The following is a 48,233-nucleotide window of genomic DNA, read 5'->3' on the forward strand; positions in this document are numbered from 1 at the left end:
ATGAAGGTGAAGTTACAGCACAATCACCAGCTTCAGGATTAACATATTTACAAGTTTATGCTGTATATTCCGCTCAGTATGGTGGGTATGAATATGTTTATAACGATCCTAATTTACTTTCTACAAACCATGACCATGGCGGAACCCCATTATATATTGTTACATTAGAGGTAGGCTATGGGGATAACAGAATTGCTAAAATGAACGGTAGTACTTTGTCATCCGTTTATTCTCGAAAATATGATCCTAATGGTGATAATATAATTGATGGCTGGTATTATTGGTGGGATGTAACTGGTTATGAACATGGTAAGTTTACTTATGAAAATACATCAACTAATTACCCATGGAATACAATGTCTGATTGGATTTATATTAAATAAAACCTTACTTATAATCAAGAATCGAAGGATTAATCCTTCGATTTTTGATTATAATTAAGTTCTTTTAAAGCATTAAGTATTTTTTGATTAACTTTAGTTCCTAATAGGTTACCTGCCCTTCTAGAACCTTCTAGTACAGCTTCAAATTCTTCAATCCAATTCCTCCTGCCATGACTATCTGCTTTAGTCCTAAAATAACTTGCATTAGGAATATTTTTGGTAAATTCCTTCCAATGGGAAGATTCTTCTGGATTAAAAATCATAATTGCATAAGTGGACTTAGATATTTTGCCATTATCACATAGTGCTTTAGATATTTTACGAAATTCATCAAAAGTAGCATTAGTAATATCGTATTTTTTAGATATTTCCTCTATAGTTGGAGAATCAGTTACATTCTTATTCTCTGATTGAGATTCATTGATAATATTTTTTATATTAGTTTCTTTATTTACTCTATTATTATTAATTTTATCCTTCTGATAATAATTTACTTGAGAATTAACAGCACTTACTTGCATTTTATCTTCCTCCTTTTTAATATTTTTACAAATAACACTAGTTATATTATATAATTTTTGTATTAATAGTCAAATATTAATTATTGAATGGAATAAACAGGTATAACGAAAATTTTAACTTTATTAATCTTTGTTTGCCTTTTCTTATCATTAGCCTCCAAGCTATAATCATTCCAGCAAAGACCAGCAGTAATAATTACAGCATCAGAAAGATCAGAGAAAACCCGCCTCTGACCTTACTTATTTCACTCCGCACCCACCCTTGATATTCTCTACCTTATGAGTGAGATTAATGTGCCATAAAGTTAAATGAAAAATTACTTAGTCTAATCGAATTGTTGTTGTTTTTCCAATAAATAATTATTATCCATATCTATGATAATATGTTAAAATAAAACTAATGATAAGGAGGAGAGTTTAATGAATAAATCATTTGGAGAGCTATTTATCTCTTATTTTATTTCTAATGTTTTTCTATACTTTCAAAAACCCTGTTAAATCTTTTTAGGTTAGTAGGATATGAATGTTTGATGAGCAAAGTGATCCTAGTAAAGCTATTATTAAACAATATAAGATAATCTCTGTTATAGGTATGGTAATAACAGCTATAATTTTCATAATTATTACTGAGAAATTATTTTCTGCTTAATTGTAATGTACTAATATTATTTAGAGAGAAGAATTTCATTTTCTAATCTGTGTAGAGGTGATATTTTGAAAAAACTTTTAAATACTATTATGCTTTGGATAATTTTAATTACTTTATGTACAATTATTATTTATCCACTTAGTAAATATATTAAATCTAGATTAATTTTAAATCCTTTAGCAGTTATAATAATAATAATAGCAAAACCTTATGTAGAGAAATTTTTAATAAAGAAATAGCAACGAAAGCTTTTTGCTTTCGTTGCTATTTTTTAATGATAAAATAATTTCCATTCTACATATGCTGCAGGATAATTACTGTTTGTGTTTGGTTCTATAGTACATACTAGAGTAACATCATAACCTTTACCTAATTCCACTAAAGCTCTTTTAAATAAATTTTTTCTGGAATTAGCTGCATCTTGCATAAGTCCGAAAAATGCACCAATAGCGATCCCACCTGTAGTTGAATTTGTTAATAGAGTACTAATTACTCCACTAATAACAGCATCACTAAAAGCAGAACCTGTTGTTAAGGGAAATCCAGTTTCTTCCTCATAAGCCCTTCTTATAGCTTCATCATCATATTCAATTACAGTTTTATTATTTGTAGCCATAATTATTTCCTCCTTTTAATTTTTTTATAAATTTTAATCCAACCGGTTGTTTTGTCTTACACTTAATAACAACGTACTTAGCAAATGATTTGTAAACCTGAAATTTTTATTTTTTTAATTTTTGTATAGATAATCTTTGATTTCATTCAAATCATCCTTCATAATCTCTACAATATTTAGCTTATCAGTAAGTTGAGTAATTATATTTTGGTATTTCTCTTCCCTTTCTTCTTGCTTTAAATCTCTCTTTTCTTGAGCCTTTAAGATATAGAAGATAAGAACAACTGCTAATACTGCCCATATTCCTTGAGACAAAGCCAAGTCTAATACTTTACTTTCCATTAAGTTCACCACCTTATTCAATTGCTATAAAGCTAAATATTTTCGAATCCTATCTAAGGCTCGATTTTTGGCTCTATTAACAGCTTGTCTAGAAATATGCAATCTCTTTCCTATCTCATCTTCTGAATAGCCCATAAGAAACTTTGCTTTTAAGATCTTTCTTTGTAAGTCAGTTAACAGTGTTGGTAATTTTTGGTTAAAATTTTATCCTCTTTTTCGGGAATACTCTTATCTGCTACTATATCTAAATTTATTTCACATTCCTCTTGAACTCCTTGTACATGTTTTCTGAATAGATCTATCTTTTTATGTTTTAATGACACATATATGTAATTGATAGCCTGCCCTTCATGATCTATTTCTTTTATTTTAAGAGTCTTAATTATTGTAATGAAAGAGATAATCAAATCAGTCTCAGCTTCTTCATACTTTAATTCATTGCTATACTTTTTAATTAGTGGCTTAAATCGACTTAAAAGCTCCATCAAGGAATCCTTATCACCTTTTTTAGCTTCCTTTATTAACTTAATCAAGTATAACCTCTCCTTTTGTAGAACTTTACTTTTGGTAAATCACCTACTAACAAACTTATTGATACTAATGGTGATGGATATATGGATAGTGTATTTAAACAATGGGATCTTACCGGATATGAATCAGGAAAATTTGAATATTCAAATGGATTTTATTCAAATTATATAATTATTCAATAGAGATAAAAGAGCTCCTGTCTAGACAGGAGCTCTTTTATCTCTATAATATTTTTTTAAAAACATCGATGTTTTTTTTATAACTATCATATCCGGACATACAACCAAATTGCTTTTGTTGTTCTGCTTCAGCTTCAAATTCCTCTAGCCAATTTATTTTTTCTTCTTTCCAGTTCCCCTCATTTTTTGTTGAAGTTAAAAAAGGTTTTACTTTATATCCTTGTTTTGCTTGTGCTATTTCCATCATCTCTGGATATATAATTAATTGTCCAAATTTCTTAGGAGAAATTTGTTTAGCATCCAATAGTTTATTACAAACAACTTTCAAATCATCAAAAGACATGTTAGTAATATCATATTCTTTAGATAACTCGTCCCAAATATCTGGATTAGCTACTCTATTATCTGTCTTTTTTGAATTATCAATATTGTCTTTAATATTAAATTTTTGATTATTATTGTTTATTATTTTTTTTTGATAATAATTCACTTGAGAATTAACGGCACTTACTTGCATTTTATTTTCCTCCTTTTTTATATTTTTACAAATAACACTAGTTATATTATATAATTTTTGTATTAATAGTCAAATATTAATTATTAAATTGAATAAACAGATTTAACAAAAATTTTAACTTTATTACTCTTTGTTTGCCTTTTCTTATCATTAGACTCCAAGCTATAATCATTACTGCCAATACCAGCAGTAATAATTACAACTCTCCGACAAGAAGAGTTTATTGGGGCAAACAAGTATTTAATATACTTCTTTTTAACTTTTATGTATATCAATAAATACATATATACTCTTATACATAAATATTTACTCTCAATCATCCATTGCCATTAGGACTCCTTTTAATTCCTCCTTAAACTTATCCTCTAAAGCTCCAATTATAAAATCCTCTTTATTAGGTCTGAACTTCTCTGGCACCACTTCCGTCATCTTCTCATACTCCTGATTATACTTCTCTAGCTCTTTCTCTGTTAACATTTCATACCTCTCTACAGCCATCTCTTTAGCATTCTTCTCTTTCTCTGTTCTTCTTCTTTTCTCTTAGCTAACTCTTCTTCCTTGGCTTTCTTTTCTAACTCAGCACTAGAATAATGACCACTCTGACAAGATGCCTTTAAAAAACCCATAAAATTATCAGGTTGAACCTCCTTAGCATAGTCAAACCTGTAAAGTAGTATATAGAATATAAAGTTGAATCTAATCAAGCAATCCTTCTAATCTTAACTCTAATTTCAATCAATATCTCACTAATTTTAAGTATTTACTTACTAATTTTAATTGAACTTACCTCTCACTAATTACTATAACTCCAATACCTATAGCTATTCTCTTTTACATAAAAAGATTTTAAAGAGAAGATAAATATTAAGTATAGCTTTAACCTCTCTATAAGAATTTTTACTGCCAAAAACACTTAACAGGCTCACTCTTAACCATAAATTTACAATTAAAACAAAAAAAGGATAACCATAGCTAAAAACAGCTATAATTATCCTCAAATCTATAATTATTAACCAAAAAAGGACAGACTACTCCCTTGATAGTTGAGTTAAAAATTAATAACTATCAATTCTTAACTTTTAACTCGCAACGCCTGATCTTTGCTCTCTAAGAGCTTTAACAAGCAATTAACTGTATTATATTTTGAAAAGATATGGGGCAATTTAGATAAGTTTTCAACTTCATTAAACACAAATTCGGAGATACCTCCAGTCTTCTTAATTACCTTCTTAATATTTTTCTTAGTACTATCAATTCTCATATTAACTAGAAGAGATTTAACCCTTTCATAAAGATGATGACTTTCCACTTCTTCAATAGTATCCTCTACAATTCCGATTCCTAATTGGATGAAATTAAAGGTTAATCTAAGAGACTTCATCAATACCCGTTTAATCTTAGTCCAGAAATTATCTACAGTTTCAAAGATTACTCCAGCCAAATCCTGAATCAATTGACGCAGCTCCTTATAGCTGACCGCATTAGTGATATTCTTCAATGTAGTTTGTTTAATGCCAGTTTTCCCTGTATTGTTAGGCATATGATGTTTATGAGCTACTAGATACCAGACTAAGCGGTAATGCTTAAGGTTATAGTTCTGTAGCTTTCTAAACATCTCCAAAGGCAGATTATAAGCCCCTTTACCACTTTTAATAAAGGCTTTTTTGTAGCCAGTAATAACATAGGAGTTAATAATATCCTGACGATTAACTATAATTAACTTGGCTTCTTCTAGCTTACTAATGGCCTCTACCACCTTAGAGTCCGAGCTATGTCCGATAAACTCTGCTATATCTTGAGTAGCTTGACCGCTAACCTCACCTACACTATTAGCATAATAACATAACGCATAATAGACATTAAACATTGTCTGAGTCATCTGGTGATTCCACTGTATCTTAAATTGGTACTCTAAAAATGGCATAAAAGCACCATCCTCCACCAATTCTAAATCTGTATACTGGCTATAATCTATAGCTTCAGCTTGTTGAGCTTCCATCTCTGACTGTCCACTGTTAGTTTTAGATTGCTGATAATCCTCTATAAACTCCAAATAATCCCTTGCTGCTACCGATAGTTCTTTAGCAGCTTTAGAACTGATTTTATCTGCTTCTCTTAAGTTACTTAATCTACTTTGAAAATTAATCAGTTGCTTTTGATTAACTATATTCTTAATCTCTTCCTGTAGTTTTTCAATAATTGACATAAAAAACAACCTCCCCAATATTTTGAGCAGGTTTCCTAAACTTAAATACCCTTTGTCAATTTTTAACAACAATTAACCTCTTGACAATATCTGTACCTCTATGGTATCATAAAGGTACAAATTTGATACTATTTACAAGGGAAACCTTGTGATATTTAAGGTTTAAATACTTGGTGGTATTTTAGGAAACCTATTTTAAAAACTCCGTGTTGGCGCACGGTGTTTTTAGTTTTTTGTATGTATTTGTTCAAAAACGAAGTAAACTTGTCCTAATTATATAGTAAAAATTTTAATTAGTCAACTTCTTTGCTTTTAGCTTAATGGTTTGAATGTAAACTGGCTAGATCAGCATATGCTATTAATTTAGTGCAGTTTGTCTAAAAATCTCTCTATATCTTTCTTTTATTCATATATTTTGACTATTTCTTCAATTGAGAAATTATAATATACTAATAATATAATAAGACTTTACATAATTTAAGCAAAAATAAACTTATGTAAAAATAACTAACTATAATTTATATTTCTTATATAACCAGTACGATTGAATATAAGGCTATAATAGTCAATAATAAAATAAATAAGAGCCTACTATTTAGATATTTAAAAAGCTATATCTAGTAGTAGGTTTTTTAATATACTAATCATCTAAAAAGCTAGTAAATAGCCACAAAGCTTTTGAAAATAGTGGCAATAATGAAGATATGATTAAAATATATTAATGAAAGGAAGGTAGATTTAAATTATGAAAATATTAGTAGCTATTAATGGATCAGATAGTTGCTCTAAGGTAGCACAAAAAGCTCAAGAAATGGCTTTATTATGTAAAGGAGAGGTTACATTTTTAACTATATTAACTCCTGAACAGAAACTGATAACCTCTTTAGAAGAATATAATAAAGAGAATGAACTTATGGAAAAGAGAAAACAGGCAACAAAAAAAGCTTTAGAAACATGCAGTATGGTTTATGGACAATGTGAGCTCACTTTAGGTAAACAAGGCTTACAAACCAAAAGAATAGTTAAAGAGGGAAATTATCCTGCCCAAGATATCTGTCAATATGCTAAAGAGAACGAGTTTGACTTAATAGTTGTTGCAGATAAAGAAAACAGTAGTATGAAAAATATTTTATTAGGAAGTACCACTGAAAAAATTGTTCGTCATTCCAAAATATCAGTCCTAGTTGTAAAATAATCAAAGATAGCTAAGATATATCATTACTTATATTAAGTTTGATCTTATTATCTTGATTATTTCTGATATTAAAACAATAAAGTCTAGGATAAATATCCTAGGCTTTAACCTATTTACTTAACTACTTGATCTCTGCATTGGCAAATAAAAATTTCAATGCTTCTTCAACAATAAAAGACTTGTCCTGATCTGTCCTCTCTGCTATTATACTTTTATTCTTCTTAGTAGTGTTCTTGTCTTTATTGTAAAACTTATTGTTATAAGTATTGTTAATTTTATTGTTATCTTTATTCTCTGGCTTAGTATTTGCTACTTTCTGAAAATCTTCTTTTCACCTATAGAGTATAACTGCTTTTGCTCCTCTCCATCTAATCATTCTTGTACACTATTGATACTTCAATAATTTCTACAACAAACAAAAAAGATATTAACAATTATAAACAATACAATAAGGATTACTCGATAATAAAGGTAACTTGTTCATATAGAAGCAAGCTACCTTTATATTTTTATAATTAGAGTTGATTTTAGAATCAAATAAATGTTAATTTATGGGAAGTTAGGAATTTCTTTAATAACTTATATTTTGAGAGACTGATAAAAGCTTCTTTATTATAAGTATTAAAGAAGATCAAATATGAATTACTATTATAACAAGTTATATGTGATATTTTCTTGAGATTAACTATATAAGAGCGATGTGTTCTAAAGAAACTGTTATCTAATACTCTTTCAATATTTTTTAGTGACTCATAAATCTTAAATTTTTTATTTTCAGTATGAATTATAGCTAGCTTATTATGTTTTTCAATAAAAATAATATCTTCTAAGTTAATAAAGTATAATTGTTTATTATAGTTTATTATGAGTTGTCCCTTTATATTTAATTCATAATTACTTTTAGTTCTTTTAGATAAATCTTTAATATTATTATTTAATCTTTTAAAGTTAATTGGTTTAATCATATAATCATATGGATTAATATCAAGTATCTCTTGTGAAAGTAAATCTGGTTTTGATATAACTATAAATTTTATATTTTGATCATTATGTTTGATTATATTCATAGTTTCTATATATTTATCAATATCTGAGGTAGAAATAATAAAAATAGATATATCTATATCATTTTTTTTAACTATTTGAATAGCTTTTTTTAGACTTTGAGAAGTATAAATTGTTTTTGCAAAAGAATTCTTAACCAATTCATTTTTTACAAGGTCTAGATTTTGCTCGTCATAATCACATATTAGAATATCTGCCATTTTATCACTCCTATATATTTTTTTTCAATAAAAACTAAATATTATTATATTACTATATTGTTAGGTATAAAAGTTTTTTTGCAAATTATTTACATAATAATAACAACCATTCACTGCATAAAAACCCTTAAAAGAGAAATTAAGATGATAAAATATACATAAAACCCAAAATATGTATTTGATTTTCTAGAAATGATTGGTAAAATTGAAAATAAGAGATTAAAAATAAATTAAAAGGAAAATAGAAAAATTTAATTTAGGTAAAAATATGAGAGTAGGTGTTTTTATGAAAAGAGTTGTTATAACAGGAATTGGAATAATTGCACCAAATGGTAATAGAAAAGAAGAGTACTGGAATAATTTATTTTCAGGTAAATCCTTTATTAAAGAAGATCCCTTAATGGTTAACATGGGGATAAATTCAACTGTTAATTGCACAATTAATGATTTTAACATTGATGACTTTCTGCCTAAAGGTTCACTAAGACAAGAAGCAAAAGGACAAGCTGATTTTATCCAATACGGTGTGGCAGCTGGTGTAGAAGCATTAAAAGATTCTGCAATCTCTAGAAATTCCATCTGTGGAGATGATGTTGGGCTTATATTTTCTTCAGCCATTGGAGGTACACCTACAATCGAAAAAATATACAGAGATTTAAGCAACCAAGGAAAGAATGATTTAGTTTATCAAGCTGTAGGTGAGCATTTTTATAATGCAGGTATGATCAATTATCCTGCGATCTTATTGGCTAATGAATATAATTTTACTAATATATGTACCTCTATCTCTACAGGATGTACAGCAGGCTTAGATGCTATAGGCATGTCTTATGAAGCTATAAAGTCAGGAGATGTTAAGGTAATGCTTGCAGGAGCATCTGAAGCTCCACTAACAGAGATAACATATGCAACTTTGGATATTATTAATGCTTTATCTGTAGCCAAAGGAGAGCCACATACTAGGTCTAGACCCTTTGACAAGACTCGTGCTGGTTTTGTGATCAGTGAAGGTAGTGCTTGTTTAGTATTAGAAGAACTTGGACATGCCTTAGCTAGAAATGCAACTATATATGGTGAAGTGCTATCTTATGCTAGTAATAATAATGCTTATCATATGACTAATTTATCAGGAGATGCTACTCCTATGGTAAATGTAATAAAACAAGCACTTACAGAAGGTGAGTTAACTACCTCTGATATTGACTATATCAATGCCCATGGCAGCTCCACAAAACAAAATGACTTATATGAAACTAATGCATTTAAATCTGCTTTTGCTAAAGAAGCTTATCAAATACCTATAAGTTCGACTAAATCTATGATTGGACATTCCCTATCTTCAGCTAGCATGATGGGGGTTATATCAACTATAGGTAGCTTTATCTATGAAAAGGTTCATCCAACTGCACATTTGGAAATAGCTGATGAAAGTTGTGATCTTAACTATGTTCCACAAAATGTCCTTAAGAAGAAAGTTAAAACTGGGATGGTAACAGCAAGTGGTTTTGGTGGAATTCATTCAGTAGGGGTCTTTAGAAAATATCAAGAAAAGAGGTAAATCTGTGAATAAAAGAAGAGTTGTAATTACAGGAGTAGGTACTGTCAATCCCTGTGGGATTGGAAAGAAAGAGTTTTGGAATAGCATAGACCAAAATATATCAGGTATAGAGAAAATTACTCGTTTTGATACCACTAATACACCTATTAAAATAGCTGGACAGATTAATGATTTGGATATTAGTAAATATGTAGTTAAACGGACTATGGTTAAAACAGATACTTTTACCCATTATGCCTTAGCAGCAACTAAAATGGCATTAGCAGATGCAGCTATTGATATTTCGCAAGAAAATAGCAATCGTTGTGGTGTCTTTATTGGTAATAACTCAGGAGGCTGGGAGATTTGTGAGCGTGGTTTTAAAGAGTTATATAATGATGGACCAGAATATGTCAATCCATGGCAAGCCACTGCTTGGTTTCCTACAGCTGCTCAGGGATATATATCTATAGAACATGGGATAAAGGGATTTAGTAAAACCTTTATAGCTGATCGAGTAAGTGGAGCATCAGCTTTATATTTTGGTCTGCAATCTATAATAAATGGTAAAAATGATTTAGCTTTAATTGGAGGAACAGAAGCTCCTTTATCACCTTTTGGTACAATTTGTTACCATGAAAGTGGGGAGCTGTCTATAAGTACTGATATAACAAGAGCTTCTTTACCCTTTGATGAAAATTCTACTGGCATAGTCTTAGGTGAAGGGAGTACTATCTTAGTTTTAGAGGAATATGAGAAGGCTCTTCAACGTAAAGCTACTATTTATGGTGAACTAACAGGATGGGCTATGACTGTTGGTAATGCTAAAGATTCAAGCAGTTTAGAGAAGTGTATGAATAAAGCTCTTGTTAAAAGTGGTAAAACTTCAAAAGAGATAGGACTTATTGTTCCAGAAGGTAATGGAAATGTTGTAAGTGATAAAAGAGAATTAACAGCTATAAAAAAGATATTTGGAGATCAAATAGAAATTATAACACCTAAAAAATTAACAGGCCATTTATATGGAGCTTCAACACCTACAGATATTTTAACTGCCTTATTAGTAATGCAAGAAGAGAAAATTCCAAATAGTATTTATAAAAATTTAGAATATAAAGAGGATTTTCCTAGACAAAGAGAGATTAATTCCATATTAGTTAATGCTTCTTCTAGAAAAGGAGTTAATTTATCCTTTGTTTTAGAAAATATAAATTAGAAAAGAGAGGATGATGTTTATGACTAAATTTAAGGAGTTTATTAAGCAATATTTTATCGACTTAGGAATAGAAGAGGATGAGATAGAGGATAATGCATATATTCATGGGGATATATTGGATTCATTAGAAATGGTAGATTTTATTTTGGAGATAAAAAAGAACTATAATATAGATTTAGAAATTAGTGAAGATATGACTTTAGGAGAATTATACAAACTTATTCAAAAAAATAAAATAGCTTAGGGGGAAAGTTAAATGAATGAAGCAACAGTTAATTATTATACAAATGTATATGCCGATAAAGCACCTGCTCAACTAGATTGGACAGCAGGGACTGCCGAACCAGAATTAGTGAGTATGGTTTATGAAGGTCAGATAAAAGCAGGTTCTAAAATACTAGAATTAGGATGTGGATTAGGTACTGAAGCTGTTTTTTTAGCAGTACGTGGAATGAATGTAACAGCAATGGATTTATCAGAAGAAGCTATTAATGTTGGAAAAAATTTAGCTAATTTGTATGGAACTAATGTTAATTTCATACAAAAGGATTTATTAGAAAGTGATTTATTTGATGAAGAATTTGATATTATTACAGATCATGGGTGTTATCACCATATGACTGAGGCTGAAAGAGAAACTTATGTTAGTAAGGTAACCAAATACCTTAAGCCAAATGGAATGTTTATTCTAAGGTGTTTTTCTGACATGATCCCAGGAGGACCACAACCAAAAAGAATTTCAAGTGATGATATGATTGAATCATTTCACCAAAAATTTAAATTAGAACATATGGAACGAGTCTTATCCTTTTCAACTAAGCGTTATTCAAAGCCAATTGGTTGGTTTACAATTTGGTATAAAAAATAATAAGCAATAATAAAGTGGTGACTCAAGATATGACTAATCAAGATAATAATTTATTTAATGCTGCAGACTATCTTATCTATCAGTCCAATATTCAACAAAGTAAACAGGATAAGACTGCCTTTTACTATAAGGACAAAGCTTATACATATAAACAGCTATTTAACTTAGTTAAACAATATGGACAGATGCTAAGTAATAGGGGGATTAAAAAAGGTCAACCTATTGGAATTATCTTAAATGATTGTCCTGAATTAATCTACTCATTTTGGGGGGCTATGATAAGAGGGATTGTTCCAATCTTAATTAATCCTAAATTTTCTTTAAAAGAGATTGATTATATTATTAAAAATTCAAATATTAAATTATTGATTACTCATCAGAACAATAAAGAGGAATTATCTAAATTAAAAGATTCAGTTGATCAAATCTACATAGAATATTTAGAAATTAAGGAATTAGAGGAATTGAATCCCAGAAGATTACAGTCTACAACCTCCAAAGAAGATCTTGCTTTTGGTATCTGTACATCAGGGAGTAGTGGTTTAACTAAAATTGTTATGCATCAGCATATTGGCCTTAAAGAATGCACCCAATATTATGCCCAAGGAACTTTAGGCTTAAAAGAAGATGATATAATTTATTCTGTTTCTAAAATGAGCCATTCTTATGGTTTAGGCAATTCTACCTTTAATACCTTTTCTGTAGGAGCTAGCTCAATTGTTAGCTCTGCAGAAAATCTTTCTGAAATCATTAATAATATTAATAAGTATCAACCAACAGTTTTTCTAGCTGTTCCAGCTATTTATGATGCCTTATTAAGGATATCAGAGATTAAGAAGGTGAATTTTCAATCTGTACGTTTATTTGTAAGTGCTGGAGAAAGGCTGTTAGATCAATTATGGCAGAGATGGTATAAGAAATTTGGGATGGGGATAATAGATGGTTTGGGGACAACTGAAACCCTAACAACCTTTATATCAAATACCCCAGAGACCAAAAAAATAGGTAGTACTGGTAAAGTTGTACAAGGATTTAATGTAAAGATAGTTGATGAATTTAACCAAGAAGTTCCTTGTGGTGAAATTGGGAATTTATTAGTAGCAGGTGATACAGTAACTCCAGGATATTTAAAAGATAATCAGTTATGCAAAGATCATTTTTATAAGGGTTATTTGAAGACTGGTGATAGATTTAGAGAAGATCAAGATGGATTTCTTTGGTACGAAGGGCGTTCTAAGGATACTTTTAAAGTAAATGGGCGTTGGGTTAATGCTCAACAAGTAGAGCAAACCCTTCTAAGCTCTCCCTGGGTCAAAGAAGCTTTTGTAATAGAAGGAAAAAGTGATTATGAAGTCTCTTGTGTTGTTGCATACTTGGTTTTAGATGAAGAAGTAGAAGCATCTAAGGAGATTACCATCAAGATAAAATCTTTCTTAAAGCAGAGATTAGAGCATTTTAAAGCCCCAAAGATCTTTCATTATATATCACAAATTCCTAGAGGAGCTACTAATAAGATAAAAAGAGTTCATTTAGATGATAAATATATTAATTTAACAGTTAAAGGGGGATAATTATGAGTTATTATCAAGAAGAGAAGATCGCAATGAGTTTAAAAGAAAACACTCCTTTATTAGATAAAGGAGGAGAAATTCATGTTTTATTATCACCAAAAAATACTGGAAATAAAAATTTAATTATGGGTTTGGGTAAGACCCCAGTAAATGAAAAGGTGTTAGCTCATGTACATTCATATAGTGAAGAGTGCTTTTATGTAATTCAAGGTCAAGGTACTCTTCATTTAGCTGGAGATGAATCGATAGAATTTGAGGAAGGTATGGCTGTTAGAGTACCTCAAGGTGTTGAACATTGGGTAGAAAATACAGGAGATGTAGAATTACAGGTTATCTTTTCTTCAGCCCCTTTAGCACCAACACCTAGCCAAGGACATCAAAATAAGGCTTAAGGAGGAAGACATTATGCAAAAGATGATTCAAGAAGTTCCTAGAGTAACAGACAGCTTCTTTAAGTTAACAGAAGAGATTACTCAGTATTCACAATTAGATAAAAAGACAAAAGAATTGATACTTATTGGTATCTTTGTTGCTGAAGGTAGCAAGCGAGGGTTAAAAACCCATGTAGAAAGAGCCTTAACAGAAGGGGCATCTAAAAATGAAGTGATCTCAGCTATAATTTTTGCCCTCCCTGTTATGGGAATATCTAAAGTAAATACTTCTATTGAAGTCGCCTTAGAAGTCTTGGGGGAATTAGTTTATGAAGCTAATTGATTTATCTGTAATAATTGAGAATACCCCTTCAGAACCAATGAAAATCAAACATAAACGTATCTCCCATAAAAAAGGAGCCAAATTAATAGCTTGGCGAGCTCATTTAAAGAGGGAGAAGAATATTTTTAAGAAGGCAGCTGCCTTCTTAAAAATATTAATTGGAAAAAGAAAGATTAGTGCCAAGGACTTTCCTCAATCAATGTTTATCACTCAAGATAAGGTTACATTATCAACTCATATGGGGACCCATATCGATTCACCCTATCATTTTGGACCATTATGTGAAGGTAAACCAGCTAAAACCATTGATCAATTACCTTTAGATCTCTTTTATGGTGATGGTATCTGTCTAGATTTAAGGCATATCAAACCAGGCAAGGCTATTACAGCAAAAGATATTAAAGAAGCTCTTGCTAAAATAAACTATCAGTTAAAAGAGAAAGATATCGTATTGATCTGGACAGGAACTGCTGAGAAGTGGGGGAGTAAAGAATATTTTACTCAGGCTTGTGGAATGTCAGAAGAAGCTACAGCTTATCTTGTAAATAATGGAGTTAAACTAATAGGAATTGATGCTTATAGTTTCGATCTACCTTTTCCTATAATGCTAAATCGATTTATGGAGACAAAAGAAGAGAATCTATTATGGCCAGCACATTTTTATGGTAGAAAGAAAGAGTATGTCCATATAGAGCGCTTAAAAAACTTAGGTGCTTTACCAAGTACAGGTTTTAAACTATGTTGCTTTCCTATCCCAATTAAAGGGGCAGATGCTAGTTGGAGTCGGGTAGTAGCTATCGTTAATTAAGGGAGGTTTTTTTATGAAGGGCTATACAGAAAATAGTATTATTGTTGAAGGTAATGTAAAGAAGATTTTTAACTTAAGTAATAATATCTCCAAATGGCCACAGTTATTTACTGAATATGAAAAGGTAGATATTTTAGAAGAAAAGGATGGCTATATTAAGTTTCGACTAACCAAATTTCCTAATCAAAAAGGTGAGGTTAAATCGTGGGTATCAGAAAGATATATAGATAAAGATAATTTAACAGCTAAAGCTAAAAGACTAGATCCTTTATATCCTTTCACATATATGCATATCAATTGGAAATATGAAGTACTCCCTCAAAATACTGGAGTTTTAATGAAATGGATTCAAGAGTTTGAACTTGATGAGAAATGTTCTTGGAGTAGTTATCGAATGGAATCTTATCTTAATCATAGTACAAGAATTCAAATGAAAGCTGTTAAAGAAGCAATAGAGAAAGAGCTAGCAGCGACTAGTAAAGAGTGGAATTATGATTAAATGGACTAAAAGCTATATCAATGGTTCTTTATTATCCTGGGGCTATAATAATAAAGAATTATTTAAAGATTTATCAAAACCAATCCTCTTATTTGTACATGGTATTGGTGCAACAGCAGAACAGTGGTTGCCACTGATTAAGTTATTAGATAATCAGTATCCGATTATTATAATTAATCGTCCTGGTTATAGCCAATCAGCTAATATAGCTAACTCTTCTGTAGAGGACTTTTCTAATAAGATAGCAGAGCTATTAGATCAACTAGAGCTTAAGCTACCAGTAATCTACATTGGACACTCTATGGGAGGGGCTATAGGATTAGCAAGTTTATTAAATCATAGTAATTGCTATCAAGCTTTAGTTGCTATCTCATCATTCTCATATTTTAGAGCAAGCTCGTACTTATTAGAAGCAATAAAAGCAGGGAAGTATCCCTTAGAAGCAATAAGACGAGGCTTTAGTGAGAATAGCAGTAAACAGCTAATTAAAAAGTTTACTTTAGACTTTTATAATATTCCCTTAAAGACTATTCAACAAGATTTAGAATCTTGTGATGGTTGGGATATAAGAGATAATTTATGCCAGATAAAGCAACCCTGTCTACTGATAACATCAAAAGAAGATAAAGTGATATCTTATAGACATTCTAAAAAAATTCATCAAGCTATAGAGAACTCAGCGCTAAAGTTTGTCAGCAATGCAGGGCATAATCTAATTATAGAAAATCCTTCAGGGGTTTTTAGATATTTAGAAGCTTTTTTACAAAAACTATAGAGGCGGGAGTATATACTATGAGCGTTGGCAAAGAGTTACGTTTAAAAAGGATATTTCCATCAGAAAGTAATAAAACAGTTATTGTTCCTATGGACCATGGGATAACCCTTGGTCCTATCGGTGAGCTAAGAAATATAGAGTCCTGTATAAAAAAAGTACAGCAAGGTGGTGTTAATGGAGTCATCTTACACAAAGGTATTTTACAAAAATCTTACAAGGCATTAAAAGCAGCTACTGGACTTATAGTCCATCTAAATGCTTCTACAGCTTTGGGAAGGGATATTCAGAATAAAGTTTCTGTATGTAGTGTAGATGAAGCGCTGTATTTAGGTGCAGATGCTGTAAGTATACATATCAACTTTGGATCAGCTTTTGAAGCTGAGCAAATTCAATTTGTGGCAAATACCGCCAAAGAATGTTTTATGAAAAGAATGCCTTTAATGGTAATGGCCTATATTGCCAGTGAAGATGACGCTTACAATAGTCAAAAAATTGAACATGCTGCTAGAGTGGCCTTAGAATTAGGTGCTGATATTATAAAATGTAATTATACAGGAACTATCAATACTTTTAGCCAGATAACAGCTGACTCTAAAGTACCTATCTTAATATCTGGTGGTCCTAAAATGACAAATACTATAGATCTTTTTAATATGGTGGCAGATGCTATTACAGCAGGTGCTGCTGGAGTAGCTATAGGAAGAAATATCTTCAATGACTACTATCCAGAGATGATAAGCTATTGTATCTCTAAAATCGTACATGAAAGCTGGTCAGCCCAACGTGCTTTTGGAGAGCTTAATAATTATATAAAGAAGAATAAAATAAGAGAACAGACTATTTAAGGAGGGATTTGATGGGAGTTGAAGCTATAAAAGTTAAGGAGGCTTCTTATAAACAGGATACTAAAGATAAAACAGTCTTTTATGATTTAAGAGGGATATCTAATAAAAATCAACTATATAAAAGCACTTTAGAAGCACTTAAAGATTTAAAAGGGGTAGGGGTTATTAATAGTGATTCACAATTAGATGACTTAGCAGCAAATATAACAAAGGTATCTGTACTTAAAGAGAAACCTGAAAACATAACAGAGTTAATATTAAAATATGACAGGATAGTTTTAGAGCCTACTATTATTGAAAGTAAGTGGTATGAAAATCAAAAGGCAGAAGTTAAAAAGAAGCTTGGTACAATGATTAATATAGTCGATAAAAGTAGCTTAGAATTAGCTAATAAATTAGTAAAGCGGGTAGACTTTATTATCGTTGAATTTAAAGATGATACTAAAATCCCCCTTGAAATTGTATTAGCAGAGGCACAAAAGAGTAATTGCCAAGTAGTTATGAAGGTTAAAGATAGACAAGAAGGTCAAATAGTATTTGGGGTATTAGAATGTGGTGCCGATGGAATTATTGTAAAAATAAATGACTTATATCAGCTTTATGATATTTATGAGGATGTTAAAAAAATGAATCAAAAATTGACTCAAAATATAATTAAATTAAGGGTAAAAAGAACCTTTTATGCTGGAATGGGAGAAAGAGCATGTATTGATTTTACTACCAAATTAGAAAAAGATGAAGGTGTGTTGCTAGGATCATTTTCTAATGGAGGTTTATTGGCATGTAGTGAGACTCATCCTTTACCATATATGCCTACAAGACCCTTTAGGGTAAATGCAGGAAGTTTACATAGCTATGCCCTAGGAAAAGAGAATCGAACTTGGTATCTATCAGATTTAGAAGCAGGTGCTCAATTATTAATTGTAAATACTAAAGGAGAAGCCAGATATGGAACTGTTGGTAGAATAAAAATTGAAAGAAGACCATTACTCTGTATTGTTGCTGAAAAACCTAATCATGAGATGGTTAATCTCTTTATGCAAGCAGATTGGCATGTTAGGATTTTTGATGCTAAAGGTAGTCCTGTTAATATCACTAACTTAAAACCTGGAGATGAGATTTTAGGATATAGTAGTCAATCAGGTAGGCATGTTGGTGTTAAAGTTGATGAACTTATTATTGAACAATAATTAGGAGAGATAATTATGAACAGTGAAAAAGTTAGGCAGCAATTTAATAAACAAGCTAAAAAGTATGCTAAGTGGTCAGTTACAAAGAACCAAGAATATTTAAAAAAATATTCTCAATTTTGTCAGATAGCTAAAGATGATTCTGTATTAGATGTAGCTTGTGGTTCAGGTGATTTCTGTTTATTTCTAGCACCAAGGGTCAAATCTGTATGTGGCATTGATTTGTCTGATAACTTAATTAATCTAGCTAAAGAACAAGTAGAAGAGTTTAATTTAGAGAATGTAACCTTTATCTGTGATGATTTTCAAAAGGTTAATTTCAAAGAGAGATTTTCAATGCTTGTTTGTCGAATGGCATTTCATCATTTTCCATCACCCAAACTGATTTTTGACAAGATGTTAGCTTGCTCTAAGGTTCATGCTAGAATAGGTATTCAAGACATAGTAGCTTACTCTGATGATTTAGTAAGCAATTATTTTGATCAATTAGAAAGATATATTGATTGTAGCCATCATCGTTGCTTAAAAGAGGAAGAACTACTAGAGCTTTATGAAGAAAATAATCTAAAAATATTAAATAAAATGATTTTAGAACGCGATATAGCCATCAAAAAATATATAGAGCATGCAGAACAAGATACTAAGACCCTTCAAAAGATTAATCATCATATTCAAAAAGGATTACAAGACCCTATAATATCTAACTATTTATATAAAAAAAATGGTGAGATATATTTTAAAAGGAAAATCTTTTTAATCTTAGGAGAAGTAAGAGTTAGAACACTAAGTAATTTAGTGAAAAAAGAAGAGGATTAATATTGAAAGGAGCCAAAAATGAAATTTACTGTAGGATATAACTGGGATGAAGAATTACTTGACAAGATCGATTATCCAGAGGTCAATAGCCTTTATGCAGGTTTACCAACAGGAGCTATTGGAGGGGGAAGGGCTCCACTTACTATTAAAAATGCTAGTGAGAAGAAGATAAAAAGTGATATAAAAAAGGTCCATGATAAAGGATGGGAGTTTAACTTCACTTTAAATTCAGGCTACCTCTCAAATAAAGAGTATACTAAAGAGGGGCATAAAGAGATTATAGACTATATTGGCTGGGTCCATGATTTAGGTGTTGATTCTGTTACAGTAACCTTACCTTCCTTAATTAGTCTAATTAAAAGGTATTATCCAGATCTAAAAGTAAAAATCTCTACCTTCCAACGAATAACAAGTGTGTCTATGGCCAAAAGATTTGAAGATTTAGGTGCAGATGCTATCATGATTTGTGAGAATAGTAATAGAGATTTTAAGTTATTAGAAGGCCTTAGAAGGGCTGTAGATACTAAATTAATTTTAATAGCAAATGTTGGTTGTGCCTATTACTGCCACAATGCCCATTCCCATATTTTAAGTACTGCACATAGTACCCAAGACTGCTCAAGTATATTTACAGCAATTCCCCATGTGGCAGATTGTTTGAAAATAAAATTAGAGAATTTAAATGAATTAATTAAGGTTAGATTCATTAGACCAGAAGATGTACAAATCTATGAAGACTTAGGCATAGATGCACTAAAGATAGTAGATAGAAATACCAAAACAGATATATTAGCTAAACGGGTTGAAGCTTATCATAATAGAAGCTATAATGGAAATTTATTTCACCTATTAGGGCAGACTGGAGGAAAAAAATTTAATGATATCAATGAAGAAGAATTTAAGGAATTATTCTCTCAAGGAGAGGAGATTAAGGAGAAAATTTATAGATTTTTTGGTTATTTAAAATATTCCGTATCAGATTTAGTCCATATAGATAATCAGAAATTCCCCAATAATTTTTTAGAGAATTTTTCAAAGATAAATTGTACAACCCAATCCTGTGATGATTGCAAATACTGTAGTAGTATAGCATCAAAAGTAATCACTGCAGATCAAGAAAAGATAGACTTATTTATAAATAGTCTTTCATCTCTTAAAAAGGAATTAGTTGAAGGGTCTATTTTATATTAATACAATTTAAGTTACTATATAAATCTTGTCTATTAAAAACTAGACAAGATTTTCTTATTATGGAACTAATTTAAAATTAGTAATAACCAATTTTAGAGATGTTAATTATAAAAGAGGATATTATAAATTAAGATGTGAGTTTGTAACCTCTCCATTACATGACTTAATATTACCATTTTCCCACATTATTTTTGACATTATTAGAATAAATTAGATATAATTTAAATGAAAGATAATTAAGTAACTATTATACTTTAATTAAAATTTATAACTTACAAAGATAAAAACACAGTATGGTTGGTAGTCCGTACACATTTAATTTGTAAAGTTAAATGTCAGTAACCTACCCTCTCTGGGGTTGTCCTTTCTTTGTAGTAATTTTGTAAACAGGGAGGATACATAATGATTACTTTAACAGTCTTTTATGAAGAGTCTTTTTGGGTTGGAGTATTTGAACAAAAGGTTGATAATAAATATCAAGTAGCTAAAAATCTGTTCTTCTCTAAACCTAAAGATGAAGAGATCTATAATTTTATTTTAGAAGAATATGAAGATCTTCAATTTTCTAAACCTATACCAACTACTAAAGTTAAAAAGAAAAAAATTAATCCTAAAAGGTTACAAAGAAAGATAAGTAAAAAAATGAATAAAACGGGTGTAGGTACTAAGGCTCAACAAGCCTTACAACAGCAAAGAGAGCAGAATAAGAAAAAGAAAAAGCAATATAAAAAGAAACAAAAAGATAGAATGCAACAAAGAAAATTTAGATTAAAGCAAGAGAAGAAAAAACAGAAGAAAAAAGGGAGATAATAGCCTAAATAATAATTTCAAATCAATACTAACAGTTAATGGAGGAAGTATCTATATGAGAACTCTTACAAAGCTAAAAGATCCTTTGATTCAAGAAGCAAGGGAGTTATCAAAAATTAAAAATAGAATTATTAAAAATAAAATACAATTGCGGGGTTTAGAACAGATAAAATGGGCTAAAGATGCTGGACTAGAGATAAAGAGTATTTTTATTAGTAAGAATGAAGATCCAACTAATTATGAGCAATTTTCAGCTCCAATTTATCAAACTTCTAATGGAATTTTAAAAAAGATCACTGAAACCAATTATTTGATTCCAGCTGTTGGAGTGGCTGAACCTTTAGCTGATAAGGAAGAATTTGGTGAATTTGTCTTGTTATTAGATGATATCAATGACCATGGAAATATAGGAACCATTATTAGAACTGGAAGAGCATATGGAATCAATGATTTTATAACAACTAATGCAGATTTTGATCCTTATATTCCCAAAACAATTGATGCCTCTCGAGGTACTTCATTTAAAGTAAATTTTAAGCGATATAGTAGTCCAGAACAAGCAGTTTCTTATCTTAAAGAACAGGGCTATCAAATAATTGCCACAAGTCCTCATGGAAAGTCATTACAATCAACAGTTGATTTGGACAAAAAGCCAATAGCTTTGGTAGTAGGAAATGAGACTTTAGGAGTTTCAGATGAAGTCATAAAGGCAGCTGATCATATTGTTCAAATCCCAATGTACACAGGCGTTGAATCATTAAATGTAGGAGTTGCTACAGGAATTAGTATTTATGAATTACGATTAAAGGAGGTATTAACAATGTTAGCAGAAAAAATCATTTCAACTTTAGGAAGAGAAATAAATGTAACTTCAAAACTTATTAGACAAGCCTTTAATATTAAGTTAAAAGAAATAAGTGAATTTAGTGGTGACCAAATCATATTCTTAATGGTATTAAAAAGAAAGTCATTGATGAATGAAGAGCAGATTAAGGAACAATTTGGATATTTCGGAGATAGATTCAAAGAATTTATTAATCCATTATATGAAGATAATTTGATAAAAAAAGAGTATGAAGAGATTGCAATAACTAAGGAAGGTGAAGAGCTATTAGCTAAATTATGGCCTGTTCATGAAAAGGCAGAAAATCTAATCCTACAAGGATTTACTGAAGAAGAGAAGAAGGAATTAAAAAAATATTTAGAAAAGATTCAACATAACTGTATGCAAATAATCACATATAAAGCCTAAAAGTTAATCTTAGATATTTTGCTATAGATTAAAAGGAGGTGAAAAGAATCTTCTTTTCACCTCCTTTATTTTACCACTCTTTTAGAGGTTGCGAATAACTCTGCTTTTTTATATTTTTGATTTTGGCTTAAAAATTATTATCTAATCTCTTTAACTACTTGATCTCTGCATTTGCAAATAAAAATTTCAATGCTTCTTCAACAATAAAAGACTTGTCCTGATCTGTCCTCTCTGCCACCTTATCTAGCTTCTCAATCATCATCTTCTTTAAGTAATAGGTCCTTCTTACCTTCTCCTTATCCTTCTGATTAGGGATAACCAGCTTAGTAGGATCAAACTTTATTGCAGAAGTCTCCTCCTTTACTAGTTTTGCTCCAATATCAGGTTGCTTTAAAAAATAAGTTAAAGCCAACTCCACTAGATAAGACTTATTATTGCCAGTCTTTTTAGCAAAGCTATCTATCTCATTGACGATACTTTTTCTTAAATAATAGGTCCTTCTAATCTCTTCATTATTGCTATTTTCTGTTAGTATACTGTTATTCTTTTCAATAGTATTTTCATCTTTATTGTAAACTGTATTATTATTAGTATTGTTAATATTATTTTTTTCTTTATTATCTTTATTATTTTTTAGAGTATTATTTAGTTTATTTTCATTCTTATTTCTAACTTTATTCTCTGCTTTAGTAATTGCCACTTCTTCAATCTCTTCTTTTTCTACTTCTTCTTTCTCTTTACTAATACTCTGTTCTTCCTTTAACTTATCGGCATTACTTTTCATCTTATTCTTTAAATTATTAAAGAAATCAGTCTCCTTAGTCAATTTCGACCACCCTCTCAATTATAGGATATAGCTGTTTTTGTGCTTCTTGGTCATATTCAAAGATCGTTTTACCCTGCTTAGTAGCCTCAGTAATCTTGATTCTTCGATAGACTGGACTGGTTACTATCTCTTGTCCTGCAAAACTCTCCTCTAACATCTTCAGATTCTCTTTACCTTCATTGGTTCTAGAATCATACATATTAGGGATGATCAATTTAATCTTAGCAAAATCCAATCTCAAATCTTCTAAATAGTCAAAGATAGTAGCTAGTCCATCGATAGCAGGTATCTCTAGCTGTACAGGGATGAAGATATAATCAATAAAGAACAAGATTGCACTATTGATAATACTCCTAGAAGGACTGCAATCAAAGATCACATAGTCATAACCCATCTCCTCTAAGCCTGCTAACTTCTCATCAAGTAAGGTAGTCAGAAACATCGCATTATTATTAAACTCCTTTTCGATAATCTCATACTTACTATTAGGTAGTAAATCCAAATTCTCTCGAGCCTCAATAATACACTCCTCTATCTTGGCTGTAGAATGGGGATTAATCAGATCATAAAAACTCTTTCGCTCTTGATTTCTATCAATCCCTAGCATTAAAGAACAGTCATTTTGTGAATCTAAATCAATCAACAAGACCTTATAATCAACCTTAGCTAAAGCATGGGCAATATTGACTGCCAAAGTTGACTTGCCAACTCCCCCCTTATTATTATATAAGGCTATCTTCTTCATCTAATCCCTCCTATGTATTGTTATTTCAGTATTTAAATAAATTTTACAATAAATAATAACATCAATATAAAATAAATTATACAATAAATTAAAACATAATATAATCAATAATTAACAACATAATAATAAAAATAAATATTATAATCAATTAAACACAAACTATAACATAAACTTTTAAATAAACATTAAAATAAATTTTAATGTTTATTTTATAATAATAATCACAATAAACAATAACATAAATTATATAATAACAAGTGTAATAAGATAAAAAATCAATTCTACAATTATAATTATAATATCAATCACAATAAATTTCAACATTTACTCATAATAAGATCTATAATAAAGATAACAATATCATCTTTAAAATAAAATTATATTTTTTAAGCTAGACGATTTAGATATAGTGAGCTTGATTAGACAAAAAGACTAAAAAAAGATATAATAAAAAACGCAAGATAATGATACTTATCATGCGTTTTTCTAAAAGCAATTTAAGGAGGAGCTAAAGATGAATTTCATCCAAAATATAGATAATATAAATAAAATTGATAACAATTATCACTTAAGAAATGAAGGTCGGACAGATGAGAAGATTATCCAGATGTGGCTACATGGAAAAAGTGTCCATACTCAACGGGGATATCGACGAGATGCCACTGAATTTTTGGAATACATTGAGGTAGAATCTTTAAAGGAAGCTCGATTAGAGGATATTCAAGTTTTTACTGATTATTTAGCAGAGAAAGAATTGGCTGCTTCCACAATATCCAGAAAATTATCAGCAATTAAGTCCTTATTCTCTTTTGCCAATAAAATAGGATATTTATTATATAATATAGGAGCCCCAATCCAAACACCTAAAGTCAAGAATAGATTAGGTGAGAAGATCTTAAGTGAGGAAGAAATCTTTAGAATGTTGGCTAATACTAACAAACAAAGAAATTATATTCTGATTCGTTTGATGTATGTCTCGGGAGCAAGGGTTAGTGAAATCTCTGCTCTAAAATGGAGAGATGCCCAAGCTCATAAGGATGCAGGAGTACTTAATATCTTCGGAAAGGGTGGCAAGACTCGGACAGTCTTTTTGAGTGCTAAAACTTGGGAGGAGCTAATTAAATTAAAGGATGATGCTAATCAAGAGGATCCCATCTTCCAAAGTCAAAAAGGCGGACATCTAGACCCCTCGGCAGTATATCGAGTTGTGAAAAAAGTGGCTAAGAAAGCTGGAATTGATAAAGAAATTAGTCCCCATTGGCTACGCCATGCCCATGCCTCCCATGCCTTGGACAAAGGGATAGCCCCTCATGTAGTCAGGGATACTCTCGGACATGCTTCAATTGCTACTACCAATCGTTATTCTCATGTTCGACCTGAGGATAGCTCAGCTAGGGGCTTATCACTATAACAATATTGAACTCTTCTATAAGTCAAAGTTATCTGTTAGATAGCTTGTCCTAACTTCTTTTAGATAATCTCCAAAAATTCATCCACTATTTGGGGAGCAAACTGCTTTCCTCTATTATCTTTAATCTCTTGGCGGGCTACTTCTCTAGGGAGCTTATCTCGATAAATCCGATCAGTAGTCATTGCATTCCAGGCGTCAGCAATACAGATAATCTGTGATACCAAAGGGATCTGCTCTCCTTTAATCCCCTCAGGGTAACCTTTTCCATCCCAGCGTTCATGATGATAAAGTACATACTTAGAAATCTCCTTTAATTTTTCTGATTTAGATAACATTATTGAACTAAAAGAAGGATGTAACTTAATCTGTTCATACTCTTCATCACTTAATCTTCCTGCCTTATTTAATACCTTTCTAGGAATACCTACTTTGCCAATATCATGGACCAACCCTGCCCAATAGGTCTGTTCGATAACCTCATCTGATAGCTTGAGTTTTTGGGCAAGCTTTTTTGATAATTCTGCTACCTCTAGAGAATGTCTTCCAGTATAGTTATCATAAAGCTCTAAGATCTTAATAAAAGAGAGGATAATCTCCTTCTCAAAATCTATTTCTAATTGAATATACTCTTTAACATTAAAAAAGGTCTTTGATAAGTTAATCAAGGAGATCAGTATCTGTTCATCTTGAAGGTTAAACTTCTTCTGATTGACAGTTAAAATAATCAAAGCAATAGTGTTATCTTTAAAAGATATATTTAGAATTAGTTGATCATTACTATCTAAAATTAAATCTCTAACTTCTGCTTGATTGATCTTTTCAGTTAATATTTTTTTAGTCTGCGTAGATTTAATTATCTTATTATTAAAGTTTAAGCCTTGCTGATCAATAGTAATCTCTTCTAGTTCTTCAAATTTAGTACCTAGCTTATCTACTAAGCAGAGTTGATTATCTTTACTCTCCAAAAGTAAAGCTGAATCAATTTCTGGAATCAATTCACTAATAGTCTTAAATAAATATGATAAAAAATCATCCTTAGTTTCAATTTTTTGTTCAGTGATATTTGAAACCAAATCTATTATTCTTTCTAATCTATTATTTAATCTATGCTCATTGCCATAAACAGACTCTAGCTCTTCATTTAAAGCCATTAATTCTTCATTATAGGCTTCAACCTCTTCATATTTCTCTTTAATTATCTCCTTAGCCTCTCGTAGTTTATCCATCTCTTCAATAATTATCTTATAAAAAATTAAGGCTGAAATTATTATAAATAAAGAGCCTTTAATATGTTGAATATAATTAATTAACTCAGCATCAGAGAATAGCCAATTGACTAATTTGTCTGATAATAATATCCACAAAAAACTCATAATAACATATAGACTAATAATTCTTTTCTCTGCTTTGATTCTACTCATCTCCTCTCTTGATGTAATAAACAAATTCTATAATTCTACAAAAAAACCTTTTATTTTTTAATAATAGCAACTATTACTAATTATACCTAGGAAGATAGCACTTTCAGCAGGTAATAATGATTGCTACGAGTGCTTATTACTATAACTAAGTAATTTTAACAATACTACTAGCTTAAACCTTAAACTCTTCAATGATCCTCTGTAATTTCTGTGCCATTGTTGCCAACTCTAAAGAAGAATTAGTCACCTCATCAGACATATTCCCCATATCATTAGCAGCTTCCATTATCTCAGAACTATTATGAGCTAAATTTTGAGTAGAAGTAGCTGTTTGCTGAATGTATGCTGAGGTCTGTTCACTAGATTCTTCTATCTCCTTAAAGACTGCATCGGTCTCTTTTACTATCTGTTTTCCCTCTTTTGCTTTAATTTCTACTTCTTTAATTGACTTAATACCATCCTTGCTCTGTTTTTGAGTCTCTTTAACTAAATTACTGATATTATCAGTTGCTTGAGAGGTTTCTTCAGCAAGGCTTCTAATCTCCTCTGCTACTACTGCAAATCCTCGACCATGTTCACCAGCCCTAGCAGCCTCTATGGCTGCATTTAAAGCCAATAGATTAGTCTGTTCTGCTATATTAGTAATTAATCCTATAATCTTTCCTATCTCTTCTGAATTACTATCTAACTTATTCATTACATTTACGGTCTTTTTTACTACACTATTAATTTCATTGATGCTATTAACTGTACTTTTAATCTTATCTCTACCTATATTGGTTTGAGCATGGGACTCTTCTGCAAAGCTAGTTACTTCTTCAGTACTAACTGAAATCTGTTCAATACTAGCAGACATCTGTTCAATTAATTGTGTAGTAATATCTACAGTAGCATTCCCTTCTTGGGCACTAGCAGATAATTCTTCACTATAAGCCGATAAATTCTCAATTGAATCAATTAAATCAACTATCAGTTTCTTTAAGTTGTCCTTCATATAATTAAAATTTTTCTCTAGTAGACCAATCTCATCTTTTCTATGGATCACAATCTTTTCAGTTAAATTACCACTAGCCACTCTTTTGATCTTTTCAATTAACTCTTTAATAGGTCTTAGCAGTAGTTTATGGATGATGAAATAAATTATAATACCTAAGGTAATTACTACACCAATACTAAATATAGTGATTTTATGTTTTACATCCTTTCTAGCAGCGTAAACTTCAGCAAAGGGCTGTTGAGCAAAGATAAGTGAGTCTATCTTATCTAACTTAACATATGAGGCTAATTTCTCTTCTTTAGTATCTACATCTTTATACTCTATAGACCCTATTTCTTGCTCCCATAGAGGTTTAACTTTAAAATATCTATTTAAGTCATAACCTTTTTCAACCAATTCATATTTAGGATGAGCTAACATTATTCCATCTTGATTTATCATATAAGCATAGCCGCTGTCACCTATTTTCTCTTTAGCTATTCTAGCACTTAATTTTTCTAAGCTTAAGTCAATTGCTAAAACTCCTATAAATTCACCTGCTTGATTATAATGGGGAATTGCTACAGTAATTAAGGGCTTCTTAGTATTGATATCTAAGTAAATATCAGTCCAGATTAAACCTTTTTCAGCCTTAACTCTTTGATACCAAGGTCTTGTCCTAGGATCAAAGTTGGTGAAATCAACCTCAGGATAAGAGGTAGTCTCTCCATCTTCAGTACCTAAATAAACAAGCAGAAAATCAGGATGACTCTTTTTTATCTCTTCAAACCTCTTTTTCATTATATTTTTATTATTACTATTAAGTAGGGGATCATTATTGGTTAAGCGGATTATATTCTCTATTCCTATTAGATACTCATTAAATCCACTGTGTAATTTTTTAGCCACTTCTAAATTTCTTGTTTTTGCTAAATGAGTTATCTCTTGTGAGACTGATCTATTAATTATCATTCCTAAAATAGACATAGCAAAAATCAAAAACACAATAATAATACCATTGACTCTAGTAGTTAAACTGTTTTTAAATAGAACCTCTTTTCTCTCATCATTTTTACTAAACAACATGATAAAATTCTCCTTTATTATTTTTTGTGATATATAATCACTGCAAATATATAAATACAAACATAAGTACCTAACTACCTAATAAGATAATCTTCTTATTTTAATAAGATTGATAGCATAAATCCACCTTTTCTCTGTTGTTTTTTTCTATTAATATCTTTTTTGATTAAACTATAATAAAAAATAGCCTAGCCTATCAAGACCAAGCTGCTTAAATAAATTAATCATCTAAGCTTAAAAATCTCCAATTATACTCTCTTATTATTACTAATTAATTAGAAGAATTATTAGCTACAAAATATCATTAAAAAAGTATCGACTACCTTAGGTGCAAATTGACTTCCCCGATTATCTTTAATCTCTTTAAGAGCTAGCTCTTTAGATAAAGGATTATGGTAAGGTCGTTTAGAGGTCATTGCATCCCAAGCATCTGCTACAGCCAATACCTGAGAAATTAAAGGGATTTCATCACCTACTAAACCTTGTGGGTATCCTTTTCCATTCCATCTTTCATGATGATAAAGTATAAGTCTTGCAATCTCTTTTAATTCTGGATACTTATTTGAAATTCTATAACCTAATACAGGATGTTTTTTAATAATCTGATACTCTCTATCTGTCAATCTATCAGGTTTATTTAATATCTCATTTGGTATCAATATCTTTCCAATATCATGGAGCAGACCTGCATAATAAGTTTTAGCTAAATCCTGTTGGGATAAACCTAGTTCTATAGCAATTTTTTTAGCTAGTTTTGCAACATTTTCTGAATGACTTCTGGTATAATCATCATACAGCTCTAAACCTATGCTAGTAATCAAGACTATCCTGTCTTTAAACTTAATCTCTAACTCATTATGGTTACCAAAATCATCTATCAAATTTTCAACCTGTTGACTAATTTTATTATAATTATGTATCCTTTTTTCTAAGGTAGTTCCCCTCAACTCTTTCTTATCAATTCCCAATTGAAAGATTTGACTCTTATTATATTCCTGATTAGTACCTTTTAAAGCCTGTTTTAAATTATCTAAATGTAGTCTGAGCTTATCTTTTAAATCATCTTTGTATTTTACTGACATTGCCCTCACCTACCTTATCATCTTAATTATAGCTTTTAAAGCAGATTAGTCTGTCTAAAGACAACTAACTTTTCCTATTTTTAGACATCTCTTTAATGATTAACTTATCTAATTTTCTACTAATCTCTTGAATAGCATTATCTAAAAAATTATAATCTTCTTTTTTCAATATTTGAATCATTCTACTTCTTAATTCTTCTATGTCGTTAAGCTTATTTATAAAGATCACTCCTTTACTGATCAATAAAATTAAAAAATGAAAAATAATATCCTCTTCTAAATAGAAGTAAGGAATTATTGCAAGCAAAAGAGGGGATCAAAAGAGGAATAACTTAAGAAGAATAAAAAATGGGAGGACTTAAAGGTAAAGGGGAGCTGTTTAAATTTGTTTGGTAGTAAGAAATTTCAATTTTATTGATTGTCATTTTCAATTGAATTGGTATTTATTATTAAACTCACCTTAAATTTTTATATTTATTCCAATTTGCATAATTTAATGCTAGTTTTTTTAACATAAGATAAGTTTTGTTAAAGTTAATTTTAACCAAAAAAATACTTAATTTTCTACAAAAATACATTTATTTCTTTTAATTAGACTAAAGATAATGATATTATAAAATAATATTAGATAATTATAGCTCGTTTAACCATAATATAGAATAGTTGAAAAAATAGTGATATTATGTTATCATATATTAATAAGATAATATAACATAAATAACAAAAAATAAGCTTTTATACAAATAAATAAAAAAGACTTAACAAAACTTATCTTTTGTTAAGTAAAATCATTTGAATTATTATATTTTACTATAAATTAACTTGATCATAGGCTTGATCAACATCTTTTTGCTCTATCCCTAAATAATGTCTAGTAGTAGCTGTAGAAGCATGCTTATATTTAAGTTGAATTACTTCAATACTAATCCCTGCTTGATGTGCATGATAGCCCCAGGTCTTTCTTAAAGTATGGGTTCCGATTGCTAGATCAACAATTCCCACTCGTCTACACCAATTTTGTACTAAATTATAAGCCTGTACTCGACTAATTGATCTTTTATAATCTCTAAGATTATAAATCAGATAATTCTCTTTATTATTACCTATTATAGTCTTATCTAACAGTAGTTCAATAGCCTTTCTTGCTTCTTGATTGATCTTTATTATATTTCTCTTCTCAGTCTTCTCTTCAATAATCTCAAAATTAGTTCTAATACTATCATCAAAATCTATTATGTCCTTTATCTTAATTCTTAATAAATCACCTATTCTCAACCCAAAATTAATTCCACAGACAAATAAAACATAATCACGCCATCTATTCTCACTTTTTAACAACTGTTTAATCTCTCTAATCTTCTCCTTACTTCTAATTGGTTCCACTCTATTTCCCATTAAAATCTCCCTCTCTTAAAATTAATGTAACTATAATTATCTTTATATATGTTAACTTAATTAATAAAAATTTAATTAAATCTCATTATAACAAATTAATTCTTTGAATCTATTTTAGTTTATCATAGAAAAATGTCAATTATAATCTTAATTATAAAGCAAAGGGGAGTTGTGAAGACAGTAGAGTTATATGCCATCACAATCCCCATATCAAGCTAATCTTGAATTACTCATACTATATACGGTCTTTTTTCCTAGTTAAGTTCATCTACTCTTTTAATAATACGGTAGATTTATTATATCATATTAAAAACAATAATCATAACTCCATCAATATCAAAAAATATAGCAGTATCCCCTCTAAAACCTCTCGGATATTATGCTAGTAAAGGTGGTAAGGGGGATAGTTCTGTATTATATCTAGATTCTATTCCTACTCTTAATCTTAAGTTCTTTAATTCTCCTTTTTCCATTCTCAATCCTCAATTAGTAATAATAACTCCCTTAACTCCTGCTTAACCTCCTCCTCAACTGCTCCCAGTACAAACTCCTTCTTAGAAACCTTCTCCTTTAACATCTTCGGTAGACTTTCATAACCCTTTGCATAACTTGCTATCTCCTTTTCAGATAGTTTCTCGTACTTCTCCTTAGCCTTCTGATGAGCCTTCTGTTTGATTTTTTTCTCTAACTCTTGCTTTTTCTGCTTTTCTTCCTCCCCTTGTCTTGCCAACTCTTCTTTACGCTCTTGTTTTTCCAGCTTAGCACTAGAGTAATGTCCACTTTCACAGGAAGCCTTTAAAAAGCCCATAAAATTATCAGGCTGAGCCTGTTTAGCATAGTCAATATCAGCCTTCAAATATCTCAAGCTATGCCCTTTTAAGAGCTGAGCCAACTCTCTTTTATTAGTTTCTATCTGTTCTAAGCTAGGCAGTAACTGAAATAGCTCTAAGACTTGTGGTGAATATTCTTCAACATTTTTAATTACTTTAGTTTCTATTGTTTTCTTTGAAAGTTCTTTTCTCTCTGTTTTAAAATTAATATAAGCTATTCTCCTACCTACCTTTTCTGTGCTATAGTTTAATTTTATATCTGTCTTTTTACTTATTTCTTCACAAGCCTTATCCAAAACATATTTTCTTAAATCTTTTATAGCAGAATATTTATCTTCAGTATTAGTTTTTCTTCTAAATTCCTCAATACTCATCTTTGGTATCTTTATTTCAGGTCTTCTTTTATTGCAATATCTAATAGCAAGTTCATATAATATTACTGAATACTTACTATCTAGCTTTGCAATCTCCAATAAATCTAATTTAGTAAAATAAGTCTGTTCTTTTAGTGCTTGAACAATTAAAGGGTTTAAGACATATCTAAACATATTATTTTCTCTATCAACCTCATCTATCAAATGGAACAACTTCCAGTTATCTTTATTCTCCTTATCTACTACCTTAATTACTATTGACATTAACTTCTCTAGTTCCACTTCTATATAATCATAATTCTTCTTATTTAGACCAGCTTTTTTCTCTAATTCTTTACAAGAAATTTCAAAGATATACCTCTTATCTTCTTTAATCTCTTCTTCTGTATATTTAACCTTATTTTGAGCATTTCTTAGAAAAACATTATAAGATTTTTGTTGGATTAAACTAATACTTTCTTTAGGTAAAATACTTATTAGTTGATTTGGTTTTCTCACAATTACTTCTTTTTTCAAGCTAATCATCCTTTCGTGGAGTGCTCCTTTTATTATAGCCTAATTAAAGGAGTTAATCCAGATACATCTCCTTTTATTTCCGCAAAAACTCCTTTTATCGACGCAATATCTCCCCTTACCAACGCAATTACTCCCTTTAATATCGCAAAATCTCCCTTTATTTCTCTATAAACCCTTGCTACAATAGGGTTTGTCCAATCCTAAAGATTTATAAGATATTAAAGATATACAACAATAGCTTCCTCCAGCTAATCTTGAACATTAATTATTATATTTGCAATTAAAATTATTAGTCAGCTTTTTTACTCCTATTCTTTACTTTCATAAACCACTATCTATCCCAATTTTATCTGTAAACCCTTGTAAAATGGTTACTGTGAAAATTCACACTTTTTGTGAAAATGTACAATAGCAGTGATTAGGAACTAAGTAAGCTAGAGCTATTGTAAATAATAATTTGATTTGCTAATATAAGACTAACGAAAGTACTTTCGTAAAACTTTGAAAATTAAATAAGGAGCGATGATATATATGAAGGAAAAAATCCAACGCTTTGGAGCTGCCATGTTTGTACCAGTCTTGTTATTTGCTTTTGCAGGAATCACAGTTGGGCTAAGTATTCTCTTTATGAATCAAGATATCATAGGTTCTATCGCCAATCCAAATGGAATCTGGTATAAGTTCTGGTTTATCGTTCAAGAAGGAGCTTGGACGGTATTTCGCCAGCTACCTCTCTTGTTTGTAGTAGGATTACCGATTGCATTATCTAAGAAAGCATCAGCTCGTGCCTGTTTGGAGGCTTTAGTAACCTATCTAACCTTCAATTACTTTGTCAGTGCAATGCTAACACTTTGGGGACCAAGCTTTGGCGTAGACTTTAGTGCCAATGTTGGTGGAACAAGTGGTTTAACGATGATTGCAGGGATAAAAACCCTTGATACTGGAATGATTGGAGCCATCTTAATAGCAGGTATTGTCGTTTATCTCCATAATCAGTTCTTTGAAAAGCGGTTACCTGATTATTTGGGAATCTTTCAAGGCTCTTCCTTTGTTGTAATGATTGGATTTTTCGTGATGCTTCCTGTAGCCTTAGCAACCTGTTTTATTTGGCCAAAAGTCCAAGGGGCAATAGCATCTTTGCAAGTACTTTTAACTAGTTCAGGTGTTATTGGAGTCTGGTTATATACCTTTTTAGAGCGGATTTTGATTCCAACAGGCTTACATCACTTTGTCTATGGACCCTTTATTTTTGGACCAGCAGTAGTAGAAAATGGAATTGCTGCTTATTGGCCACAACATTTATCTGAGTTTGCCACTACTGCTCACTCCTTAAAAGAGATGTTCCCTGCTGGTGGATTTGCACTACATGGACACAGCAAAATTTTTGGTTGTTTAGGTATTGCTTTAGCTATGTATGTTACTGCCAGACCTGACAAGAAGAAGATTACTGCTGGGTTACTGATTCCAGCTACTTTAACAGCTATGGTAGCAGGAATTACAGAACCCCTTGAATTTACCTTTTTATTTATCGCACCAGCATTATTTGCTCTCCATGCAGTGTTAGCAGCAACCTTAGCAGCTACAGAATTTGCTTTTGGAGTAGTAGGAAATTTTGGTGGTGGATTAATTGAATGGGCAGCCCAAAACTGGCTTCCATTATTTAAATACCATGCAGGTACTTATATAGCCCAAATTATCATCGGTTTTTCTTTTACAGCAATCTATTTCTTCGTCTTTCGTTATGCGATTTTGAAGTTTAACTTTGCCACCCCTGGTCGTGAAGTAGAAGGTGAAGAGACCAAGCTCTATACCAAAGCAGATTATAAGAATAAAAAGGGAGCAATAGTTCAAAGTAATAGCTCCTCACAAAATAATCAAGCAATGGCCTTTTTAGAAGCCTTAGGTGGAAGTGAGAATATAGTAGATGTAACCAACTGTGCAACTCGCCTTCGTGTCTCTGTCAAAGATGGTGATAAATTATTAGCTGATAGTGTCTTTAAAGCAGCAGGGGCTCATGGAGTAGTTCGAAATGGGACGGCAATTCAAGTAATCGTTGGATTATCTGTCCCACAGGTAAGAGATGATTTAGAAAATTTACTTAATGACCCAACTATAAGTGCTTAAATTAGGTTAAGTCAATGAAATTATAAGTTTATAAGATTATAAGTTTATAAGTTAAGTAAGACCATAAGATTATAAGTTTATAAGTTTATAAAATTATAAGTTAATAACAAAATAAGACTTTTTACTTAAGATATAATCTTTAAATAAAGCAACTTCCTTTTTATTGGTACCAATAAAAAGGAAGTTGTAAATAAGCAATATAAGTCAAGGGGGAGATAATTATGAAGAAATTTTCTGTAGTGATTGCTGGTGGAGGAAGTACCTTTACTCCAGGGATTGTATTGATGTTACTAGATAATTTAGATAGATTTCCAATTCGCTCTATTAAATTTTATGATAATGATGCTAAAAGACAGAAGATAGTAGCAAAAGCCTGTGAAATTTATTTAAAAGAGCATGCACCTGAAATTGAATTTACTTATACCACTGATCCTCAAAGAGCCTTTAGTGATGTTGATTTTGTATTGGCTCATATTCGTGTAGGAAAATATGCAATGCGTGAACTAGATGAAAAGATCCCTTTAAAATATGGAGTAGTAGGACAGGAAACCTGTGGGCCTGGAGGATTAGCTTATGGGATGCGGTCAATTGGAGGAGTAATTGAGATACTTAACTATATGGAAGAATATTCACCAAATGCATGGATGCTCAATTATTCTAATCCTGCAGCAATAGTAGCAGAAGCTACTAGAAGACTAAGACCAGACTCTAAGATTTTAAATATTTGTGATATGCCAATCGATTTAGAAGAGAAGATGGCAGATATGTGTGGATTAAAGTCTAGAAAAGAGATGCAGGTATCTTACTATGGATTAAATCACTTCGGCTGGTGGTCAGAGATTTATGATAAAGACGGAAAAGACTTGATGCCAGAGATTAAAGAACATGTAGCAGCCAATGGATTTGCAGATGCTATCGCTAAAACAGATCAGCATGTAGACCAAAGCTGGTTGGAAACCTTCCAAAAGGTAAGAGATGTTTATGCAGTCGATCCAACTACAATTCCAAACACCTATTTAAAATATTATTTATTCCCAGATTACGTGGTGGAGCATTCTAACCCAGAATATACCCGTGCTAATGAAGTGATGGATGGAAGAGAAAAACAAGTATTTGGAGCTTGTAAAGAGATTATTGAGAAAGGTACCAGTAAAGAATGTGGCTTTGAACCTGATGTACATGCCAGCTATATTGTAGATCTAGCTTGTGCTATTGCTAAAAATACTCAAGAACGCTTCCTGTTGATTGTGCCAAATGAAGGAGCAATAGAGAACTTTGACCCTTCTGCTATGGTAGAGATCCCTTGTGTTGTTGGCAGTAATGGTTATGAAAAAATTGTGCAAGGAGCAATTCCCCGCTTCCAAAAAGGATTGATGGAACAGCAGGTAGCTGTAGAAAAACTTACAGTAGAAGCCTGGATTGAAGGAAGCTATCAAAAAATGTGGCAGGCAATTACTTTATCTAAAACAGTGTCAAGTGCCAAGGTTGCTAAAGACATCTTAGATGATTTAATTGAGGCAAATAAAGACTATTGGCCAAAATTGAGTTAAAGAACTATTAAGTTTGAGGCTAAGACTAAGTCACCTAAAATCAATTACTCCTAATGTCTAACTTAAACTTAGTCTCAAACTCAAGCTAAATATAAGGAGGTAAGAAAGATGTTTAAGAAGTTATTCAAATCTCAACCAAAGATTGTAGAGATATTCTCACCTTTAAATGGAGATCTAATAGATCTGTCCGAGGTGCCTGACCCAGTATTTTCTCAAAAGATGGTAGGGGATGGATTTGCCGTAATACCTAATGATGGTAAATTAATCTCTCCAGTCAAAGGTAAAATCAAACAGGTGCTTCCTACTAAACATGCTATTGGCATTGAAACTGTGGATGGGCTAGAACTACTAATTCATGTCGGTCTAGAGACCGTTGAGCTAGAGGGAGAGGGCTTTGAGGTTTTAGTCAAAGTTGGTGACTCAGTGGAGGTAGGAGATCAGCTACTTAACTTTGATATCGACTTTATAGAAGATAATAATAAAGAGATTATTACCCCTATAGTAGTGACCAATTATCAAGAGAAGATTAAGAAATTTTGCAAAGTTGCTAACTCAGAGATTAATTGTAAAGAGTTAGTGTTAAAGTGTGAATTAGTATAGCTATATAGTCTAAGATTAAATTTAAGCTTCAGTAAAAAAATTAGTTTAATATTCTACTTATACTTAGTCTCAATTTTATACTCAAACTTAAGGAATCAAGGAGGAGATAATTATGAAGAAATTTTCTGTAGTGATTGCAGGTGGAGGAAGTACCTTTACTCCAGGGATTGTATTGATGTTATTAGATAATTTAGATAAATTTCCAATCCGTCAGATTAAATTCTATGATAATGATAAAAAGCGTCAAGAGATTATTGCTAAAGCTTGTGAAATTATTTTAAAAGAGCAGGCACCAGAAATAGAGTTTTTAGCTACTGTAGATCCTAAAGAAGCTTTCACAGATGTAGATTTTGTGATGGCTCATATTAGAGTTGGTAAATATGCAATGCGTGAGTTAGATGAAAAGATACCATTAAGATATAATGTACTAGGTCAAGAGACCTGTGGACCAGGTGGCATTGCCTATGGAATGCGGTCAATTGGAGGCATTTTAGAAATTATCGATTATATGGAAAAATATTCACCAGATGCTTGGATGTTAAATTACTCTAACCCAGCAGCTATTGTAGCAGAAGCCACTCGGAAATTACGTCCAGATTCCAAGATATTAAATATCTGTGATATGCCAGTAGGAATTGAAGAGAGAATGGCTCAAATTGTAGGCTTAGAGTCACGTAAAGAGATGAATGTTACTTACTATGGACTAAATCACTTTGGTTGGTGGTCAAGTATTACCGATAAAGCAGGTAATGATTTAATGCCTCAGATTAAAGAGCATGTGGCCAAATATGGTTATGTTGCCGCTACAGATGAGGGCCAGCATGTAGATCAAAGCTGGAATGATACCTTCCATAAAGCTAAAGATGTCTATGCAGTAGATCCTACCACTTTACCAAATACCTATTTAAAATATTATCTCTTCCCAGATTATGTGGTAGAACATTCTAATAAAGAGTATACCCGTGCCAATGAGGTCATGGATGGACGAGAGAAGTTTGTCTTTGGTGAAGCTGAAAAGATAATTAAGCAGCAATCTACTAAAGGTTCTAAACTGCATATTGATGAACATGCCTCTTACATCGTCGATTTGGCTAGAGCAATTGCTTATAATACCCATGAGAGAATGTTATTGATAGTAGAAAATAAGGGAGCAATTGAGAACTTTGAGCCAACAGCAATGGTAGAGATTCCTTGTATTGTCGGTAGTAATGGACCAGAACCATTATCAATAGGAAAAATTCCTCGCTTCCAAAAAGGATTGATGGAACAGCAGGTAGCTGTAGAGAAGTTAGTAGTAGAAGCATGGGCAGAAGGGTCTTATCAGAAGTTATGGCAAGCAATCACCCTATCTAAAACAGTACCAAGTGCCAAGGTTGCTAAAGACATCTTAGATGACTTAATTGAAGCAAACAAAGACTATTGGCCAGAACTAAACTAAGTAATTCCTTAAACTATCAACAGCAGAGAAGCTTCTCTGCTGTTGATAGTTTATAAATTCCCTTTATTTTACTATAAACATTGAGATAATAGTATTTTTAAGTCTACAGCCTATATGCTTATACTTAAACTTTAGATCCTTGCTCTTCTTGATACTTAATATAATATCTAAATAAGGTCTCAATTAGGATAAAGAACATTGAAAAGGAGTAGTTCTCGCCATTTTTATAGTTCATTGGTGTGGTTGTTACATATAGGTTATGGGATACCATTCTAGATAGTTGATTATTACTGAGGTTTGTAATGGAAATAGAATTAATCCCTTTCATTGAAACTTCATTGATACAGCTTTGAAAAGAGGTCGTATTCCCAGATAAGGAGATAAAGATCACAACATCATCTTTAGTGATACTTGGGGTAATTACTTCAAACTCAGTATACCCTTCAATCACATGAAAATACTTATGTGCTACTAAGAAGGTTCGTTTTAGCTCTCCAGCAACGGTTAGCTGGGCTGTCCCTGTTCCATAGACAAAAACCCGCTCAGCATTATAAATTAATCTGCAAATATCTTCAAAATCCTTCTCTTTAGTCAATTTAATAGTTTCATTGATATCTTTATAAAGACTTTCAATATAATCTTTTTCTTCTTGATTAACCTGATCCTCTTCCCATTTTAGATGAAATTTAAACTCACTATAGCCCTTAAATCCTAACTTTTTTGCTAAGCGAAAGATAGTTGTTCTAGAGATATTACATTTTTTAGCAAGTTCATTGATTCCTAGATTACAACACTCCTTTTTATGATTTAAGATATATTTTAGAATGTATAGATCATTCTCACTTAACCTATTATAATTATCATTAATAATTTCCTGTAATCTCATAATTGCTTCCTCCCTTGTTATTACTTAATCTAAATTAACTGAACCTTTGCAGATCGATTATTTACATGATCAATTCAGACAATTCCTTTAAATCTTTTTCTATCTCCTCCTCAATCGCTCTTAACACAAACTCCTCTTTCGATACCTTCTCCTTAAGCATCTTCGGCAAGCTCTCATAGTCTTTGGCATAACTTGCTATCTCTTTTTCAGATAACTGCTCATACTTCTCCTTAGCCTTTTGATGAGCTTTTTGTTTGATCTTTTTCTCTAACTCTTTCTTTTTCTGCTCTTTTTGCTCCTGTTGTCTTGCCAACTCTTCTTTACGTTCCTGCTTTTCTAGCTTAACACTAGAGTAATGTCCACCTGCACAGGACTCCTTTAAAAAGCCCATAAAATTATCTGCTTGAGTCTTTTTAGCATACTCGATATCAGCTTTCAAATATTTCAAGCTATGCTCTTTTAAGAGCTGAGCTAACTCTCTTTTATTAGCTTCTATTTGTTCTAAGCTAGGCAGTAGCTGGAATAGTTCTAAAACTTGTGGGGAATATGACTGCTCTTTAACTTTAATTTCAATACCTATCTCTTCTTGCTTCTTCTCAATTTTAAAGTCAATAAAAGCAATTCTTCGCCCTCTCTTCTCAGTAGAGTAGGATAATTTGATATCAGTCTTTTCACTTATCTCTTCACAAGCCATATCTAAAACTCTCTTTCTAAAATTATAGAATCGCTTATATTCACTTTCAGTATTAGTTAACTTCCTAACCTCTTCAATACTCATCTTTGGTATCTTATATTTTTGATATCTAATAGCTAATTCATAGAAAATTATTGAATATTGGCTATCCAAAGATTTTATCATCATCAAATTCAAAGGGGTAAAGAACTGTTGCTCCTTTAATGCATTAATAATAAAATGGTTCAATTCATAATAGTAAAAATCATCCTTTCTCTCAATATAACTTAATAAGGTAAATGCTTTCCAGTTATCCGGATTTTCCTTATCAACTATCTTAACAGTAGTCTTCATTAACCCTTCTAACTCTTGATATATATACTCAGTATTCTTATTTTTGAGGTTAGCTCTTTTATGTAATTCATTATAAGGAATCTTGAATATGTTTTCTTTATAATCTTCAAACTTTAATTTCCTTTGTGCATACTTTAAAAAACTATTATATGCTTTTCTTTGAGTGGTAGTGACCTTCTGTTCAGGAATAATACTTATTAATTGATTGGGCTTATTCAACATCTCCTTCTTCATCTATACTCCTCCTATTCTTTACCTCTTCTAAATCATATCACAATACAACTACACACACAACAATACTAAGTAGTCATATCTCCTTAATTTGTAGTTATATCCCCTTAATCTGTAGTCATAATTCCTTAATATGTAGCTATATCTCCTTAATTTGTAGTCATATTTTCCTGCAAATCTTTGCTACAATAGGGCTTGTCCAACCCTAAAGATTTATAAGATTTAAAAGATATACAACAACTATAGACTCTATCAGAAAGGAAGGATATTTATCTGTTATCCTTATTTAATTGACCTTTAAATTATTATTGAATAATATGTAATACAAATGTTATAATATTAGTGAGGTGATAACTATGCAAACTATAAAAATTCGTAAAGTTGGAAACAGTTATGGCTTTACTATTCCTAAAGAACTCATGGAAAAATATCATTTAAAAGAAGGAGAAGAACTTCATCTTATTGAAGAAAATGATGGTTTTACCTTAACTCCTTATGACCCTGAATTTGAAGAATGGACTAAATCTTTTGAAAAAACCAATCAAAAATTTAAAAATACTTTGAAAGAATTATCTAAATGAAAGATATAAATTTTATTCCTAAAAAAGCTATACTCTATTTCCATGAGCAACTTATCCAAATCTATGGTGGTAGCACAGGTATAAGGGATGAAAAACTTTTAGATTCTGCTATAGAGCAACCTAAGAGCACTTTTGAAGGGAACTATCTGCATGATAATATATTCAAAATGGCATCAGCCTATGGATTTCACTTATGCAAAAATCATCCATTTTTAGATGGTAATAAACGAATTGCTCTTGTTGCTATGGATACCTTCCTTCAAAATAATGGCTATGAAATAACTGCATCTGAGAAAGAAACTTATAAAATAATGATAAAATTATCCTCTGAAGGTCTTTCAAAAGATGAATTAACAAATTGGTTAAAACAAAATACTACTTCTATCTAGACCTCTTGGTAAAAAATTAAATTACCAAGAGGTTTCTCTTTTGGAACAAAACTATAAAACCTTCCGGTAACAAAATGTCTTATAATGTTCCTGGGGTTCATAACATTCACGCTACCCCTCTCAATCTACATTCCAACCGCTGAATTTCATAAGTTACTCATCAGTTCACTTGTATCCAACAAGCTGAATGTCGCTAACTCCATGTTCGTATAATAGGGTACATAATCAGTTCAATCTGGTATGTACCCTTATTTATTATTATAATAAGAGTCAAATTAAAGCCAGGATGAAGAACGTACCTCATGTTGGGACTTTGATCCCGTCGCATAAACTGTTCAATTACTAGTCAACACGTATACCCCAATTGAGCTGGTTGATTCTTTGAACTCATATCACAACTAAAAAAGCTCAGCCCCAACCTAAAACTAAGTCGGAACTGAGTTTTCCTATCACTTATTTGCCTCCCCTTATCATTAGCCGATAAAATATAATTGAGAATGTAGGATGGAGAACTGATAATTTAAAAACTTTAATAGCTTTTTACCTTAATTCTCAATTTTCAACTCTCAATTATCAATTCCCTTAACTCTTCCTTAAACTTATCTTCTAAAGCCCCAATTATAAAATCTTTCTTATTAGGTCTGAACTTCTCTGGCACCACTTCAGTCATCTTTTCATATTCCTGATTATACTTCTTTAGCTCTTTCTCTGCTAACAGTACATACCTCTCTACAGCCATCTCTCTAGCCTTCTTCTCTATTCTTTCCTCCAGCTCTCTTCTCTTTCTCTCAGCCTCTTCCCTCTTCCTAGCCAACTCTTCTTCCTTGGCTTTCTTCTCCATCTCAGCAGTAGAGTAATGTCCCCCTTGACAGGAAGCCTTTAAAAAACCCATAAAATTATCAGGCTGAGCCTTTTTAGCATAGTCAATATCAGCCTTTAAATATCTAAAACTATGTTCAGTTAATAAACCTTCTAGCTCCTTTTTATGAGCCTCTAGCTGTTCCTGCTGGGGCAAGAGCCTAAATAATTCTATAACTTCTGGAGAGTATTCTTGTTTTTCAATATTCTCTTTAAATCTTAATTCTTTCGGTAGATTTTTCTTCTTCTTAATAATAAACTTAATTGCAGTTACCTTTCTACCTGTCTTCATCTCTTCAAAATCAATCTCTAAATCACTCTTTTCATTGATTTCCTCTTGAGCTTGAAATAGTATTCTTTTTTTAAAATCATAGTATCTACTGTATTTATCCTCTATCCCTAAAATCTCTTTTAACTTCTTAATTTCAAACCTTCTACTTTTAATTCTCTCATACTGTTTTAATAGCTCATAAATTCTTATAGAATAAATGCTTTCAAATTTTATAACATTCTTGAGATAATATTTAGTAAAGTTATTTTTTAATTGTAGGAAATAAGACTTCAACTTACTTGAGAACTGTAACTCAACAGTACCTTCATCTTCTAGATACTCTGCATACTCTAAAAAAGCTACCTGTAGAAATTTATTTCCTTTTCTTATTTCAATAACTCTATTGATTAATTTTTTTGTTACCTCTTTTATCTCTGAATAATACCACTCTTTATTAATACCTAAAATTTCTGCTAACTCTATTACAGAGAAAACCTGCTTATTAAAATTTTCATCATCTTTATTGATTCTACTTGCAAGTATCAAAATCAACTTCTGTTCCTGCAATGATAACTTATATTTCGCTTCTATAAGCTTATTATGTTTTACAATCAGATTATTTTGTTTATTTTTCATAGCTCACACCCTATTTTATAATATATATCTATATTATACACAAACAAAAACGACAAGTAAAGAAAGTGTCGTTTTTAACAAGGTAAACGTCGCTTTAAACAAGATATCTGTCGTTTTAGACAAGGGAAAAGTCATTTTTAACAAGACATTTGTCGCATTAAACAAGGTAAACGTCGTTTTTAAATTTAAAAAATCCCATAACCACAAGGGTTTGTCCATAGCGGAAAACTCTTTAAAACTTATTAAAACTATTAAAACAACTACAAAAGTATTTTTCTAGTTAAACAACTATTTTCAGAGTATCCTTCTCAAATATTTTACTTAACTAAATTTATTATGTTATTGTTAATAATCTCAAAAAAATTCTAGCTCTACCATTTCTTATTCTACTTCGCACCCACCCTAGATATTCTCTGCCTTCTGAGTAAGATTAGTGTCCCATAAAGTTAAATTAGGAAGTGCTTAGTCTAAGCGAGTTATAATAGTTTTTCTAACAGATAATTATTATCCATATATATGATAATATGTTAAAATAAAATTAATGAAGAAGGGGAGGATTTTTATGAATCAATCATTTGGGGAGCTATTTATCTCTTATTTTATTTCTTATTCTTTTATAATCTGTTTATTTCTAATGTTTTTCTATACTTTCAAGAACCCTGTTAAATCTTTCTGGTTTGGAAGAAGATGGATGTTCGATGAGCAAAATGAGCCTAGCAAAGCCATTATTAAACAATATAAGATAGTCTCTGTTATAGGTATGGTAATAACAGCGATAATTTTCATAATTATTACTGTGAAATTGTTTTCTAAAGTAACCCCTTTAGTAACTTTAGCTTGAGCATAAATCTGAGTAGTAGCCACCGAGCTATGCCCTAACAGCTGCTGGATTTCCCTTAAAGGAATCCCACTCTTTAATAACATGGTCGCAAAAGTATGACGTAGGTTATGGAACTTTTCATAACCAAGCTGTCTTAAATAATAATCCACAGTCTGTTGCTGCTGTTTATAGCCACCTCTTCCTTCAGCTTGAAACTCTTTTAAAGCCTCTAGTAACCATTTGGGAGCAGGAATCTTTCTCTCTTTACCTCCTTTTTCTACTACACTTACACAATCATCATCAGCCAACATCACAGTCTTAATCTCACCAATCCTCAATCCACACATTAGCATTAGACCTAACCAGATACCTTCACGTTGTCCTTTGTTGATTAACTCTTTAGCATGTTCCCCGATTTCAATAAATTTATCCTCACTTTTAGCTTTGGGGATTCTCTGCTTACCTTGACCTAAAACTACCTTATCTAGCTCAATATGTAGCTTAGAATACCCATCCCTTAAATACCATTTAGCTAATTGCTTTAAAGAACTGATCCTACGCTTAACAGTATTAATATCCTTATCTGCGATAGCTCTCTTGATATCCTCCAAACTTAGGTTATAGATTGTCTTATTTTTGCCATTAGCAATTTCTTTCCAGAACCTCATATCAGATTTATAAGATTGGATCGTGTTTTTACTTCGCCCTGCTGACTGTAAGAATAAGAAGAAATTTTTAAGCTGCTTAGGTCTACCCCTTTTACCTGGTGTTTTTGTAATAACTTTTTGATGATTATTTTCAGTTTTGACCTGTTCATTTATGACTAATTCATCTTTCTGTTCTTCCACATTCTTAACTTTTAATTATCACTTTTGAACTTGTTTCAATACACATTGTAACAAGTTCAAAAACAAAGCCTATAACCACCCTATTTCCGCTATTATATATAGAGTAAATAAATATAATAAAGAAGCACAGCAATAACTTGTCTAAAAGCCGAACAATAATAAAAAAGATTCAATAAAAACACAGAGATAATTAGCTTTTTTAAATTTGATCTAAATCTATGATATAATTAGGATAATACTTAATATGCTATACTATAGATAAAGAGGTGATTAAGGTGTTAAATCAAAGCGACTTAAAAGAATTATCTAACAAGATAGCTCAACTAATAGATACTAAAAAGATAATTTTATTTGGTTCTTATGCTACTGGAAATCAAGATGAAGAGAGCGATATAGATTTATGTATTATAACTTCTGAGAAGAAAAGAAAATTAGATATTATGAGGGAAATAAGAAAGAATCTCTCAACAAGTATAGATTATCCTCTTGATTTATTAGTCTATAATGAAGATGAATTTTATCAAAAAGCCAGTTTGGATAGTAGCTTTGAGCACCTTATTATGGAAGAAGGTGCTAGTTTGTAAGGATAGGATCTTATGGGTACAGGAAGAAACTTTAGAAGAGTTAATGCAGTGGAAACAAAGACAAGTTGATGAACTAGTTAAGAGGGTAGCAGTAAATGAAGATAACTTAGTATTTACAACCTTAACAGGAAACAAACTCAATTCTAATAACTTTTACAAAGTAGTAAGTAACTATAGTCAGAAAGCAGGAATAGCTAAAGATGTAAGTCCTCATACTTTACGCCATACCTTTGCTACTGATTTATATCGAGAGATTAAAAATATTCGATTGGTCCAGAAAGCTTTAGGACATGAGGATTTATCTACTACCATGATCTATATTCATATAGTAGATGATGAGCTAGAAGAAGCAATGAAGGTATCTAGAAGAAGTTCAAATTAGAAGATAAATTTTATGAAAATATTAATGAAAAATTAGGAGGCAATGATAAATTGGGTATTAGTGAAGATATGACCAATCTTTATCAAATATCCAAAAATAAGGGAAAGTTAGAGGGTAAATCAGAAATGGTTAAGAACTTATTGGACTTGCAAGTAGAATTAGATAAAATAGTTGCTGCCAGTGGTTTATCCAAAGAGGAGATAGAAGAGATAAAGAAGAAAGCTAGACACTAGAAAAATAATAGATTTAAGCTAAAGAGGATAGACTGTTAACAGTCTATCCTCTAAAACTTTTCAACTAATTTCCCAGCTTTTTATCAACACAATAATTATAAGTCATTGTTCTAGTCAATCTGCATTCCCTAAACCCTTCTGTATTTCTTTCTTTTAATAAATCACTAGCAGAGATATGTCTAAAAAATAGTTATAAATTAACTAAATTTCCTTCATTAAACTTAAGCTTCTTTCCATTGACTATAAAAATATCATTAACATTAAGTCCGATACGAGAAATTTCTTTTTTGACACCTATATCATTATATTCTGTAGAAGAAAACTTTTCATTAAAGAAGTTAACTGATTCCTTTCCATCAGCCACTAATAATAATGACGATAATACTGCTGTTGTTCTTCCAGCTGCTTGGTGTTGTTCTTTAGTAAAAGAGCCTACAATATTAGCTATTCTTTCTTGCCTTGCTATTACTTTGCTTCCTGTATATTTAATTGCTCCTCCGCCATTACTAGAAAATAAATATCCATTATCTTTTCTTTTAGCAATGATTTTTCTACCTTGATACTCACCTAAGCTAAATACATCTCCTTTTCTAATTTCAACACTATTATTGATAATATTTGGTTTTTGAACTTGATCTTTGATATCATCAAGAATTCCATTATAGTGATTAAATTGCTGATTAGGATTAGCTATTCGATTATCAATATCTTCAATTGCTTGTAGATGGCTTTTAAAATTATTTTGGATATAATCACTAGTTTGGATTGGTTTAATATTGCTTTTAAGACTATCATGATTATATCTCATTAAGTTTTGATTAGAGATTCTCATTTTTACCCCCTGGTTAATAATGTTATTATGTTTATGATTTTACCATATTAAAATTATTAGTTCAAATTTGGATTATAAAGTAAACTAATTTATATCTATATGATTAAAATTATTTAATACAAGGCTGTATCATAAAGGATGGATAGAGAGATTAATTATGACTCTAATTTAGAAAGAAAGTTTTTTTTAATGTTAGAATCTAATTCACAGGTAAAGTATTATTTTCCTCAGCCATTTCAGATAGATTATGATGTTAAATTCAACTACAATGGATTAAGCCATAATAATAGATGGAATTATTATCCTGATATATTAGTTGTATTACAGGATAATAGTCAAATTTTAATAGAAATCAAGAACTACTTTGATCTAACAAGCTTAAGAAGTAGAATTAAATTAGAACTATTAAAGACAATCTCTAAGAATAATGGCTATGGTTATCTAATTTCAACCAATGGAAAGTACTCTCTAGATGAGGCTATTAGTTATCCTATTGATCAACACTTTGAAAAAGAAATTATCAAAATTATAACTAAAAGAGGTAATTTACCTTATGAAGACTACCTCAAAATAAAAAATAGATATATCTTAGAAAATTACTGGATTCTACCTCTAGCCTATAGAAATAATATCTATATGGAAGATAAAGAACTTGCCATATTAGATACTGATAGTATAAAAATAAATAAACTTAAATTGCAATATTAAATTGAACTAATTTCAAACTGTAATAATTTGTGTATTTAGTTATATAAAATTTCTCTTACTTGGTCTTCAAATGCTTC

General features: G+C 30.9%; 53 protein-coding genes. 30 read left to right on the forward strand and 23 right to left on the reverse strand.

All coding sequences use genetic code 11. The features are described 5' to 3' along the window. Positions 1-383 (forward strand): DUF4879 domain-containing protein (locus tag BX659_RS15055; protein ID WP_146129057.1); only part of this gene is annotated, 383 nt, incomplete at its 5' end. Positions 384-412: 29 nt separating this feature from the next. On the opposite strand, the gene BX659_RS15060 is transcribed toward BX659_RS15055, so the two are convergent. Continuing rightward, positions 413-904: a hypothetical protein gene (locus BX659_RS15060; RefSeq protein ID WP_097019100.1), complete on the reverse strand. Its 492-nt coding sequence runs from the start codon at positions 902-904 to the stop codon at positions 413-415. A gap of 523 nt (positions 905-1,427) precedes the next feature. Here BX659_RS15060 and BX659_RS19495 point away from each other — a divergent pair. Next, positions 1,428-1,553, forward strand: coding sequence for a hypothetical protein (locus BX659_RS19495; RefSeq protein ID WP_258176153.1), 126 nt, complete (start codon positions 1,428-1,430; stop codon positions 1,551-1,553). Between the two features lie 271 nt (positions 1,554-1,824). On the opposite strand, the gene BX659_RS15065 is transcribed toward BX659_RS19495, so the two are convergent. The 8 genes from BX659_RS15065 to BX659_RS15095 all read right to left on the reverse strand — a co-directional run bounded on the left by BX659_RS15065 (position 1,825) and on the right by BX659_RS15095 (position 5,944). Next, the gene (locus BX659_RS15065; RefSeq protein ID WP_097019101.1) at positions 1,825-2,169 is read right to left on the reverse strand and encodes a hypothetical protein; all 345 of its coding nucleotides are present in this window, start codon (positions 2,167-2,169) and stop codon (positions 1,825-1,827) included. A gap of 114 nt (positions 2,170-2,283) precedes the next feature. Beyond that, positions 2,284-2,511, reverse strand: coding sequence for a BhlA/UviB family holin-like peptide (locus BX659_RS15070; protein WP_097019102.1), 228 nt, complete (start codon positions 2,509-2,511; stop codon positions 2,284-2,286). Positions 2,512-2,535: 24 nt separating this feature from the next. Continuing rightward, entirely contained in the window at positions 2,536-2,646 is a 111-nt protein-coding gene (locus BX659_RS15075; RefSeq protein WP_097019103.1) for a sigma factor-like helix-turn-helix DNA-binding protein, read from the reverse strand. A gap of 38 nt (positions 2,647-2,684) precedes the next feature. Next, complete coding sequence (locus tag BX659_RS15080; RefSeq protein ID WP_097019104.1) at positions 2,685-3,044, reverse strand: helix-turn-helix domain-containing protein; 360 nt, start codon at positions 3,042-3,044, stop codon at positions 2,685-2,687. Between the two features lie 220 nt (positions 3,045-3,264). After that, entirely contained in the window at positions 3,265-3,738 is a 474-nt protein-coding gene (locus tag BX659_RS15085) for a hypothetical protein (RefSeq protein WP_097019105.1), read from the reverse strand. 312 nt (positions 3,739-4,050) lie between these two features. Beyond that, the gene (locus tag BX659_RS19085; protein WP_181186447.1) at positions 4,051-4,236 is read right to left on the reverse strand and encodes a hypothetical protein; all 186 of its coding nucleotides are present in this window, start codon (positions 4,234-4,236) and stop codon (positions 4,051-4,053) included. Further along, positions 4,227-4,364: a hypothetical protein gene (locus BX659_RS19090; RefSeq protein ID WP_181186448.1), complete on the reverse strand. Its 138-nt coding sequence runs from the start codon at positions 4,362-4,364 to the stop codon at positions 4,227-4,229. The genes BX659_RS19085 and BX659_RS19090 overlap by 10 nt, the downstream gene beginning before the upstream one ends. Before the next feature lie 446 nt (positions 4,365-4,810). Beyond that, complete coding sequence (locus BX659_RS15095; RefSeq protein ID WP_097019107.1) at positions 4,811-5,944, reverse strand: hypothetical protein; 1,134 nt, start codon at positions 5,942-5,944, stop codon at positions 4,811-4,813. A gap of 745 nt (positions 5,945-6,689) precedes the next feature. Here BX659_RS15095 and BX659_RS15100 point away from each other — a divergent pair. After that, a complete protein-coding gene (locus tag BX659_RS15100) occupies positions 6,690-7,139 on the forward strand; it encodes a universal stress protein (protein ID WP_253250793.1) in 450 nt (149 codons plus the stop codon). A 533-nt stretch (positions 7,140-7,672) separates the two neighbouring features. Here the strand turns inward: BX659_RS15100 and BX659_RS15105 are convergent. Continuing rightward, positions 7,673-8,404: a LytTR family transcriptional regulator DNA-binding domain-containing protein gene (locus BX659_RS15105; RefSeq protein WP_097019109.1), complete on the reverse strand. Its 732-nt coding sequence runs from the start codon at positions 8,402-8,404 to the stop codon at positions 7,673-7,675. Between the two features lie 286 nt (positions 8,405-8,690). Between BX659_RS15105 and BX659_RS15110 the strand changes: the two genes are divergently transcribed. The 16 genes from BX659_RS15110 to BX659_RS15185 all read left to right on the forward strand — a co-directional run bounded on the left by BX659_RS15110 (position 8,691) and on the right by BX659_RS15185 (position 22,496). Next, positions 8,691-9,962, forward strand: a complete 1,272-nt coding sequence (locus BX659_RS15110; protein WP_172431980.1) for a beta-ketoacyl-[acyl-carrier-protein] synthase family protein — start codon at positions 8,691-8,693, stop codon at positions 9,960-9,962. A 4-nt stretch (positions 9,963-9,966) separates the two neighbouring features. Continuing rightward, positions 9,967-11,157: a beta-ketoacyl-[acyl-carrier-protein] synthase family protein gene (locus BX659_RS15115; protein ID WP_097019111.1), complete on the forward strand. Its 1,191-nt coding sequence runs from the start codon at positions 9,967-9,969 to the stop codon at positions 11,155-11,157. A 19-nt stretch (positions 11,158-11,176) separates the two neighbouring features. Next, the gene (locus BX659_RS15120) at positions 11,177-11,401 is read left to right on the forward strand and encodes a hypothetical protein (RefSeq protein ID WP_097019112.1); all 225 of its coding nucleotides are present in this window, start codon (positions 11,177-11,179) and stop codon (positions 11,399-11,401) included. A 12-nt stretch (positions 11,402-11,413) separates the two neighbouring features. After that, the gene (locus tag BX659_RS15125) at positions 11,414-12,025 is read left to right on the forward strand and encodes a class I SAM-dependent methyltransferase (protein ID WP_097019113.1); all 612 of its coding nucleotides are present in this window, start codon (positions 11,414-11,416) and stop codon (positions 12,023-12,025) included. Positions 12,026-12,054: 29 nt separating this feature from the next. Further along, positions 12,055-13,596, forward strand: coding sequence for an AMP-binding protein (locus BX659_RS15130; protein ID WP_097019114.1), 1,542 nt, complete (start codon positions 12,055-12,057; stop codon positions 13,594-13,596). A gap of 2 nt (positions 13,597-13,598) precedes the next feature. Beyond that, entirely contained in the window at positions 13,599-13,988 is a 390-nt protein-coding gene (locus BX659_RS15135) for a cupin domain-containing protein (RefSeq protein ID WP_097019115.1), read from the forward strand. Positions 13,989-14,001: 13 nt separating this feature from the next. Continuing rightward, a complete protein-coding gene (locus BX659_RS15140) occupies positions 14,002-14,310 on the forward strand; it encodes a carboxymuconolactone decarboxylase family protein (RefSeq protein ID WP_097019116.1) in 309 nt (102 codons plus the stop codon). Beyond that, positions 14,297-15,118, forward strand: coding sequence for a cyclase family protein (locus BX659_RS15145; RefSeq protein WP_097019117.1), 822 nt, complete (start codon positions 14,297-14,299; stop codon positions 15,116-15,118). Before BX659_RS15140 ends, BX659_RS15145 begins: the two co-directional genes overlap by 14 nt. A gap of 13 nt (positions 15,119-15,131) precedes the next feature. Then, positions 15,132-15,617, forward strand: a complete 486-nt coding sequence (locus BX659_RS15150; RefSeq protein ID WP_097019118.1) for an SRPBCC family protein — start codon at positions 15,132-15,134, stop codon at positions 15,615-15,617. Further along, the gene (locus tag BX659_RS15155) at positions 15,610-16,392 is read left to right on the forward strand and encodes an alpha/beta fold hydrolase (protein ID WP_097019119.1); all 783 of its coding nucleotides are present in this window, start codon (positions 15,610-15,612) and stop codon (positions 16,390-16,392) included. Before BX659_RS15150 ends, BX659_RS15155 begins: the two co-directional genes overlap by 8 nt. Positions 16,393-16,409: 17 nt before the next feature. Continuing rightward, positions 16,410-17,237, forward strand: a complete 828-nt coding sequence (locus tag BX659_RS15160; RefSeq protein ID WP_097019120.1) for a 2-amino-3,7-dideoxy-D-threo-hept-6-ulosonate synthase — start codon at positions 16,410-16,412, stop codon at positions 17,235-17,237. 11 nt (positions 17,238-17,248) lie between these two features. Continuing rightward, the gene (locus tag BX659_RS15165; RefSeq protein ID WP_097019121.1) at positions 17,249-18,427 is read left to right on the forward strand and encodes a 3-dehydroquinate synthase II; all 1,179 of its coding nucleotides are present in this window, start codon (positions 17,249-17,251) and stop codon (positions 18,425-18,427) included. Positions 18,428-18,442: 15 nt separating this feature from the next. After that, positions 18,443-19,243: a class I SAM-dependent methyltransferase gene (locus BX659_RS15170; protein WP_097019122.1), complete on the forward strand. Its 801-nt coding sequence runs from the start codon at positions 18,443-18,445 to the stop codon at positions 19,241-19,243. Between the two features lie 18 nt (positions 19,244-19,261). Beyond that, positions 19,262-20,434 carry a U32 family peptidase gene (locus BX659_RS15175; protein ID WP_097019123.1) on the forward strand — a complete coding sequence of 391 codons (1,173 nt, stop codon included), beginning with the start codon at positions 19,262-19,264 and terminating at the stop codon, positions 20,432-20,434. A 402-nt stretch (positions 20,435-20,836) separates the two neighbouring features. After that, positions 20,837-21,244, forward strand: a complete 408-nt coding sequence (locus BX659_RS15180; RefSeq protein ID WP_097019124.1) for a YjdF family protein — start codon at positions 20,837-20,839, stop codon at positions 21,242-21,244. 55 nt (positions 21,245-21,299) lie between these two features. Next, complete coding sequence (locus BX659_RS15185) at positions 21,300-22,496, forward strand: TrmH family RNA methyltransferase (RefSeq protein ID WP_097019125.1); 1,197 nt, start codon at positions 21,300-21,302, stop codon at positions 22,494-22,496. Positions 22,497-22,650: 154 nt separating this feature from the next. Here the strand turns inward: BX659_RS15185 and BX659_RS15190 are convergent, their stop codons facing one another. Together BX659_RS15190 and BX659_RS15195 are read right to left on the reverse strand one after the other, a co-directional pair. Then, positions 22,651-23,322, reverse strand: coding sequence for a hypothetical protein (locus BX659_RS15190; protein WP_097019126.1), 672 nt, complete (start codon positions 23,320-23,322; stop codon positions 22,651-22,653). Continuing rightward, the gene (locus tag BX659_RS15195) at positions 23,315-24,067 is read right to left on the reverse strand and encodes a ParA family protein (RefSeq protein WP_097019127.1); all 753 of its coding nucleotides are present in this window, start codon (positions 24,065-24,067) and stop codon (positions 23,315-23,317) included. The genes BX659_RS15190 and BX659_RS15195 overlap by 8 nt, the downstream gene beginning before the upstream one ends. 514 nt (positions 24,068-24,581) lie before the next feature. Between BX659_RS15195 and BX659_RS15200 the strand changes: the two genes are divergently transcribed. After that, complete coding sequence (locus tag BX659_RS15200) at positions 24,582-25,478, forward strand: tyrosine-type recombinase/integrase (RefSeq protein ID WP_097019128.1); 897 nt, start codon at positions 24,582-24,584, stop codon at positions 25,476-25,478. 59 nt (positions 25,479-25,537) lie between these two features. Here the strand turns inward: BX659_RS15200 and BX659_RS19320 are convergent, their stop codons facing one another. The 6 genes from BX659_RS19320 to BX659_RS15230 all read right to left on the reverse strand — a co-directional run bounded on the left by BX659_RS19320 (position 25,538) and on the right by BX659_RS15230 (position 33,158). Then, a complete protein-coding gene (locus BX659_RS19320) occupies positions 25,538-26,899 on the reverse strand; it encodes an HD-GYP domain-containing protein (protein ID WP_216358841.1) in 1,362 nt (453 codons plus the stop codon). 172 nt (positions 26,900-27,071) lie between these two features. Next, complete coding sequence (locus tag BX659_RS15210; protein ID WP_097019129.1) at positions 27,072-28,961, reverse strand: methyl-accepting chemotaxis protein; 1,890 nt, start codon at positions 28,959-28,961, stop codon at positions 27,072-27,074. A 287-nt stretch (positions 28,962-29,248) separates the two neighbouring features. Continuing rightward, positions 29,249-30,043 (reverse strand): HD-GYP domain-containing protein, encoded by a 795-nt coding sequence (locus BX659_RS15215; protein ID WP_097019130.1) that lies wholly within the window; start codon positions 30,041-30,043, stop codon positions 29,249-29,251. A gap of 64 nt (positions 30,044-30,107) precedes the next feature. Next, positions 30,108-30,287 carry an aspartyl-phosphate phosphatase Spo0E family protein gene (locus BX659_RS15220; protein ID WP_097019131.1) on the reverse strand — a complete coding sequence of 60 codons (180 nt, stop codon included), beginning with the start codon at positions 30,285-30,287 and terminating at the stop codon, positions 30,108-30,110. Positions 30,288-30,853: 566 nt separating this feature from the next. After that, entirely contained in the window at positions 30,854-31,438 is a 585-nt protein-coding gene (locus tag BX659_RS15225; protein ID WP_097019132.1) for a tyrosine-type recombinase/integrase, read from the reverse strand. 475 nt (positions 31,439-31,913) lie between these two features. After that, on the reverse strand, positions 31,914-33,158 hold the full coding sequence (locus BX659_RS15230) for a replication initiation protein (RefSeq protein WP_172431981.1): 1,245 nt from the start codon (positions 33,156-33,158) through the stop codon (positions 31,914-31,916). Between the two features lie 531 nt (positions 33,159-33,689). Here BX659_RS15230 and BX659_RS15235 point away from each other — a divergent pair. The 4 genes from BX659_RS15235 (at position 33,690) to BX659_RS15250 (ending at position 38,870) form a co-directional block, all read left to right on the forward strand. Beyond that, entirely contained in the window at positions 33,690-35,282 is a 1,593-nt protein-coding gene (locus tag BX659_RS15235; protein ID WP_097019134.1) for an alpha-glucoside-specific PTS transporter subunit IIBC, read from the forward strand. A 215-nt stretch (positions 35,283-35,497) separates the two neighbouring features. Further along, positions 35,498-36,832: a 6-phospho-alpha-glucosidase gene (locus BX659_RS15240; RefSeq protein ID WP_097019135.1), complete on the forward strand. Its 1,335-nt coding sequence runs from the start codon at positions 35,498-35,500 to the stop codon at positions 36,830-36,832. A 108-nt stretch (positions 36,833-36,940) separates the two neighbouring features. Next, positions 36,941-37,432 carry a PTS sugar transporter subunit IIA gene (locus BX659_RS15245; protein ID WP_097019136.1) on the forward strand — a complete coding sequence of 164 codons (492 nt, stop codon included), beginning with the start codon at positions 36,941-36,943 and terminating at the stop codon, positions 37,430-37,432. Between the two features lie 112 nt (positions 37,433-37,544). Continuing rightward, positions 37,545-38,870, forward strand: coding sequence for a 6-phospho-alpha-glucosidase (locus tag BX659_RS15250; protein WP_097019137.1), 1,326 nt, complete (start codon positions 37,545-37,547; stop codon positions 38,868-38,870). 124 nt (positions 38,871-38,994) lie between these two features. Here BX659_RS15250 and BX659_RS15255 read toward each other — a convergent pair whose 3' ends face one another. Together BX659_RS15255 and BX659_RS15260 are read right to left on the reverse strand one after the other, a co-directional pair. Beyond that, positions 38,995-39,756 carry a MurR/RpiR family transcriptional regulator gene (locus BX659_RS15255; RefSeq protein WP_097019138.1) on the reverse strand — a complete coding sequence of 254 codons (762 nt, stop codon included), beginning with the start codon at positions 39,754-39,756 and terminating at the stop codon, positions 38,995-38,997. Between the two features lie 61 nt (positions 39,757-39,817). Next, positions 39,818-41,017: a replication initiation protein gene (locus BX659_RS15260; RefSeq protein ID WP_097019139.1), complete on the reverse strand. Its 1,200-nt coding sequence runs from the start codon at positions 41,015-41,017 to the stop codon at positions 39,818-39,820. Positions 41,018-41,370: 353 nt separating this feature from the next. Between BX659_RS15260 and BX659_RS15265 the strand changes: the two genes are divergently transcribed. After that, positions 41,371-41,595: an AbrB/MazE/SpoVT family DNA-binding domain-containing protein gene (locus BX659_RS15265; RefSeq protein WP_097019140.1), complete on the forward strand. Its 225-nt coding sequence runs from the start codon at positions 41,371-41,373 to the stop codon at positions 41,593-41,595. Continuing rightward, positions 41,592-41,984: a type II toxin-antitoxin system death-on-curing family toxin gene (locus BX659_RS15270; protein WP_097019141.1), complete on the forward strand. Its 393-nt coding sequence runs from the start codon at positions 41,592-41,594 to the stop codon at positions 41,982-41,984. The genes BX659_RS15265 and BX659_RS15270 overlap by 4 nt, the downstream gene beginning before the upstream one ends. A 559-nt stretch (positions 41,985-42,543) precedes the next feature. Here the strand turns inward: BX659_RS15270 and BX659_RS15275 are convergent. Both BX659_RS15275 and BX659_RS15280 read right to left on the reverse strand, forming a co-directional pair. Then, a complete protein-coding gene (locus BX659_RS15275) occupies positions 42,544-43,749 on the reverse strand; it encodes a replication initiation protein (RefSeq protein WP_097019142.1) in 1,206 nt (401 codons plus the stop codon). Positions 43,750-44,391: 642 nt separating this feature from the next. Continuing rightward, positions 44,392-45,417 carry a tyrosine-type recombinase/integrase gene (locus BX659_RS15280; protein WP_097019143.1) on the reverse strand — a complete coding sequence of 342 codons (1,026 nt, stop codon included), beginning with the start codon at positions 45,415-45,417 and terminating at the stop codon, positions 44,392-44,394. 275 nt (positions 45,418-45,692) lie between these two features. On the opposite strand from BX659_RS15280, the gene BX659_RS15285 reads away from it, so the two are divergent. From BX659_RS15285 to BX659_RS15295, 3 genes are read left to right on the forward strand one after another with little or no spacing between them, the layout of a single operon-like run. Next, positions 45,693-46,001 carry a nucleotidyltransferase domain-containing protein gene (locus BX659_RS15285; RefSeq protein WP_172431982.1) on the forward strand — a complete coding sequence of 103 codons (309 nt, stop codon included), beginning with the start codon at positions 45,693-45,695 and terminating at the stop codon, positions 45,999-46,001. Then, positions 45,928-46,383: a tyrosine-type recombinase/integrase gene (locus BX659_RS15290; protein WP_216358843.1), complete on the forward strand. Its 456-nt coding sequence runs from the start codon at positions 45,928-45,930 to the stop codon at positions 46,381-46,383. The genes BX659_RS15285 and BX659_RS15290 overlap by 74 nt, the downstream gene beginning before the upstream one ends. A gap of 50 nt (positions 46,384-46,433) precedes the next feature. Further along, positions 46,434-46,616 (forward strand): hypothetical protein, encoded by a 183-nt coding sequence (locus tag BX659_RS15295; RefSeq protein ID WP_097019146.1) that lies wholly within the window; start codon positions 46,434-46,436, stop codon positions 46,614-46,616. Positions 46,617-46,806: 190 nt separating this feature from the next. On the opposite strand, the gene BX659_RS15300 is transcribed toward BX659_RS15295, so the two are convergent. Then, entirely contained in the window at positions 46,807-47,448 is a 642-nt protein-coding gene (locus BX659_RS15300; RefSeq protein ID WP_097019147.1) for a hypothetical protein, read from the reverse strand. A 138-nt stretch (positions 47,449-47,586) separates the two neighbouring features. Between BX659_RS15300 and BX659_RS15305 the strand changes: the two genes are divergently transcribed. Then, a complete protein-coding gene (locus BX659_RS15305) occupies positions 47,587-48,156 on the forward strand; it encodes a TnsA endonuclease N-terminal domain-containing protein (RefSeq protein WP_097019148.1) in 570 nt (189 codons plus the stop codon). The last annotated feature ends 77 nt before the right edge of the window (positions 48,157-48,233 follow it).

The organism is Orenia metallireducens (assembly GCF_003001995.1).
GTDB classification, from domain to species: domain Bacteria; phylum Bacillota; class Halanaerobiia; order Halobacteroidales; family Halobacteroidaceae; genus Orenia; species Orenia metallireducens_B.

What these genes read in the sequence shown, in the direction of transcription:
- BX659_RS15060 (WP_097019100.1), bottom strand. Translation starts at nt 904, where the DNA reads ATGCAAGTAAGTGCTGTTAATTCTCAAGTAAATTATTATCAGAAGGAT.
- BX659_RS19495 (WP_258176153.1), top strand. Translation starts at nt 1,428, where the DNA reads ATGTTTGATGAGCAAAGTGATCCTAGTAAAGCTATTATTAAACAATAT.
- BX659_RS15065 (WP_097019101.1), bottom strand. Translation starts at nt 2,169, where the DNA reads ATGGCTACAAATAATAAAACTGTAATTGAATATGATGATGAAGCTATA.
- BX659_RS15070 (WP_097019102.1), bottom strand. Translation starts at nt 2,511, where the DNA reads ATGGAAAGTAAAGTATTAGACTTGGCTTTGTCTCAAGGAATATGGGCA.
- BX659_RS15075 (WP_097019103.1), bottom strand. Translation starts at nt 2,646, where the DNA reads ATGGGCTATTCAGAAGATGAGATAGGAAAGAGATTGCATATTTCTAGA.
- BX659_RS15085 (WP_097019105.1), bottom strand. Translation starts at nt 3,738, where the DNA reads ATGCAAGTAAGTGCCGTTAATTCTCAAGTGAATTATTATCAAAAAAAA.
- BX659_RS19085 (WP_181186447.1), bottom strand. Translation starts at nt 4,236, where the DNA reads ATGGCTGTAGAGAGGTATGAAATGTTAACAGAGAAAGAGCTAGAGAAG.
- BX659_RS19090 (WP_181186448.1), bottom strand. Translation starts at nt 4,364, where the DNA reads ATGGGTTTTTTAAAGGCATCTTGTCAGAGTGGTCATTATTCTAGTGCT.
- BX659_RS15095 (WP_097019107.1), bottom strand. Translation starts at nt 5,944, where the DNA reads ATGTCAATTATTGAAAAACTACAGGAAGAGATTAAGAATATAGTTAAT.
- BX659_RS15100 (WP_253250793.1), top strand. Translation starts at nt 6,690, where the DNA reads ATGAAAATATTAGTAGCTATTAATGGATCAGATAGTTGCTCTAAGGTA.
- BX659_RS15105 (WP_097019109.1), bottom strand. Translation starts at nt 8,404, where the DNA reads ATGGCAGATATTCTAATATGTGATTATGACGAGCAAAATCTAGACCTT.
- BX659_RS15110 (WP_172431980.1), top strand. Translation starts at nt 8,691, where the DNA reads ATGAAAAGAGTTGTTATAACAGGAATTGGAATAATTGCACCAAATGGT.
- BX659_RS15120 (WP_097019112.1), top strand. Translation starts at nt 11,177, where the DNA reads ATGACTAAATTTAAGGAGTTTATTAAGCAATATTTTATCGACTTAGGA.
- BX659_RS15125 (WP_097019113.1), top strand. Translation starts at nt 11,414, where the DNA reads ATGAATGAAGCAACAGTTAATTATTATACAAATGTATATGCCGATAAA.
- BX659_RS15130 (WP_097019114.1), top strand. Translation starts at nt 12,055, where the DNA reads ATGACTAATCAAGATAATAATTTATTTAATGCTGCAGACTATCTTATC.
- BX659_RS15135 (WP_097019115.1), top strand. Translation starts at nt 13,599, where the DNA reads ATGAGTTATTATCAAGAAGAGAAGATCGCAATGAGTTTAAAAGAAAAC.
- BX659_RS15140 (WP_097019116.1), top strand. Translation starts at nt 14,002, where the DNA reads ATGCAAAAGATGATTCAAGAAGTTCCTAGAGTAACAGACAGCTTCTTT.
- BX659_RS15145 (WP_097019117.1), top strand. Translation starts at nt 14,297, where the DNA reads ATGAAGCTAATTGATTTATCTGTAATAATTGAGAATACCCCTTCAGAA.
- BX659_RS15150 (WP_097019118.1), top strand. Translation starts at nt 15,132, where the DNA reads ATGAAGGGCTATACAGAAAATAGTATTATTGTTGAAGGTAATGTAAAG.
- BX659_RS15155 (WP_097019119.1), top strand. Translation starts at nt 15,610, where the DNA reads ATGATTAAATGGACTAAAAGCTATATCAATGGTTCTTTATTATCCTGG.
- BX659_RS15160 (WP_097019120.1), top strand. Translation starts at nt 16,410, where the DNA reads ATGAGCGTTGGCAAAGAGTTACGTTTAAAAAGGATATTTCCATCAGAA.
- BX659_RS15165 (WP_097019121.1), top strand. Translation starts at nt 17,249, where the DNA reads ATGGGAGTTGAAGCTATAAAAGTTAAGGAGGCTTCTTATAAACAGGAT.
- BX659_RS15170 (WP_097019122.1), top strand. Translation starts at nt 18,443, where the DNA reads ATGAACAGTGAAAAAGTTAGGCAGCAATTTAATAAACAAGCTAAAAAG.
- BX659_RS15175 (WP_097019123.1), top strand. Translation starts at nt 19,262, where the DNA reads ATGAAATTTACTGTAGGATATAACTGGGATGAAGAATTACTTGACAAG.
- BX659_RS15180 (WP_097019124.1), top strand. Translation starts at nt 20,837, where the DNA reads ATGATTACTTTAACAGTCTTTTATGAAGAGTCTTTTTGGGTTGGAGTA.
- BX659_RS15185 (WP_097019125.1), top strand. Translation starts at nt 21,300, where the DNA reads ATGAGAACTCTTACAAAGCTAAAAGATCCTTTGATTCAAGAAGCAAGG.
- BX659_RS15195 (WP_097019127.1), bottom strand. Translation starts at nt 24,067, where the DNA reads ATGAAGAAGATAGCCTTATATAATAATAAGGGGGGAGTTGGCAAGTCA.
- BX659_RS15200 (WP_097019128.1), top strand. Translation starts at nt 24,582, where the DNA reads ATGAATTTCATCCAAAATATAGATAATATAAATAAAATTGATAACAAT.
- BX659_RS19320 (WP_216358841.1), bottom strand. Translation starts at nt 26,899, where the DNA reads ATGAGTAGAATCAAAGCAGAGAAAAGAATTATTAGTCTATATGTTATT.
- BX659_RS15210 (WP_097019129.1), bottom strand. Translation starts at nt 28,961, where the DNA reads ATGTTGTTTAGTAAAAATGATGAGAGAAAAGAGGTTCTATTTAAAAAC.
- BX659_RS15215 (WP_097019130.1), bottom strand. Translation starts at nt 30,043, where the DNA reads ATGTCAGTAAAATACAAAGATGATTTAAAAGATAAGCTCAGACTACAT.
- BX659_RS15225 (WP_097019132.1), bottom strand. Translation starts at nt 31,438, where the DNA reads ATGGGAAATAGAGTGGAACCAATTAGAAGTAAGGAGAAGATTAGAGAG.
- BX659_RS15235 (WP_097019134.1), top strand. Translation starts at nt 33,690, where the DNA reads ATGAAGGAAAAAATCCAACGCTTTGGAGCTGCCATGTTTGTACCAGTC.
- BX659_RS15245 (WP_097019136.1), top strand. Translation starts at nt 36,941, where the DNA reads ATGTTTAAGAAGTTATTCAAATCTCAACCAAAGATTGTAGAGATATTC.
- BX659_RS15250 (WP_097019137.1), top strand. Translation starts at nt 37,545, where the DNA reads ATGAAGAAATTTTCTGTAGTGATTGCAGGTGGAGGAAGTACCTTTACT.
- BX659_RS15255 (WP_097019138.1), bottom strand. Translation starts at nt 39,756, where the DNA reads ATGAGATTACAGGAAATTATTAATGATAATTATAATAGGTTAAGTGAG.
- BX659_RS15260 (WP_097019139.1), bottom strand. Translation starts at nt 41,017, where the DNA reads ATGAAGAAGGAGATGTTGAATAAGCCCAATCAATTAATAAGTATTATT.
- BX659_RS15265 (WP_097019140.1), top strand. Translation starts at nt 41,371, where the DNA reads ATGCAAACTATAAAAATTCGTAAAGTTGGAAACAGTTATGGCTTTACT.
- BX659_RS15270 (WP_097019141.1), top strand. Translation starts at nt 41,592, where the DNA reads ATGAAAGATATAAATTTTATTCCTAAAAAAGCTATACTCTATTTCCAT.
- BX659_RS15275 (WP_097019142.1), bottom strand. Translation starts at nt 43,749, where the DNA reads ATGAAAAATAAACAAAATAATCTGATTGTAAAACATAATAAGCTTATA.
- BX659_RS15290 (WP_216358843.1), top strand. Translation starts at nt 45,928, where the DNA reads ATGAATTTTATCAAAAAGCCAGTTTGGATAGTAGCTTTGAGCACCTTA.
- BX659_RS15300 (WP_097019147.1), bottom strand. Translation starts at nt 47,448, where the DNA reads ATGAGAATCTCTAATCAAAACTTAATGAGATATAATCATGATAGTCTT.
- BX659_RS15305 (WP_097019148.1), top strand. Translation starts at nt 47,587, where the DNA reads ATGGATAGAGAGATTAATTATGACTCTAATTTAGAAAGAAAGTTTTTT.